Genomic DNA, 57671 nt, shown 5'->3' with positions numbered 1-57671 from the left:
CTCTGTAGGTAACTTGGGCGGTTATTTGGGACCTTATGGCATTGGCTTATTGAAGGAATACACAGGCCACATGGCCGCAGGCTTGTATTTCCTCTCTGTGGTTATGGTGTTTGGTTTACTCCTCACCTATCTCGTCTATGCCAAATTTGAAAAAAAGAAAACTCAAAAAATAAATATTAGCGAACAAGCATACTAAGGACATTGATTATGAACATCATTCAATTTGAAACTCAAGACAGTCACCGTGCGGTTGGCATTGTCGAAAATAATACTGTCAAACCAGTCAACCAGGTTGAAACAGTTCGAGACTTGGCATTAATGGCGATCGAAAATAAATTGAGCTTAGAGCAACAGATCGAACAGTTAGGATTTGCCTCTGAGAACTATAACTACGCACAGCTACTGGAAAATCTACAGGTACTCCCTCCTTTAGATCATCCAGATACCGCGCATTGTTTTGTATCAGGTACGGGTTTGACCCACCTAGGCTCCGCCTCTACTCGTGACAAAATGCATCAGCAGAACGCAACGGATACCGCCTCAGTGACCGACACCATGCGTATATTTCAATTGGGTATTGAAAAGGGCAAACCCGCCGAGGGTGAAGTGGGCGCACAACCTGAATGGTTCTATAAAGGGGACGGTTCTATTGTGGTCCGTCCTGGTGCAGACCTACCCTTACCTAACTTTGCAGAAGATGGCGGAGAAGAGCCTGAAATTGCCGGTTTATATGTGATTGGCCCAGATTCAAAACCTTATCGAATTGGCTTTGCCATTGGTAATGAATTTTCTGATCACATAGTAGAACGTCAAAACTATTTGTATCTTGCACACTCTAAATTACGTTTCTGCAGTTATGGACCAGAGTTACGCACAGGCGATCTACCAAAACATTTGGTCGGCACCAGCCGCCTACGCCGTGAGGGTGACGTGATTTGGGAAAAAGAATTTTTATCAGGTGAAGACAATATGTGTCATAGCCTAACCAATCTTGAATACCACCATTTTAAATATCAGCAATTCTTAAAACCAGGTGATGTGCATATTCATTATTTTGGTACGGCGACGCTGTCATTTGCAGACGGTATACAAACCCAAGTGGGTGACGAATTCGAAATTGAGATGAAAGAATTTGGCCAGTCTCTAAAAAATACGATTGCACATACTCAACCTGAACTACCGATCGGTTCAGTTAAAACACTCTAAGGAGAATACTATGATTATCGGACAAAATTTTATTGCAGGTCAACGCAGTGCGCTGGGCAGTAAAGTCTTACAAAGCTTTAATGCGACTACAGGAGAAGCCTTGGCTTATGAGTTTCATCAAGCCACTGAAGAAGAAGTCAATCAGGCATGCGAAGCAGCCAGTAAAGCGTTTAAAAGCTATCGTAATACGACACCTGAACAACGGGCTTTATTTCTTGAGGCCATTGCCGATGAGCTTGATGCGCTTGGACAAAATTTCCTTGAAAATATTTCCCAAGAAACAGCGTTGCCACTTGCACGCTTACAAGGTGAGCGTGGCCGTACTAGTGGTCAAATGCGCTTATTTGCTAAAGTACTACGCCGCGGTGACTATTTAGGGGCGCGTATCGATACTGCATTGCCTGAACGTGAGCCTATGCCGCGTGTAGATTTACGTCAAGTTAAAATAGGCGTGGGCCCCATTGCTGTGTTTGGGGCAAGTAACTTTCCTTTAGCATTTTCAACAGCGGGTGGTGATACCGCCTCTGCCTTAGCCGCAGGCTGCCCTGTGGTTGTCAAAGCTCATAGCGGCCATATGGTAACGGCTGACCAAGTAGCTCAAGCCATTGAAAAAGCCGTAGAAAAAACCAGTATGCCCAAGGGTGTCTTCAATATGGTTTATGGTAATCGTGTTGGTGAAACACTAGTAAAACATCCATTAATACAAGCAGTAGGGTTTACAGGATCATTGAAAGGTGGTCAAGCCCTAGCTGCTATGGCTGCAGCGCGCCCTAACCCCATACCAGTATTTGCCGAAATGAGCAGTATCAATCCTATGCTTATGCTGCCAGCTGCACTTAAAAACCGTGGTGATGAAATTGCTCAAGACTTAGCAGATTCTGTCGTAATGGGCTGTGGGCAGTTTTGTACCAACCCTGGTTTAATCATTGGGATTAAATCGCCTGAATACAGTCAATTCATTGAAAAATTAACAACTGTTATCGATGCCAAACCCGCACAAACCATGTTGAATGCAGGTACATTAAAAAGCTACTCATCAGGTCTAGAGGATTTGATGGCGCATAAAGGGTTCCAGCATTTAGCAGGGCAGACTCAGCAAGGGGATCAAGCGCAGCCGCAATTGTTTAAAGCAGACGTGGAATTACTGCTGGCAGGCAATCAGCTGCTACAAGAAGAGATTTTTGGTCCTGCTACGATAGTCATTGAAGTCACAGATAAGGCACAGCTGATTCAAGCACTCAGTAGCATGAACGGCCAACTGACAGCAGCTTTGATTGCGGATGAAGCCGATTTTTCTGAATTCGCAGATGTCGTACCTGTATTAGAAGAGAAAGCCGGACGCTTACTATTAAACGGTTATCCAACAGGTGTGGAGGTCTGTGAAGCAATGGTTCATGGCGGGCCTTATCCTGCAACTTCGGATGCACGCGGCACTTCAGTCGGAACGCTGGCAATTGACCGTTATCTACGCCCTGTGTGTTATCAAAACTATCCTCAAAGCTTATTACCAGAAGCATTGAAGGATGAGAATCCATTCAATATCCTGAGACTAGTTAACGGTGAAATGACTCGAAATAAAATTTAAAGTAAATAAAAAGAGACCAGACAATGGTCTCTTTTTTTTCACTCGGTGAGATATTCATACTAACAACCCACACTAAAATCTGAATATTCCTCAAAACACTTGCTACGCACAGTTGCAACATGGATCTCAATCGCATAAAGTAATTTTGTATTTTAAGAATAGCTTAGAAGATGATGCAAGCATTCAAAGATCAAATAACTCATTTAGCCCTCACTCTTCAGCTGATAAAAAATTGCATCGACTTAGATTTTCGAAGTCGAGTATCATCTGTTCGATGACAAATGGAATACACTGAAGCAGAAGATGCTTTTTTAGTGATAGTATATGTTTGAGACTACATAGTGGTTTAGAAATATTTAGTTACAATATATTGTGAGATAAATCCCATTATCTGCTTTGCATCCAATACTTGGAATGTGTTGGTTTATTAGTTGGTCTAGACCTTTTAATTACAAAGAAATTACTAAATAAATCAAAAACTTATATCCAGAGTTCGAATCCCTCCTTCACCGCCAATCTTATTCTGCTCAATCAAAGCCCGCAGTTTTCCTATCTTTTTCTACTTTTTCACAAACTCCTTAAACACTCGGCAATTTAGGCAGCCAAAATACCAACGCCAATAGCGTGGCTAATAATACCGGCGGCGTTATCAGCAGTCCGACCTTCATATATTGCCCCCAGCTGATTTTATAATCCTTTTCAGCCAATACGTGTAACCACAATAGCGTCGCCAAACTACCAATAGGCGTGAATTTTGGTCCCAAGTCATTGCCAATGACATTGGCATAAATCATCAACTCTCGAGTAGCAGCGGGCACTTGGGCGCTATCAATCGCCAGCGCTCCTATTAGCGTCGACGGCATATTATTCATCACAGACGCTACGATGGCGGATAAAAACCCCGTGCCGACCGTCGCAACGAGCGCGCCTTGTTGACCTAGCCAATTAAGTATTCGTGCGCCATAGGCGGTAAGTCCTGCATTGCCCAAACCATAAACCACTAAATACATACCGATTGAAAATAATACAATTTGCCACGGTGCTTTTTTAAGAATATTGACGATAGAAAACTTAGCATCACGCCCGCCTTGCCACCAGCGTCCAGCTATGGCCATTAGGATAAGCGCCGCGACACTAGTCACCACTGAGATAACCAGCCCGAGCGATTCAGTCGCGAAATACGCCACTAATAATAATACTAATAGTGGAAAAGCCGCCCGAAATACCAGCGGATCTTTGATAGCCGATTGAGGTGCGCTAAGATTTGCCGTTGAGTAGTGCCTCGGAATGTACCGCGCATAAGCAAGCCACAATACCGATAGCGTCGCTAGGACAGAGACGATATTTACCGGTACCATCACCGCCGCGTAGCGACCAAAACCAATATCAAAATAATTAGCGCTGACGATATTGACCAGATTAGAAGTCACCAACGGCAAGCTTGCGGTATCGGCGATAAAGCCAGTGGCAATAATAAAAGCTAAAGCAGATTTGGGGGCAAAATCAAGGCGCAGCAGAATAGCAATCACAATCGGTGTCAGTAATAATGCCGCGCCGTCATTGGCAAAGAAGGCGGAGATAAACGCCCCTAATAGTACAATCATCGGAAATAGCAAACGCCCGCGCCCATTACCAAGCCGAGCAACGTGTAACGCCGCCCAGCCAAAAAATCCCGCTTCATCTAAAATAAGGGAGATGATAATCAGGGCGACAAAGGTAAAAGTGGCGTCCCAAACAATATCCCAGACAATACCAACGTCAGACCATTGCACCACACCAAATACTAAAGCAACCAAAGCGCCGCCCATCGCACTCCAACCAATGCCAAGCCCTTTCGGCTGCCAGATGACTAAGATCAGAGTTACGATAAAAATAGCGAATGCGAGCATGAAGTAACCTTAATGGGGCAATTGAAGCAATGAAATATTAATAAGGGCAATAATAAAACAAAGAAGTTAGAGCGATTTTTGATTGACGCGTTGGGAGACTTCTGCAACGCTTTCGACCCGTTCTGAATAGCGATCGGTCAGATACGCCGAGCGCCCACGGGTAAGCCAGGTAAATTTGACCAACTCTTCGCAAACATCGACCACTCGCAAATATAATGGTGACATTTTCATGCGGTCATTATCGTCAAATTCCAAAAACGCTTTGGGGATAGAAGATTGATTGGGGATGGTAATCATGCGCATCCAGCGCCCAAGAATACGTAATTGATTGACGGTATTAAAACTTTGGCTGCCGCCACTGACTTGCATGATAGCCAGCGTTTTACCTTGGGTCGGACGTACGCCGCCGAGCGCCAACGGAATCCAGTCAATTTGCGCCTTCATAATACTGGTGATACTACCATGGCGTTCTGGACTGACCCACAACATACCCTCTGACCACTGTGCCAGCTCGCGTAACTCTTGTACCTTTGGGTGGTCGCTATCGGCGTCATCTGGCAGTGGCAAACCTGATGGGTTAAACATGCGCACCTCGCAGCCGTACCAACGCAATAGACGACTTGCTTCCTCAGCGGCCAATCTAGAAAATGAACGCGCACGCAGGGAGCCATATAACACCAATATTCTTGGCGCATGGCGTGGGTCATCTTTACCGACCAAAGACTCAATATCAATGGCTTGTATTTGATCAAAATCAACATTGGGTAAATCGTTATTAAGTGAATCAGCAGCGGGTGAATCAGTAGCGCCAATATTACTAGTACTTTTACTAGCAATATTGTCTGTCACTAAGGCTTTAGTTTCTTTATTCTGTAACATGCTTCACCACTTCCCCATTCTCTTTTGTGAAACTATTGACCGGATTTTGCAGTAATTCAAACACTTTTTCAGACGGTCGGCACAGCGCCGCGCCTTTATCGGTAACAACAATAGGACGATTGATTAAAATAGGGTGCGCTATCATGGCATCAATCAGTTGCGCGTCCGTCAATGCTGGATTGTCTAAACCAAGCTCGGTATAAATACTCTCTTTACTGCGTAAAAGCTCGCGCGGGGTACTCTGCATCAATGCCAACAGCTCAACCAAGTACTCACGAGATGGCGGTGTTTTTAGGTATTCCACCACATCTGGCGTCTCACCTGAGGCCTGCATAATGGCAAGGGTATTACGAGAAGTGCCACATTTTGGATTATGAAAAATCATTGGCGTCATAAGGTTTTCCTCTTTACGTTAAAGGGATTAGATTTAGTATGTCTTGATATGACCAAACCGCCATGCAATTAAAACAACGTATAATTAATAGATAAATAAGCACTTGATTGAATAAACCCTAAACTACAGCATTTTTACCTAAACATAATAAATTTAAAACTATGGCAAAAAAACTACTCATTATAACGCGAGTTGGATTGGTCGTTATCGGTGCCGTTATCATGGTTGATTGTGCCGTGTTAATGACGGTTGGCAAAATTAACTTTGGTACTGTCGTGCCGTTTTTATTGGGCAGCGCATTTGTCGCCCATGGGATATTTTGGCATGCCATCCGCAAGTTTACTAGGCAAAACCCATTTCGCAATCGTCTTTGGTACACGCTATGGCTGCTATTTTTTATTTGGCTGATAAGCTTTGGGTTATTTATTTTCTCATTGCAGCAGCAAATTAAAAAGAGCTCGCAGCCTGTATCGGAGGTCGCGGCGATTATTGTATTAGGGTCAGGTACTATCGCCGGTAAGCCAACACCGACGCTTGCTCAGCGTTTAGATACGGCGGCACCGCTGATTAAAGCACAGCCCGAGGCATTAGCGTTGACCAGTGGTGGCATTGGTATGGGGCAGACACATAGCGAAGCCAGTATTATGGCGCGCTATTTACATGAGAAGCATGGCATTGCTCTTGAGCACATTTTGCAAGAAGGTAATAGCACTAGTACCGCCGAAAACTTAATTTATAGCCAAGTCATTTTGGCAGCAAAAGAAGTGCCTATCACGGCGCCTATTGCCATTGTGACCAGTGATTTTCATACCATTCGTGTGGCTGCCATTGCCAAGCATCAAGGCTATCAGCGACCTATTTTGCTCGCCAGCCCGACGCCGCTATCGATTCGCTACAATGCTTGGTTTCGTGAGTATTTTGCCTTCGTTAGTGGTTGGCTGTTTGGTGAGTATTAATGATAAAGGCCATCAATAAGGCAACTCGGCCAATAATTTAGTCCTGCAATATAACTAAGAACGACTATAGCCTTCATAAATATAATAACAACGGATTCCGCTATGCTCGTCGATATTTTATTAACCATTCACTTTATATTATTGGTGCTGATATCCTTGCGCGTCCTTGCGCGCCATGACTTAACGGCGCCGGCGCGTTTGGCTTGGTTGGTGATTTTATTTCTTTTGCCTTATTTTGGCGTCCTAGTTTATTGGATGTTCGGTGAGGTACATTTAGGACGCAACTTCACACGCGAACGTCAGAAAATTATCGATAAATTACATCGCCATCGCCCAGAGGTACTTGGTAGCAATGTGGCGTTATTACATGCCGTTAAACCTGAGTACCGCGCAGCCTTTGCTTATTCAGCAAAAGCCACTGGCTTTCAGACGACAGTTGGCAATCGCGCTAAGCTAATGGCAGATGCCAATGAGACGCGCAAACGTATGATTGACGACTTTGATGCGGCAACCAACCATATCCACGTGCTGTATTATATTTGGCTGGTCGATGGCATGGGTACGGCTACCGCAGAAGCGCTGATTCGGGCAGCAAAGCGCGGCGTCACCTGCCGAGCGATGGTCGATGGCATGGGCTCGCGCAAAATGGTCAGCTCAAAGTTATGGCAAGAAATGAAGGACGCGGGTGTGCAGCTCAGTGTGGCGCTACCATTAACCAATATCATAAAGGTTATGCTCTTTAGCCGTATTGACTTGCGCAATCACCGCAAAATTACCGTGATTGATGGCAAAATCGGCTATTTTGGTAGCCGTAACTGCGCCGACCCTGAGTTTCGCGTAAAGCCCAAATACGCCCCTTGGGTCGATATTATGCTGCGTATCGAAGGGCCCATCGTTGCGCAAAATCAGATGCTATTTGCCAGTGATTGGCTAACTGAAAACCCTGATACGCCGCTCGACAGCTTTCCGTATAGCACCGATTTACAGCCAAACCTGCCGCTCAATGATTTTGCTGCGCAAGTTTTCTCTGATGGACCGACCCAGCGTCATGGTAACACCCCGCAGTTTTTGGGTGCTTTAATTAGCCAAGCCCAGCATACCCTGATAATTTCTACCCCTTATTTCGTGCCTGATTATTCGCTGGTCAGTATCCTATGTGCGACCGCCTATCGCGGGGTTGAAGTAACGATGATTTTTCCGAAAAAAAATGACTCCTTTATCGTTGCTGCGACCAGTCATAGCTACTATTGGGAATTGCTTGAGGCTGGCGTAAAAATCTACGAGTATAGGCCGGGGCTGCTACACACCAAAACCCTGACCGTCGATGGTGAAATCAGCTTGATTGGCTCAACCAATTTGGATTTACGCAGTTTTCATTTGAATTATGAAAACAATATCGTCTTTAGTGATAACAAACTGACCGCCGATATTATGGAGCGCCAATATCAGTATATCGCTGATTCTGATGAAGTAACGCTTGAAGAGGTTAACAACTGGCCGTTGCCGTATCGGATTTGGAATAATGTCGTCGCCACCATGGGACCGATTTTATAAGTGGACCTTTAGCCTATTGCCGCCTATTAATGAGCGGGCATTTTTTGCAAAATATAGATAACAAACTTAGCTTCTGTCGCAAAAGGTTGTGCTGCCACCTCTGCTAGTAGCGTCTGCCTTTTTTCGCTGCGCGCCCGATAGGCATAAGGGGTCATGGTCATTAAATCTGCCAATGCCTCTGCCGCTAAACTGAGCTTACTACTGACATGATGAGTCTCTAACAACTGAAAATAAGGCGCTAATTCGTCCAAAAACTTATCAGAATCATGCTCGCGGACGTCATCAAATAACGCCTCACGCATCGTCGCCAAATGCCCAACATCGGGCTTGGCAATGATCATATAGCCCTCATCGCTTAACACTTCATTAAATGCTTCTGGCAAAATCGGACTAAAAATACTGCTAATACCATCGATACTATGCGCGCGTAGCGGCAAATGCGCCGCGCTAGTCACCAGCGGATAAATAGCTGCTGCATAAGTCCCATCTTCCTTAGCCTCCTTAGCCTCTTGGTACCAAAGACGACCTAAAGCCTTACTGGTTCTCGCCAGCTCTACAACAGCAGGTTTACTGATATCGGCAGCGATAAGCACATCCATACCCGTTTGCGCCATTGCCTGCGTGTAATAGCCCTCTCCGCAGCCAATATCTAGCCAATTAATGGGTTTATTTTTTTGCTTAAGACTGGCTTTTTTTGCCATCAATAACGTTGTCATCTTTTGGCAAATTAGGTCATTTAGTGGCTGATAGTGTCCGGCATTTAAAAACCGTTTGCGCGCCTCAATAGATTGCTGACTGTCGCCCGGTGCTTTGGATTTTTTTTGTTGCACCGGTAATAGATTGACATAACCCTGACGCGCCACATCAAATGGATGAGCGGTTTGCTTAGGATTCAAGCTGCCATCACAGCGCCACGTATCAGCAGCTGGATGCAGAGGTGATTGACAAAGGGGACAAATAAATAAGCTCACAAGTATCTCAACGTTAGCGCAATATGGCTGCCATTTTAACAAAGTTCCGGCTAAGTAAGGGATAAATGCCGCAACAAAAAGAAGTTCGCATAAGACCTAAAAAAGCCATCTTAACTTTTAAGATGGCTTTTGATTTGAAAATTTTTTGATTTAAACCTGTTTGACAACTTAACGCAGTTTTAAGGTCATTAAGCCAAGAATCACAAGGATAATGGCAATAATCCAAAATCGTGCCACCACTTGGGTTTCTTTCCAACCAATCTCTTCAAAGTGATGATGCAGTGGCGCCATGCGAAAGACGCGTTTTTTACGCAGCTTATACGAGCCAACTTGTAGCATCACCGACAAGGCTTCGGCGACAAATAAACCGCCCATAATGGCAAAGGCAATCTCTTGACGGGTCATAACCGCAATCGTACCGAGCATCGCGCCCAATGCCAGCGCCCCAACATCACCCATAAATACTTGCGCTGGATGAGCGTTAAACCATAAAAAACCTAACCCTGCGCCAATCATCGCGCCGCAAACAATAATCACTTCTGAGTTATAAGCAATATAAGGCACATGTAAATAATCAGCAAAGCGTACGTCGCCTGAGACATAAGCCATGGCGCCTAAACCTGCCGCCACCAAGACCACGGGCAAAATCGCCAAACCATCTAAGCCATCGGTTAAGTTAACGGCGTTTGAGGCACCATTAATCACAAAATAGGTAAAGATAATAAAGCCAATCCCAAACGGGACGGCCGAAAAAGGAATCATCCAATCTTTGAAAATCGGTAACAGCAAGTCCTGCATCTCACGCGTGGTCGCTATATCTGGCTGCAAGGTAGCAATGTAATATAAAGAAACCCCGACGAATAACGCGCCCATCGACAGCCAAAAGTATTTTTTACGCGCGATCAGACCTTTGGGATCTTTATATTTGATTTTAAGCCAATCATCCGCCCAGCCAACCGCGCCAAAGATAATCATCACGATGAGCAAAATCCACACATACGGATTGTTTAATCGCGCCCACAGTAACGTCGATACGCCAATTGCGCTCAAAATTAGCACCCCACCCATGGTTGGCGTACCGGTTTTGACCAAATGCGACTGCGGACCATCGTTACGAATCGCCTGACCGTATTTCAATGCACGCAGGCGATTGATGACGCGACTGCCAAACACCATACTGAACGCCAGCGCAGTAATAACCGCCAACAACGCCCGTAGCGTCAACGAAGAAACCGCAGAAAACGGCGTATAATACTGACCAAGCCAGCCAAACAACCAAACTAACACCGCCTACTCCTCGACTAGCGCATTGATAAGGGTTTCCATCTGCATGGAACGTGAGCCTTTAAACAGCACCGTACAAGGCTGCGCCTGCTGTGCCTGTAAATAAGACTGCAAATAGGACAGTAAGCTGTCTTTATCAGCAAAGGCATGGGCATTGATAGCAGAAATCTCTTGCGCGCCCGCCACCGTATATGGCGCATATTGACCAACGCACAGCAGCACATTGATGCCAGTGGTCGCAATGGTACGACCTAAGCTTTGGTGCTCACTGATCGCCGCCTCTCCTAGCTCGCCGATATCGCCAAGTACCATCACCTGCGTACCCGTTTGCGCCGCCAGCACTTTAGCAGCTGCGCGCACCGAATGCGGATTGGCGTTATACGTATCATCAATCAAGCGATGCATACCAAGGAGCTGACTATTCAAACGCCCTTTTGCAGGACGGGCGTTTTCAAGCCCGACGACGATATCGCTAATATCGATATTTAGCGCATGGGCACAAGCAGCAGCCGCCAACGCATTATTGACATTATGCTCGCCTGCTAAAGGCAAATTAATATCATGGACTTGGCTACCAATATGCAGCTTAAACTCACTGCGCTCAGGCTCAACATCTAAATGACTGGCACTGACATCGGTATTGCCAAAGCCTATAACGTTTGGGGTATGCTTTTCAGCGATACGGCGTAATTGATTGGTAAAATCATCTTTATCAGGAACTATGGCAAATTGGTTATCATGTAAGGTATGGTAAATTTCAGCTTTGGTTTGGCAAATGCCTTCGCGGCTGCCAAATTCTCCCAAATGTGCGGTACCAATATTTAAGATACACGCAACATCAGGCTGCACAATCTCAGTGGTATAAGCAATTTCACCGATATGGTTGGCGCCCAGCTCCAAAATAGCATAGCGATGATGATCGGATAATTCGAGTAGCATCATTGGCACGCCCAAATCATTATTTAGGTTGCCACGGGTAATCAGCGTTGGCGCCAAGCGTCCAAAGATACTACCGAGCATCTCTTTACAGGTGGTTTTGCCGCTCGAGCCCGTAATGGCAATGACGGTCAAATCTTTGTGCTGCTGCCGTCGATAGGCCGCCAATTGACCGAGCGCCAAACGCGTATCATTGACAACCAATTGCGCAATATCAGCAGCAATCGGACGTGAAACGATAGCCGCAACCGCACCTTTTTCTATAGCAATATCCAGATAATCATGTCCGTCAAAATTATCACCCGTCAAGGCTAAAAAGATATCACCGGTTTTTATAGTACGCGTATCGGTAGCGATACGTGTACTGCTAATGGGTTTGTTTGCGTTATTGTTTGGCTCTATAGGTACTGCCCCAAATTGCCAATGGCCACCCACTACTTTGGTTGCCGCAAGCAGATTGTCTGCTTGCCAAACATACAGCCCTTGCGACTGAATGCTGTTATCGTTGTCGGCTGTCATAATGATTACCTTATATATGATGACTACTTATCTTTGATATTTTTCAGCGTACGTTTTTTAAAACGTACAAAAAATGAATGGCAGGCGCTATTACTTCGCTATAAATACTATAAGCGTCCGGCTTGCTTAAGGGCATGTCGCAAAATAACGCTGTCGTCAAAATCATAACGCACGTGGTTAATCTCTTGATAGGTTTCATGACCTTTGCCCGCGATAACAACGATATCAGCAGGCGCTGCTTGCTTGACCGCATATTCGATGGCGGTTTTGCGCGCAGGCTCGATATGGGTACGCTGATACTGCTCGTTGGTCATGCCCGCTTGCATATCTTGCAAGATTAAATTTGGGTCTTCGGTACGCGGATTGTCCGCCGTCAATACCACTTTATCGGCGCCCGCCAATCCAGCCTGCGCCATTAATGGACGTTTGCCGCCATCACGATCACCGCCGCAACCAAATACTGCCCATAGCTGACCTTTACAATGGGTTTTTAGACTGGCAAGTACTTGGCTTAATGCATCGGGCGTATGGGCATAATCGACGATAAAACAGCCATCATTGGAGGGCACACGCTGCATGCGCCCTACCGCCCCTTGCAGTTGCGGGATAACATCAGCAATACGCTCAAGGTTAATTCCTAAAGCCATAACAGTGGCGATAGCAGCCAGTAAATTGGCAACGTTAAAATGCCCGAGTAATGGGCTAATGATATTAATGCTCTTGGTTTCTTTATTTTTAAAATCCGTACACAGCGCAATCTCAACTCCTTGCAAGCTTGGCTTGATATCAGCGGCAACAAAGGTTGCAGATTTTGCTGGGTCTAAACTATAGCTCCAAACGGTCAAACCACTGGCATGCGCCGTATCAAGCATAATCTGGGCATGCTCGTCATCGATATTGATAATGGCGTGGGTTAACTCGGGGAAACGCGCTTTATCAAACAGCTTGGCTTTTGCCGCCGCATACTCTGCCATATCAGCATGATAATCGAGGTGGTCACGGCTCAAATTGGTATAAATCGCCACCGACACTGGCATACCTTGTAAACGCTGCTGATCGAGACCGTGCGAGCTTGCTTCTAAGGCCAATAATTGCGCCTTCTCCAAACCCATTTGATATAAAAACTGCTGCACCGCTAAGGCATCGCCGGTGGTATGGCTGGCTTGCACCAACGCGCCGAGTCTACCATTACCTGCTGTTCCCATCACCGCGCTACTCATACCCGTCAGCTGCGTCAACTGCGCCACCAATTGGCTGATGGTGGTTTTGCCATTGGTACCAGTCACCGCAACGACCGTCGGTAAGGTCACAGGCTGCTGATGCTGTAAGCGCGCTTGAATCAAGTCACCTAAAAAATCACGAATATGGGGTACGTATACTACTGGACAAGGCAGTGCTGCTAATTGCTGCTGCGCTTTAGAGCGATCACTATCGTTTGTGAAGGAAATATTGGCGTGTGGCGGCACATTAGCGGTAGACAGCAAAGCGATTGGATCAATTTCCGACAGGATAAACGCCGCCTGCTCAGCGGCTTGATATAAGTAGTCGCGACTTTTTTGGCAATTTGGTGTCTGACTTTTTAATAATATAAAGACATCGTTTGCTGCTAACTGACGGCTGTCTAAGCAGAATTGCTCAAAGGGAATATGAGCAATCGAAGTTTTTGCTTTCGGTAGTTGACTGCTAGATGCGCTTACCAGCGTTGTTAATGCTTGCGTTAAGCTATGGCTTTGCCTATCTCTATCGTTGCTACTGGTTTCAATCAGCTGTTGTAAGGTGACTGCGGCGTTGCTTTTTGGCGAGGTAGACAGAGACATTGGCAAATCCTAAACGGTTAAAACGCATCAAATAGTTAACAGCTGAAACATGGAGCTTAGTCATGGAAATTAGTCATAAAACTTAACCATGGAACTTACTTTTTAGCTACGGCTCTTCGGTTTTTAATGGCTTATCTAACGGCACATTATATAAACGCAGCGCCTCTTTCATGACGTTATGAAAGACAGGCGCTACCGTTAAGCCAGCATAAATCTGACCGCGTGGGTCTTCGATAAGCATCACCCCGACCAGCTTAGGATTGGACGCTGGCGCCATACCGGCAAAAACGTTACGGTACTGGTCGCTATAGTAGCCGCCTTTTGGGTTGATACGGCGTGAGGTACCTGTTTTACCCGCCACACGATAGCCATCAATAGCCGCGGCTTTGGCGGTACCGCCCGGCTCGGTGACACTTTCTAGCATCTGTACGATAGACATAGCTTGTTCGTGCGCCATGATACGTTTGCTGGGCTGTTTTTTGTCGTCTTTAATTAAGGTTAATGGATGCATCACCCCGCCAGCGGCAAGCGCCGAATACGCTTGTGCGACCTGCGCTAAGGTCACTTGTAGACCATAACCATAACTGACCGTTGCTCGTCTTGACGTTTCTTTTTCTTTTGGCGTGACCACAAGTCCACTGCCCTCACCGGGGAATTGCAGCGGAGTTTTTGCCCCGAAGCCAAACTGTCTTTGCATATTGGTAATGGCATCAGGCGGCAAGGATAACGCAATCTTGGTTGAGGCGACGTTACTAGATTTTTGTAGCAATGTCGCAAGCGTAATGCGTCCCAAGTTATTGTGGTCACGAATGGTATAACCACGCACACGAATAGAGCCTGGATTGGTATCAATCAATGAGGTCGTCGTGTATTTACCGGAATCCAATGCGGCTGCCACGGTAAATGGCTTCATGACCGAACCCGGCTCAAAGACGTCGAGCAACGCACGGTTACGCTGGTTTTCACCCGTCATCTCGTTCAGATTATTAGAGTTAAAGGATGGCCACGTCGATAGCGCTAGCACTTCGCCCGTTTGCACATCAACAATCATACCGGTCGACCAGCGCGCTTTTTGCAGGCGACCGGCTTTTTCAAGCTCTTTATAAAGCAAGTACTGTAAGCGCGAATCAATCGTTAAGGCGACATCTTTACCCGGTACTTCTGGCTCGACTTGCTTGATTTCTTTTAAGCTGTTTTGCTTGGCGTCTTTTAATACCAGCACCTTACCGTCTTCACCCGCCAGCGCCGTTTCATACTGACGCTCAATACCAGCACGGCCTTCATAACCGCCTTCAGGATCATTGGCGTTCTGCCCCATAAAACCTAATAGCTGCGAGTTTGGTTGCGGCTGCGGATAATAGCGCTGAAAGAAGTTTTTCTCATAGACACCCGGGAAATCGAGCGAGCTGACGCTTTGGGCAATCTCAGGCGTGACTTTATTAAGGAGTGGCAGATAATGTGAACCTGCGCCCGATGGCAACGCCGCCTTCACCGCTTCTTCATCGGTGACGTCAATACTGTCATCGATAGCTGTGACTTTTTTCAGCTCAGTAACTGAGATATTGGCCGCTGCTGCAAGCGTGGTTAAATCCATATTATCTAAACGCTTTTGCATACGCGCGACAAGCTGCGGACTTTCAGGATTGGTCAATATAATACGTTTCAGCTCATAATATTCGCGCGCATAATCGTGCGGGCTAAACGACACGGTCGCAAGCGGCGCACTGACGGCTAAAGGCAAATCATTACGATCGGTAATCATGCCGCGATAGGATTTTTGCGTACGCACGCTGGTAATCAGCTCATTGCCTTTATCTTGATAAAACTGCGCATTGGCGACTTGTAAATAATAAGCACGGCCAATTAATAAGCCTAAAATGACTAACGATATTGCCCAAATCGTGCGAAAGCGGTTTTTGTCTAGCTCAACACCGCCGCGCGACGATGCCCCAGAGGCTTTACCCAAAAAGGCTCTTTTGCTTTTTTGGGTTTTTACACTGGTATAAGCGCCCTGCTCTTCGTTCTTTTTTAGGCGGCTAAATAGCTTAGCTTTGCGGTTATCGGCCGCTTTATTGTCAGCTTTGCCGCTTGTTTGTCCAGATTTGGCAACACTGGCACGGCGTAGCGGCTTAGTGACTTTGCCGCTGGCGGATTTTTTGCTGTTATTTTTGGCCGCTTTATCGTTTTTGGCAGTGGGCTTTTTATCAGTCATCGTCCTGCCTCCGCAGCGTTAGCATCTGCCTCAAAAAAATCTGTTTCATTGGCAGCGGCAGCATCTGTGCCATCGTCCTCGAGCACTGGCGCGACGGCAACTGCCGCACCCGGCTGAATAATCAGCTTATCTTTAAGGGTTGGCGAAAACATACCCAATTCAGCAACGGCGCGACTGGCAATTTGCGGGGTCGCACTAAAGGTTTGCTGTTCAATCAATAGACGTTGGTGCTCAACTTGTAGCTTACGCTCTTGTTTTTTCATGTCTTGCAAGGTTTTATAATCCTGATGATATTGCTGCACGCCCTCTGCCGTCTTGATGCCGCTCCAGATAATAGCCGCCGCCAGTAACACTAATATGACCACGTATATACTGACTACGTTAAATCGGCGCACGAATAATTCGCCAACATCAGTATTAGGAGGCATTGCGGCGCGGCGGTTTACAGGTTTGTCAGATATTGCCATGACGATCTCAAAAAAGTGAACTTCAAAATAAAAAAAGCGCTAAGATTTGCGAGTGAACACACCCTCATGAGCCATCAGCACCATCAATAAAAATAACTACCAATAAAATCAATAAACACATAACCAAGCAAAAAGTAACTGCTGAGCCTAGCAGAGAATGTTTACAGCTTTTTAACAGCCGCGTAATCATTAAAACATTCAGTCATATTTTACCCACATAACTGAATAGCAAGTTTTAAGACTTAGCTTAAGAATTATCATCTGCTTTATAATCCGTATCGCTACGAGTCGCCATGCGCAGCCACGCACTACGCGCGCGCGGATTATTGCTTATCTCAGCCTGACTGGGGCCAACACGTTTTGGTTTACTAAAATAACGCGGACGCTTGGGCGGCATCGGCAAGTTTTCATCTTCTGGATACTGACCTTTGCTATGGCGCTGCAAAAATTGCTTGATACGGCGATCTTCCAACGAGTGAAAACTAATCACCGCCAGCTGTCCGCCCGACTTTAAAATCGGAATACTTTGTGCTAAAAAGTCGTCGACATCACCAAGCTCATTATTGATAAAAATGCGCATGGCCTGAAAGCTTTGAGTCGCTGGGTGCTTACCGCGCTGCCAATTTGGATGCGCTGCTTTGATCACTTCTGCCAGCGCAAGCGTCGACTCATAACTGTCCATCTGCTTAATCGCACGAGCAATACGGCGGCTATGACGCTCTTCGCCAAACTCATAAAGCACATTGGCCAAGGTTTCATCATCGACCATCTCGAGCCACTCGGCAACCGACTGTCCGCGACTGGTGTCCATGCGCATATCGACCGCACCATCGCGCATAAAACTAAAACCACGGCTACCGTCATCAATCTGCGGCGAGGAAATACCCAAATCCGCCATTAAGCCGTCCACTTTTGTGATACCCATTGCCGCTAGGCTATCGGTCAAGGTTGCAAAGCTATCATGCACCACTTTGACGCGGCTATCAGACTTTGCTAATTCTTGCGCAACGCTAATGGCTGTTGGGTCTTTATCAAACACAATCAAGGTTGCATCATCGGCAAGCTGGCTTAATAGCAGGCGGCTATGCCCGCCGCGCCCAAAAGTTGCATCCACATAAATGCCACTTTTTTGTAAGCTATTCTGACGGCTGTCATCTGTTTGTTTGGGCAGCGATTTGACACCCAATACCGCCGCCACCGTTTCTTGTAGTAGCACGGCGTCATGAACAAAATTTAATTCATCAGCACCTGCTTGCTCTATGACGGGCTCTTGAGCAGAATCGTTTTCAACAATAGACGAATTGACTTCTGACTCAGAACTATCAATGACTGAAGAAGGGGTTTCTTTAGAATTTAACGTGTTTTTTGACTTTGGATTCGATATGGACACAAACGACTCAGTAGATGATGACCTTTTTGGCCAGTAATAGTAAAAAATAAGATGAAAATAAACAAGTTATGACTCACCTAGCATTATTATCGCAAGGATATACGGCGAGTCAAGCGCTAGAGAGGCTTTTCGTTAAAAATATCTCAGCTCTCTGTTATACTAGGGCTATATTTTACGCTATTTTTCTACTGTGACGGCGACTGTTTCACCCGTATTTTTTATACAATCTCCTTATTCGCCTTGAGCTTTAACTTTTCTCACCATTTTATTCATTCACTAGCATATTCTGAGATTTTTATGACCCAAACATCATCCCAAGCCAACCTTGATAGCAAGCGTCCTATTCGTACGCGTATTGCGCCCTCACCGACTGGTTTTCCGCATGTCGGCACCGCTTATATCGCCCTATTTAATTTAGCCTTTGCCAAAGCCCACGGCGGCGAGTTTATTTTACGTATTGAAGATACCGATCAAACGCGCTCAACCGAGCAATCTGAACAAATGATTTTGGATGCGCTGCGTTGGGTCGGTCTTGACTGGGCAGAAGGTCCAGATATCGGCGGTCCGCACGCACCGTATCGTCAAAGCGAGCGTAGTGATATTTATAAAAAACATGCCGAGCAGCTGATAGCAAGCGATCATGCGTTTCGCTGTTTTTGTACCCCTGAAGAGCTTGATACCATGCGCGCTGAGCAAATGGCCAATGGCGAAACGCCGCGCTATGACGGTCGCTGCGCACATTTAGCACCAGAGAAAACCGCGCAATTAGTCGCTGAATGCAAACCGCACGTTATTCGTATGCGCGTGCCAACCGAAGGCGTCTGCCAAATACATGACATGCTACGCGGTACGGTTGAGATTCCATGGACGCAAGTCGATATGCAAGTGCTGCTAAAAACTGACGGTATGCCAACCTATCATTTGGCCAACGTCGTCGACGACCATTTGATGGAAATCAGTCATGTTATGCGCGGTGAAGAATGGCTCAACTCTGCACCGAAGCATCAGCTGCTTTATGAGTATTTTGGTTGGGAGATGCCCGTTCTTTGTCATATGCCATTATTGCGTAACCCTGATAAATCAAAGCTGTCAAAACGTAAAAACCCAACCTCTATTACCTACTATCGTGATGCCGGCGTGTTACCAGAAGCGCTGCTCAACTACCTTGGCCGTATGGGCTACTCAATGCCTGACGAAGCGGAAAAGTTCACCTTGGATGAGATGATTGCCAGCTTTGATATTCAGCGTGTGTCGCTTGGCGGTCCTATTTTCGATATCGAAAAACTCAACTGGCTAAATGCGGAATGGCTACGTGCGCTTAGCCCTGAAGAGCTTAAAAACAAAATCCTCGACTGGGCAAGTGACAGCGATAAACTAACCGCGATTGCCGCCGCAATTCAACCACGTATTGAACTGCTGTCTGATGCGGTTAACTGGGGCGGCTTTTATTTTCAAAACCTGCCTGCTATCACCGCTGAAAGCTTTACCCATAAGTCGCTGACGCCTGAACAAATTACCGAGATGCTACAACTGGCGCTTTGGCAGCTAGAAACCTTGCCGACGTGGACGGAAGAAAATATTTATGCCACGCTAAAAGGCCTTGCTGCTCATCTTGATATTAAAATGCGTGACTTTATGGCGCCGTTCTTTATCGCTATCGCTGGTAGCACCTCATCGACGCCAGTCATGAACTCTATGGCGATTATCGGCGCTGATATGACCCTGACCCGTTTACGCCATGCGGTTGATGTACTGGGTGGCCTTGGCAAAAAGAAACTGAAAAAACTTGAGAAACAAGCGGCAGAGTTGCCAGACTTCTTGGCGGCTGAATAGTTTGGCTGCTAAATAACCTTGTACTGGTTAATTAAGAGTAGAATGGATAATTAATAAAAAAGGGTCAGGCTAATACTGACCCTTTTTTTATATTAATCTCCGTACTTAAATGCCCAGAATTAGCCATTTAAATACTTTTACTAACTTTTTTTGCAAATTTATGCATTATTTTTAAAATAGCGGTTGACAAGACTGCTGGTCTTACCTAAAATACGCACACTCTTAGCGAGGGGCTATAGCTCAGTTGGTAGAGCACTTGCATGGCATGCAAGGGGTCAACGGTTCGACTCCGTTTAGCTCCACCATACTATTTATCGCAACGTTCAGTTTACTGAAACCTGAATAAATACTCGCTAGTAGGACGATATCAGCACCTAGGCAAGGCTTGCTCTATTAATAGATAAGCACTCTGATATTGTGAAGTACCGTTGTAATGCTATTGTAAAATAGTGGTTATGACACTCTATGCGTCCCCATCGTCTAGAGGCCTAGGACACCGCCCTTTCACGGCGGTAACGGGGGTTCGAATCCCCCTGGGGACGCCACTATTCGGCGTCACTTATTAGCACTTTTGCTTAGTACCTTTAAGTATTAGATTAGACTAATAAGCGCACAATAAAAAAGCCCAGTCATCATATGGTGACTGGGCTTTTTTTGTCTGTATTTTTTGTCGCCTATTTTAAAAAATCATTACGAGACAAATATTAATTGCTTAATTCTTTCTTACTTACACTTACATTTCGTTGATTTTGTCACTTATTTTAACATTCTAATACACATTCCTCATGCTTTTCTACTTAACAGTATTATTAATAAGTCTTTCTATTCCTTATGCTTATATTATGTTCACAACCTTTAATTGATGGCAAAAAACAATAAACGATAAATATCAATCAATGGTTGTGAATTTAAGTACGTGTACAACTGCTCTAAGCATAGAGTGAAAACTATAAATACCCATACAAAATTAGGAAATTTTAAAAAAGGAATGGTTATGTTAACTACTTATACTCCTCAAAGACGCCCCTCCTGGCGCGGTGTACTTGCCGGTTTGGTCATGGGATTGATTATCGTGATGGCAATGGTTGCCTTGGCTTTAGTGCTAAGCTCATTTTTACCGTTTGATTTAAAAGGTACCAGTATCGCGGGCGGTATATATGCGGTTATTACCGCTTTGATCAGTGCTTTTGTAGCAGGTCACTTTGCAATTAAATTCTCAGCGCCAGAAGCATTATTTGGTGATGGTACCGATGTAGATCCAAGAGATGCTACCTTAACGGGTATGCTAACCGCCGCTTTGATTGTACTGTTTACTACTTTTTTTACATTAAGTAGCGCAACTGGGATTTTAACCACAGCTGGTAATGCGGTAGGTTCTACCGTTGGTACGGTCGCTAAAACGGCTGCCACAACAGCGACCGTCGGTGCAGCCGCTGCTGGTCAAGCCGCACAAAACGACGGCGTACAGCAAAAAGCGCAGGAGATTTATCAGCGCGTTTCAGGAGATATCAGTGAAGAAGATATCCAAGCAATGGTAGCAAAAAATACGCAAAACTTAAGCGAACAGCAAGTCGCAGCAACCAGTCGTGTGGTTAAAGATTTGGTCAATGGTACTAAGACACAAGTAGCCAATATGGACTTTACCGATATCGACACGTGGCGCAATATTGATGACTATGCAAAACAGCGTATGGCAGCAATCGAGCAGACCTTAAAAGGTCCTGAGCTCATCACCCGTTTGCAACAAGAAGGTCTAACAGAAGCGCAAGCTATCGAAGTTCGTACCGAGGTTCAGCAGTCATTTAACGAATATAAAATAAAAACTGAGCAAAATATCGCTGAAGCAAAAGCAGCCGCTGAACAAAAATTACAACAAGCGGAAGAGGTTGCTCGTAAAGCAGCTTTATATAGTGGTCTATTTTGGTTAATCAGCACTATCTTAACTTTTATCGCTGCTATTATGGGCGCAAGAAGTGCAGCAGCCAACCATCGTTTAGACAAGCCTATCGTTACTCTTGGTGATAACGTTCGCTAAAAGGCCAAATGAACTAAAATAAGTAAGGAACAATATACTTATTAAACTTTGTCAAAAAGCCCAGTCACACTATATCGTGATTGGGCTTTTTTTCGCCTAGCGTTTTTTATTGGCAACACGTTTTATTGATACCATTTTTTATTAATAACACTTTAAGTCTGAAAGAATAGAACTTGAAAAACTAGACATTTCGCCGCGCACAAGCCTATACTAAGAGCCTCTCCTATTATCTAAAAGGCACGTTGGCGATGTTCGGTATTGAGAATTACCTAGGGTTTGTCATGGCAGCCATCTTGTTAAACCTGATCCCTGGCAGCGATAGCATGTATATCGTTACCCGCAGTATTTCACAGGGGCAAACGGCGGGTTTTTATTCCGTGCTCGGTATTATCTCAGGGATTTTAGTGCATACGTTATTGGCGGCGCTGGGCTTATCCGTCTTATTGGCCAACTCCCCTACTGCATTTATGGTCGTTAAATATATTGGTGCCAGCTACCTATGCTATTTAGGCCTAAAGATGCTGCTAACGAAACCAGATGCTTTAATGGCCGATAATTTATCCAGCCATGATCATCCTACTCGTACTAGTTTTTTAGATTATGGACAAATCTATAAACAGGGCGTGCTTACCAATACCTTTAATCCAAAAGTCGCATTATTCTTTTTGGCGTTCTTCCCGCAATTTATCAATCCTAATTATGCCAATAGCATGGTGTCGTTCATCATTTTAGGATTGACCTTTGCCGTCACTGGTTTTATATGGTGTTTATGTTTGGCATTACTGGCGTCAAAATTCAGTGAAAAGCTGCGAGAGAATCCAACTATCGAATCTATTTTAAATAAAATTAGTGGTGTGGTGTTTATTGGCTTGGGGATTAAACTGTTGACTGAGAAGGGTTAAAGGTAAAAATAACGAATTAAAAAGCATTGCGCATAAAAAAGCCCAGTTATCACGACTGGGCTTTTCTTATTCTCACTTTAATTAAATATTACGCTGCGTTTTTACTCTCAGCTGCCAATTGACGTAGTACATAGTGCAATACGCCGCCATGACGCACGTATTCGCGCTCTTTTGGCGTCTGTAGCATGACGTTTACCTCAAAGGTTTCAGTTGAACCATCAGCACGGGTCGCCGTCACTGTTGCGGTTTTACTTTCGCCATTATCAAGGCCTGTGATACTTAGTACTTCAGAACCGTCTAGGTGATAAGTATCGGCGTTTTCATCACCTTTAAAGGTTAATGGCAACACGCCCATACCGACTAGGTTTGAGCGGTGAATACGCTCAAACGAGCTGGTCAATACCGCTTTTACGCCGAGCAAAATCGTACCCTTCGCGGCCCAGTCACGGCTAGAACCAGAGCCATACTCTGCACCGCCAAGTACCACAAGTGGGCGCTGATCTTCTTTATACTTCATCGCCGCGTCATAGATGGCCATTTCTTCGCCGTCTTGAAGCGTGGCGTTGTCGCCTTTAAAGTAGTAAGTATAGCCGCCTTCTTTACCGCCCATCATCTGGTTTTTGATACGGATATTGGCAAAAGTACCGCGGGTCATGACCGCATCGTTACCACGGCGTGAGCCATAACTATTAAAGTCGGCTGGCATCACACCGCGCTCTTGCAAGTACTTACCCGCAGGAGAATTAGCATCGATATTACCAGCTGGCGAGATATGGTCAGTGGTGATTGAATCGCCAAATAGACCCAAGATACGCGCGCCTTCGATATCAGGAATGCCTTCTGGCTCCATGGTCATGCCATCAAAGAACGGTGGGTTTTTGATATAAGTAGACTTCTCGCTCCATGGATACAGCTGACTATCGGCTGAGCTAATGGCGTTCCATGCAGCACTACCGTCAAACACTTCGCCGTAGTTTTTACGGAACATATCGGCGTCGATATTATTGGCAATTAGTTCATTAATTTCATCGGACGTTGGCCAAATATCCTTTAGGTAGACATCGTTACCGTCTTGGTCTTGTCCTAGCGGATGGGTGGTCAAGTCAATATCGACCGTCCCTGCCAGCGCATAAGCAACCACCAGCGGTGGCGACGCCAAGTAACTGGCCTTGACGTGCGAGTGAATACGCCCTTCAAAGTTACGGTTACCCGATAACACCGCAGCGGCAACCAAATCGTTTTCTTTGATACCTTGTTCAATCGACTCTAAGAGTGGGCCTGAGTTACCGATACATGTCGTACAACCATAACCAACCAAATAGAAGCCTGTTTTCTCTAGCTCATCCATCAGTTTGGTTTTTTCAAGATAATCGGTAACAACTTTTGAGCCTGGTGCCAATGAGGTTTTTACCCAAGGCTTGGCTTTTAAACCTTTGGCAGCGGCTTTTTTCGCCACCAAACCAGCGCCAATCATCACCGCAGGGTTTGAGGTGTTGGTACAAGAGGTAATCGCGGCGATAACCACCGAACCATCACGCAGTTTGTGGCTCTTATCATCGATATTAACGTCAGAGAAGACATTAGGCTTGGCATACAGTCTATCGGCTTGCTCTTGCTGCGCACCTTCTTGGTCAAAGCGCACTTTACCATCAATTTCTGACTTACGGTCTTTGGTCATTTTCTCTAGCGTTTCGCCAAACTTCTCATGCATATCAGACAAATTGATACGCTGCTGCGGCAAGTTCGGACCGGCAAGGGCTGGTTTCACCGATGATAAGTCCAGCTCAAGCTTACTTGAATATGTCGCAGCCGGCGTATCGGCATCATGCCATAAGCCTTGCGCTTTGGCATATTTTTCAACCAGCTCAATCTGACTTTCTTCACGACCTGACAGACGCAGATAATCAATAGCCATTTGGTCAATCGGGAAAATACCACAGGTTGCGCCGTATTCTGGTGACATGTTGGCAATGGTTGCACGGTCAGCGAGTGGCATACTGTGTAAGCCTTCGCCGTAAAATTCGACGAATTTACCTACCACACCGTGAGCGCGTAACATCTCAACGACGCGTAGTACCAAATCCGTTGCGGTCACGCCTTCGGTCAATTTGCCTTTGAGCTCAAAACCGACCACTTGTGGAATGAGCATTGAGGATGGCTGACCAAGCATCGCCGCTTCCGCTTCGATACCACCAACACCCCAACCAAGTACGCCAATACCATTAATCATGGTGGTGTGACTGTCTGTACCAAATACCGTATCTGGATACGCGGTCAGCTCTCCGTCTACTTCAGCAGCCATTACTACACGCGCTAAATATTCTAAGTTAACCTGATGCACAATACCGGTTGCTGGTGGCACAACGACAAAGTTTTTAAAGGCGTTTTTGCCCCAATGTAAAAACTCATAACGCTCGTTATTACGCTTAAATTCAATTTTCTCGTTTAAGTCTAGTGCATCTTCGCGGCCATAAGCGTCGACCTGTACAGAGTGGTCAACGACCAATTCACTTGGGATAAAGGGGTTAATCTGCTCAGCACGACCGCCAAGCTCAACCACCGCATCACGCATCGCTGCCAAATCCACCACTGATGGTACACCGGTAAAATCTTGCAGGACGACACGCGCTGGCATAAAGGCGATTTCTTTTGACGCTTCTGCCCCAGCGTCCCAATTGGCAACGGCTTCGATGTGGTTTTTGCCGACAGATTGCCCGTCGTCTTCATTACGCAGTAGGTTTTCTAAGACGATTTTCATGCAAAATGGCAGTTTGCTGATGTTCTCGTAAGTGTCAGTCAGCTTTGGCAAGCTATAATAAACGTGCTCCTTGCCAGCGACGTCAATCGTATCTTTTACATTAAAAATATCACTCATGGTAGCTTCCTTATCGTTGTTATAGATCCTAAGCATAAATCCTTATGCCATTAATACGACTGTGAATGCATGGCAATTTATGCTGATAACTGGTGGCTTATTTCTTCTTAATTTAAATGAATGTGCTTAAATCGAATGGCGACAACTATTTTTTAATAAACGCTCGTTTTTAACAAGTGCTAAGTACAATAGTTAACGGTGCTTTTATTTGAATAAATATTTATTGATAACGGTGAGGTGAACGAAATCGCCGTTAACAAAAGATATATGCATCTGTTTAGCGTTTAACTGTAACGTCCTTTTACCATAACAAATAAGCAGCACTTTGTTAACGACTAGATGGTGTTGAATCGTGGCACAATCGTAACCACGACAATGCTTTAGCAGTTAAAATTCAACGTTTACCGGACAAGGTGTGCCCATATCTTTTAACTTTGACTACGACGACCGCTCCGAAAGACTTGGCTGTCCTCATAAAAGCTCGGCTGGACATTTTCTGCCCAATAGTGTGGCACGCCCAAAATGGGCAATGGCGACAGTTTGCGCGGGGAAACATCTGGCTCTGATAATAACGCGTCCATATAATCGGCCACTTTTTGATCCAAATGATTGATACGCTCAGATAGCGACAAGGTAAAAAAATCTTGCGTGACATTTATCACGATACTATGGGCGCATAATGCTTTGCGTGGGTGCAGTAGCTTCTCTAACAGTGCATGACCAAAAATATAAACTGCTGCCTGAGCTTGTTTATTAAGTTGCTTTGGCTCGTCCCATTTGTCACGTGGTGCAACCAAACTTTCCTGCCAATCAAAATCAACCAATGCCTTACCGATACTAGACTCAGCGGTGACCAATATCGCGCCATTTTCATCAAAAACGGTAATGGTATCGCGGACACGGCCGCGACTGGCGCCAATACCTTGCTCCTTAATCTCAAGCATATGATAATAATTGAGCAGCGCTTTGGTCTTTGGAAAGGTGAGCCAAATACTACCGTTAAATAAATCATGCAAATTATCACGGGTCGGGATATTACCGGTGGTGCCGATAAAGCGCTCGTACGCTTCGCCTTCTGGCAGCTCATTTTGTGAAACGAATTTTAAGGTTTGGGCTTGATTGTTTAGCGCAGGTTTGGTTTGCGGTAATGACTGTTGTAAGGCGTCAGCATGCTTCTGTAATGCGGTATTCAAAACCTTGGCGATGATATCAGGCGTATGTTCGAGTTTGTCTGTCTGAGCAGGGTCATTTTTTAAGCCTCTTAGCTGGCTGATGCTTTTACTTATATAGCCTAACTGGTTTAAGTGACACAGCCACGACGCTTGCCAATCAATAGCAGCAAAGCTGTCATCAAGCGTGCTGGCGTATGCAGACGGGTTATTAATAGATGCATCAAAAGCAGTATTTCGATAAGGCTTGGCAGGTAAATCAGTGGCGGTCATATTGATTATCTCTATTAGACGACTGGCGTGGCTATGGTATCATGGAGCGCTTTTTTACAGCTAGACAAGCCGCTCGAAATACAGATTTCGTGCGCTATTTATTGATGAGTTTTTATGGCAAATTTTAACACCCACTTAAATGTTGCATTCATGGCAAGTGGTACGATGAGTCTTGCGGTTTATAAAGCAGGCTTGATTGATGATTCAGGGTTTTTGATGTGCGTGGCACTCGGCACTATCGGTGGGCTGCTGCCTGATTTGGATTCTGATAACTCGACGCCGATTAAGCTTGGGTTTAATATTACCTCGTTTATTTTTGCCTTTGGTCTGGTCATGCATTGGCGCAGTGAGCTGAGTTTACTGGCGCTGATAGCTTTATGGTTGGCGGGCTACGGCTTTATGCGTTATGTGGTATTTTCAATTTTTACCAATATGACCGTACACCGCGGCGTCATTCATTCGGTGCCCTACATGGCCATACTAGGGCTTGGAATGACCTACGTCAGCTACGATATTTTAGCCTTACCGCTAACTGTCAGTTGGTTTTATGGCTTGTTTTTATTCGGCGGCGCCATGGTACATTTGGCATTGGATGAGCTATATAGTGTGAATTTGTCCAATATGAAAATGAAGCGCTCATCGGGTACAGCGATGAAGTTTTATCAGCATAAAGATAAATGGTGGTATCTGCTCCTGTACGTCATCCTTGCGCTCTTGGTCTATTTTGCGCCGCCATTTGCTGAGTTTTGGCAGCAGCTGCGTGACCCCGAACCTTGGGCAAAGCTTAAACTGGGACTATGGCCAGAATTGATAAAAAACTGGCTCAATTAAAATTTATAGAACCGTTAAAAAATGAATAATACATGAGTAAATAATGTCAATTTCCCTACCAATCTGCCCTTGCCAAATTAACCCAGCCTCAAATGCTATTGGCGTACCGCTACTTTATCAAGATTGCTGCCAGCCTTATCATGACGGGCTTTTAAATAACGAAGCTGATAAAATTGACGGTGCAAAGCCAGACTCTGCTGAGCGTCTAATGCGGTCGCGTTATAGCGCCTTTGTCTTAGTTAAACCAGAATATATCGTCAAAACCACTTTGCCTGCGCAGCAAAATTTACTAGATATTCAGGCGATTGAGTCTTGGGCAAAAGAGACAGATTGGGCAGGATTAGAAATCATTACGCATACGCCAAAGCTAGGTAAACGCCATGCGCAAGTTGAGTTTAAGGCTTACTTTAATATCTCTGATAATAAAGATGACGGCATACAGGCGCATCATGAATTATCTGCCTTTGTAAAAGTAACAGACAAAGCGAACAACGATGCGCGTTGGTATTTCCTCGACCCGAGTGTTTCTATGACTGTCACGCAAAAACAGCCGTGTATTTGTGGCTCAGGTGAAAAATTTAAGCGCTGTTGTGGCGCTTATATCTAACTGATATTTAATCAACGTTAAATACTTGCCACTCCTAAACACTCGCTCCAACCGCGCGTGCTACCGCAATTCCTTCTTCAATGGTTAAAAACTTACGCTGACTTGGACTGTCTTTATAAATAACATCACCTTCTTGGAATATTAAGCACTCATTGACCGCCAACTGTTGCCATTTTTCATTTTCAGTCAATGGCACGGTGACCAATATCGTCACTTTGTCGCTGTCGGTAGTCACATCACCAAAGTTAATGGCCAAATCATCATCTGCTAATTTTGCTTCGCCAAACGGTGCTTTGCGCGTGAGATAAAACAATAAGCTACCAGCATAAGCCAGCTGCCACCGACCGTTTGAGATTAGGCAATTAAACAAACCGTTGGCAGAAAGGTAGCGACATTGGGTGGTTAAAAAATTAAACAGCGTTTGATCATCTGGGCGGGTTTTAAAGCTGCTTTTTAGGCGATTGACCAAATAGCAAAACGCCATTTCAGAATCGGTGTTACCAACTGGCTGACAATGTGAGGCATTGCCATTGTCTTGCAGGCGCTGACAGCGTTTGATAAATTCGCTATTCATCTGCCCGTTATGGGCAAAAACCCACTGCTCGCCCCACACTTCGCGGACGAAAGGATGGGTATTGGCTAAGCAGTTCTGCCCTTGAGTTGCTTTACGGATATGGGCAATGACATTCATCGCTTTAATCGGATAATTATTCACCAAGTCGGCAACAGGTGATAAATGGCTTGGGCGATTGTCATGAAACAGTCGCAAACCAGTCGAAGCATTGGCTGTTTTATCATTATTGGCACATTCACTGCGCTCAAAAAACGCAATACCAAAGCCATCTTCATGACTGTCGGTCATGCCGCCGCGACGACGAAATCCTGCAAAGCTAAAGCCAATATCGGTTGGGGTATTACAGTTCATTCCTAAGAGTTGACACATTTATACTTCACCGCCGTTGTTGTCTTTTGCAGAATTTAAAGGAGGGTTTAGAGTAGCTTCTGATACTTCATCAAACATCTCATAAGGCGTGGCCCCATCGGTGTCAATATTCGCCAAAATACGCTGCGCATGCGCCAAATCTGTATCTTGTATCCACAGCACTATCCCAGAATTCATACCGGGCATGGCACTCAGCGGTTGCAGTGACACCGTAATGCCATTGTTACGCAGCAGATTGGCATGCAGCTCGCCTTGCATATTGGTATCGTAGCGCGCCAGTTTGTGCCAGTTATCAACTTGATCGGTCATGGGATTTGCCTTTATGGTTTTGATACAGGAATGGTCGAAAAATAACAATCTATGCCAATTGGTCGAGCGTATATTCTTTGATTGCAAAATCACTGCTATTACTTAATTTATCACGTGCTTGCTCAGCTTGGGTGATATTGCTAAAAATACCGATTATCTGAGTGCTTTTTTGCATCGCCGATTCATTATCTAACAATACAAAGACCGTATTTTGTTCTTTTTCAACATGTGACCAATGATAAGCCGCCAAGCGTTTCATCAGGTCAGGATTTTTGACCATGATGTTATCACCAGTCCGACCTTCGGTACGGTTATAGTGGATAACGTTTAAACGTAATAGCCAAAAAATCACCGCCGCCTTGGCGAGCATCACTGGTAAAGCGCGTTTTTCATCTTCGCCAAGCGCACGTTTCGACTCATAGCCTTGCAAAAAAGCCGCCATTTTACTGCGGTCAAAATTGACGGTTTCGCCTTGCTCGGCATCGCCCCACGTCGTACAAAAATCATTAATGGTAATGGCAATATCCATCACATAATGCTCAACGCTGACTTCGGTAAAGTCTAGCAATCCCGTTAAACGCGCTGCGCCTTTTTGGCTATTATTTAACGATAAGTCCCATAAGGTATTATCAGCGAACATGTCTAAATGACATAAGCCTTTTGGCAACGTCGCAAGCGGCAAATCTGAGTAAGCGCGCCAAATATCGCTCATGAGCTTGGCTTCGTCACCGGGCATAAACTGCATTTCACGGTCGCGTACTTCCGCCCATGGGTATAAAGGCACGCCATATTCTTCCGCAGGTTGCAGTGCTTGTAAGGTCTCATGCAGCATGGCTAAAGCGGCGCCAATCTCATAACACATCGCTTGCGTGGTTTGCTGTGGATGCGCGCCAGCCAAACAAGGTACGAGGGTAATTGCTTTATTATCATAGCGTATGACATAGCGTTTTTCTGCGCTATCAGCGCCTAAATCAAGCAATGCTAACGGCGCCGCTACTGGCAATTTACCATCCAATTGATTGAGGATAACCGCCATTTTTTCGATGTCTTCTGGTGGACGCTCTTCAAATAAGGTAAATACATAAGAGTGCGCGCCATCTACATCGTCAGTCGTCTGAATAAACCAGTTAGAGTTTTTGATACCTTGGGTAATCGGAATGGCACGCGCAAATGAGACGCCAAAACGCTGGCAAAAAGCGGCAAACTGGTCATCGGTTAACTGGGTATAGACGGACATGACATCTCACTTATGGCAATTAAAAGAAGGTAAATAGGATAAATATCGACGGTAATGACAGTGATTGTACCGCGCATGAGCAAACTTTGGTTAAAAGCATAATAATCTTGCGAAAAGCTGCCTGATATGGCGGCGATTTTGCTAGACTAGCGCTTACGGATAAATTGATTATAAGGTGAAAGACCCTATGTTAGCAAAGCGTATCATCCCTTGTTTGGATGTGGATAATGGCCGTGTGGTCAAAGGCGTGCAATTTGTCGATATTAAAGACGCCGGCGACCCTGTCGAAGTCGCTAAGCGCTATAACGAGCAAGGTGCTGATGAGATTACTTTTTTAGACATTACCGCGACCAATGATGATCGCGATACCACTTATCATACCGTTGAGCGTATGGCTGAAACCGTGTTTGTACCGCTCACAGTTGGTGGCGGTGTGCGTAAAATCGCTGATATTCGTAATTTGCTCAATGCAGGCGCGGATAAAGTAGCGATTAATTCAGCAGCGGTATTTACCCCTGAGTTCGTTGGGGAGGCGGCACAGAAATTTGGTAATCAATGTATCGTCGTGGCTATCGATGCCAAACGCGTTGCAGATATAATGGTTGATGGCATCATCATGCCGCGTTGGGAAATCTTTACTCACGGCGGGCGTAAACCAACCGGTATTGATGCCGTGGCTTGGGCAAGTAAAATGGCTGCTCTCGGCGCTGGCGAATTATTGGTGACCTCAATGGATGGTGATGGTACCAAAAAAGGCTATGATTTGGTCTTAATGCAGCAAATTACCAGCCGCGTAAATGTGCCGGTTATTGCTTCAGGCGGCGTTGGTAACTTGCAACATTTGGCCGAAGGCGTAATAGAAGGCGGCGTCGATGCCGTACTTGCGGCCAGTATTTTTCACTTTGGCGAATATACCGTGCAAGAGGCCAAAGCTTATATGGCCGCACAAGGCATACAGATGCGTCTTTAATCTTTAAGATTGCTAAAATATCAATGCCTGTGCAAAAAATGGTATCATAGCGCTACTTATTTATTTTTGTCAGTTAACTATTGAAAACAATCGAGATTTTACATAAAAATTTTGTTTTAAACGCTACTTACTCAAAGGATTTTCTTATGTCAAATTTACAACAGCAGCGCAATGATATTACCCATATCGATGGCAATTTACATCAAAACGAAGATGCGCGCATTGGTATCGTCGTCGGTCGTTTTAACGGTTTTGTCGTTGAGTCATTGGTAGATGGTGCAATCGATGCCCTACTGCGTCATGGCGTATTGGGTAGCAACATTACCGTGATTCGCGTACCGGGTGCGTTTGAGTTGCCACTCGTTGCTCAGCGCGCCGCTGAATCTGATCGCTTTGATGCCATCATTGCATTAGGCGCGATTATCCGTGGTAGTACGCCGCATTTTGATTTTGTCGCTAGCGAATCTGCCAAAGGTTTAAGCAGCGTTGCAATTGATTATAATATCCCTGTTGCTAATGGTGTATTAACCACTGACAGCATCGAGCAAGCGATTGAGCGCTCTGGTACCAAAGCCGGTAACAAAGGCTCAGAAGCGGCGATGGTGGTGCTTGAGATGCTAGCGGTTCTATCACAGCTAGATATTGCTGATGACTATGATAATAGTGATGACGCGTAATTAAGTCTTCATTTTATAAACGGTTATTTGTCATTTAAATGGCACTGCGGCTTATATCACCTTTGATATAGACCGCAGTGCCAATATGATAGTAAAAAGCACTATAAACAGTTCTATAAAACACCGTTTTAATATCCGACTGTCACAGCCTGCCAGTCGTCTACTATTTAACAACCTTTATACTATTTCTTACAACTTGCTGTCTTTGCCAAGCCTGTTATTTGCGCCAAGATAGATGTTTAAAATGATAGTTATTTAAAATTTAGGTATTGACCCCCTATGACTGACCAACTCAAGCGCGCCATTAACGCTGCACAAACCGCCCAAGCCAATGATGCACAAGCTGAAGCTACTCGTATCGCGAGCAGTAGTGCGGGTGAGCAAACCTTTGATATGAGTGAAACGACTTATAAGACTAGCCACACCGCTGTGCGTAAGGCTCGACGCTTTGCAATGCAAGGCCTATATGAGTGGTTGGTCACCGACCGCCGTTTTGATAAAGATGGTAAGCTTGGCTGGAAGGACAATGCGCCGCATGATATCGCTGCCCGTACGCGCGCGAGCAACGCCATGCATACCGTTCATATTGGCTACTATCATGAAATGATGCGCGATATTCCAGAGCAGATTGACGCTCTCGATGCGCTAATCAGTCGGCATCTTGATCGTGACATTGATAAATTGGACACTGTTGAACATGCTATTTTATTGATTGGGGCGTATGAGCTACAAAACCGCTTAGAGATTCCCTACAAAGTCGTGCTTGATGAAGCGATGAAGCTAAACAATCACTTTGGCGCTACTGACGCCCATAAATTAATTAATGCTGTCCTTGATAAAATGGCGATTGAATTGCGCGCGCTTGAAGTCGATGCCGATAGCAAAGCCAATCTGCGCACCTCACAAAAAGCGGCGACTCAAGCAAATGCTAAGCAGGCTGAAGTTCAATCTGCAGCTGTTGAAGAAGCTAGTCAAAGCACTGCTGAATCTGATATCGATAGTACGTCAACTGCAACTGCTTCAAACAAACCACGTATCAGTGCCAATAATGCCAGTGTTAAACGTAATAGCGCGAGTAAAGCGCTAGCGAATATTATGGACTATAAGATCAATAAGAAAAATGACGCCGCAAAAAATGAAGCGCCAAATAATATTGTTAATGACAAATCTGCAGAAGAAAGCGCTGTAGAAGAAAACACATCTACCAATGATGTTAGCTATGATGAGAATAGTGACGCAGCTGACGTAGGCTTACATGATTCAAACCTTGTTACTCCTAATGAAAACAATAAAGACTAGCCATGAACGAGTTTGAGCTGATTGAGCGTATATTTTCGCAAATGCAAGCTGCACCGTCATCGTCCAGCACTGCCGAAGCACGCAATGTCGAAAAAGGCATTGGCGATGATGCGGCAGTAATGAGCTTGCCTGTAGGTGCGCGCTTGGTTAGCTGTATTGATACCCTCGTTCAAGGGCGGCACTTTAGTGCTGATTGGAATGACGTAAACCAGTTAGCCTTTCAAATCGGCTATAAAGCGGTCGCGGTTAACGTTTCCGACATTGCCGCGATGGGCGCAACGCCGCATAGTATTCTATTGGCATTGGCCTTACCTGAGCGTTTGGCGAATGAGCAATGGCTGACTGAATTTGCTAAAGGTTTATTTCACGCCTGCCAGCTATTTGGTGTCACGCTTATTGGTGGTGATACCACGCGCAGTGATAACTTAGTGCTCAGTGTCAGCGCGCAAGGATTGCTTGATGCGGCTACGCCAGCTGTTTACCGCTCGGGCGCGCAAGTCGGCGATAAAATCTATGTTTCGGGGTCGCTTGGCGATGCTGCTTATGCGCTACAGCATCCTAATAATGCTATCGGTATTGAGCTTGCCCATCGGCTGCATATGCCAACGCCACGTATTGCCTTAGGGGCAGCAGTGGCGACAATTGGCGCAACTTCGATGATAGATATCTCTGATGGTCTGTATCAAGACCTTAGCCATATCTGTGAGCAAAGTATCATTGGTATGCGCATTCACCTTGAGCAGCTGCCTACCAGTAAAGCATTATCAAGCGTTGGTCTATCTGAGCGCTTATTATGTCAGTTGGCGGGCGGCGATGATTATGAGCTGGCTTTTACCTTGCCTGCCCATATCGAGCCACCGATTAATAATAATAGCGACACGCATGTCACCTGTATCGGTGAAGTCATAGCCGTAAATAAGACAGATGGTGCTAAAAATGTACAACCAGAGATTTTTTATCAAGGACAGCCAGTCACAGCGACGCATCCCGCCCCATTTCCTACTTGGCCCAATCTGACGGGTTACCAACATTTTGCAGGTTAACCCATGATTGATCACAACCTATCTAAGCCTGATATCCGACAAGCCAATGATTGCCCGCCTCTACCCGCCAATGCCAGTGCGCTTGATCGTTTGGTTTATTGGCTTGGTATCGGTCTAGGCAGCGGTCTGCCGCGCCGTGCACCCGGTACTTGGGGTACAGTTGGTGGATTAATAGTCGCTATACCGCTGCTTAGCTTAGGTTTTGTGCCGTTTTTGATGATTACTATTTTAGCTTGTTTCCTTGGTAATGCGATATGCGGTCGTACCTCAGAGCTGATGGGCGGTCACGATAATCCGCATATTGTTTGGGATGAGTGGGCTGGTATGTGGCTTACCCTACTGCCGCTGTCTTATATGGGTATCGCTAACGGCAGCTTTTGGCAAAATATCATCCAAATACCTACTATCGTAGCGATTATTATCGCCTTTATATTATTCCGCTTTTTTGACATTATTAAGCCGCCGCCGATTGGTTGGGCAGATAAAAAAGTCGCAGGCGGCCTCGGTATTATGCTCGATGATATTATTGCGGGAGTGATGGCAGCAGCCGTTTGGGTAATTATTTATACCTTTATCTTCTCTTTTACCTTTTAATCTTAAGCTTATCCTTTAAGCCTCAAATAAACGTTTTTACCATAAATACTTCTGCTTTATCGCCTTTTATATCGCTCACCTATTTAGCGGTTAGATTTTCTGAACGCCTGCTGTTTAATTTATATCTATAGACAGCTAATGTCATAATCAGTTTACAAAGATGTCACGACATAGCGTTTTGGTTAAATCGTAATTTGCGTTATAATTCAGAAGTATATTTTGTTACATTTGTAGGCTCTTTTTTAGGAATACTATGACAGCTCCTCTTTCAGTAATTATCCTCGCGGCTGGTAAAGGCACGCGTATGCAATCAGCCAAGCCAAAAGTGCTACAGACACTGGCTGGCAAGTCGTTACTCGGTCATGTGCTTGATACTTGTCATCAATTGACCGTTGATGACACCATCATCGTCCATGGTTTTGGCGGCGAGCAAGTGCAAGCAGATATTAATGAGCAATATGCGCATTTGCCGATTACGTGGGTTGCCCAGACTGAACAGTTAGGAACGGGCCATGCAGTAAAAGTCACCCTGTCCGAATTACCAAAAGAAGGCCAAAGTCTGATTCTCTATGGCGATGTGCCATTGGTCAGCTGCCAGACGTTAACAGCTTTAAAATCTGCCAATACTGACGGTATGTCAATGTTGACCTTGACGGTAGAAAATCCCTTTGGTCTCGGCCGTATCAAACGTGATAAAGACGGCAATATTGAAGCCATCGTTGAGCAAAAAGATGCCAGCGCCGATGAACAAAAAATCCAAGAGATTAATAGCGGTATTTACTGCGTTGATAATGCGTTATTGCATAAATATCTGCCGAAGCTGACTAACGACAATGCGCAAAAAGAATATTATCTCACCGATATCGTTAAAATGGCCGTCGCTGAAGGGATTAATATTGTCGCGATTGAGCCTGAGCATGGCTTTGAGATTGAAGGCGTCAATAACCGCCAGCAGCTTGCCAGCTTAGAGCGTACATGGCAAGGTAAGTTGGTTGCAGACTTACAAGAAGCTGGCGTGCAGTTTGCAGACCCTACTCGCGTCGATATTCGTGGTAGCTTGAGCGCAGGACAAGATGTATTCGTCGATGTGGGCGTGGTCTTTGAAGGTGATTGCGTCTTAGGCGATAACGTTTATATCGAAGCTGGCTGTGTGATTAAAAATGCGCACATTGGCAATGCCTGTCACCTAAAGCCGTACTGCGTCATTGACAGTGCTCAAATTGGAAACGGCGTCGATATTGGACCTTTCGCCCACTTGCGCCCTGATACTGTTTTGTCTAATAACAGTAAAGTAGGCAATTTTGTCGAGATTAAAAAATCGATTATCGGCCAAGGTAGCAAGGTCAATCATTTAAGTTATGTGGGTGATGCGACGGTTGGAACAAATGTCAATATCGGTGCGGGCGTGATTACCTGTAATTACGACGGCGTCAATAAATCGCAAACCATCATCGAAGACAATGCCTTTATCGGCTCTAACGCCAGCTTGGTTGCGCCAGTTACTATTGGTGATACCGCTACGGTTGCGGCAGGCTCAGTGATTACCAAAAACGTCGATGATAACGCCTTAGCCTTTGGACGTGCGCGCCAAACCCAGAAAGATGACTTTCAGCGTCCGACTAAAAAATAAAGGCGGCGCTGATAGTTAACTTGATAAAAATGATGGTAAGACCACTAAAGCAGTACGACAATGATTTGTGGTGCTGCTTATTTATATTTATAGATTAATGATTGTCCATGTATCAGTATCTTTCAAAATCACATGGTATGAGAACATAAAATTTAAGGAATAATTATGTGCGGAATCGTTGGAGCAGTTGCTGAGCGGAATATTGCCAATATCTTACTTGAAGGCCTTAAACGCCTAGAATACCGTGGTTATGACTCTGCTGGTCTGACGGTTATCCGTGATGGCGAGCTGCATCGTGAGCGCCAAGTGGGCAAAGTACAAGCGCTGGTCGATGCCGTCGCCGTCAATCCTGAATTTTTCGATGGTCATATCGGTATTGCACATACGCGCTGGGCCACGCATGGCGAACCTGCGCAGCGCAACGCTCATCCGCACGTATCTGGTAAAATTGCCGTGGTCCATAATGGTATCGTTGAGAACTATGCTGAGCTAAAAGAAGAGCTGATTGCTAAAGGCTACGAGTTTACCTCGCAAACTGATACCGAAGTCGTCGCCCATTTAATCAATGATATCTACAAAAATACGCCTGATTTACTGGAAGCTGTGCGTGCCGTTATTCCTTTATTACATGGCGCGTTTGCCCTTGGCATTTTGCACATTGATTGCCCAGACGAGCTGATTACCGTGCGTCTAGGTTCGCCTTTGGTCATCGGTGTAGGTATCGGTGAGAACTTTATTGCCTCTGATCAATTGGCGCTTTTGCCCGTGACCAATCGCTTTATGTATCTAGAAGAAGGCGATATCGCCAAATTAACCCGTAATAGTATTGAAGTTTATGCCGATGGCGTAAAAGTAAAACGTCAGATACATGAGATTGATGCCGCCCAGCATAATGCTGATAAAGGTGAATTTAAGCATTACATGCTTAAAGAAATCTATGAGCAGCCAGATGCAGTTGCCCGTACGATTGAGATGGCTTTAGATAGTGATGCGCCATCTAAGCTGCGCGATGACTTTTTGCAGCGTCATGAAGCACAGTTAAAAGGTATCAAGAACGTTCAAGTCATCGCTTGTGGGACCAGCTATCATTCAGGTTTGGTCGCGAAATATTGGTTTGAAAGCCTAACCCGTTTGCCGTGTTCGGTTGAGGTTGCTAGTGAGTTCCGCTACCGCAATCCAGTGGTCGTCGATGACACCTTGGTCATTTGCATCTCGCAATCGGGCGAAACGGCGGATACCTTATCGGCACTTCGTGATATTCAAAAGCACACGCCAGCAGGCCTCGTCAGCTTGGCTTTATGTAATGTACCGACCTCATCTTTGGTGCGTGAAACCGATATCTTTTTACCAACGCTTGCCGGCCCTGAGATTGGCGTTGCCTCGACCAAAGCCTTTACCACTCAGCTTGCCGCGTTGATGTTACTGGTGTTAAAAGTGGGTGTTGTACAAGCGCGTATGACAGGTGAAAAATTAACCACCTTGTTAGGCAAATTACAAGAGCTACGCGGGCAACTACATGCCAGCTTACAACTCGATGCGCCTATCAAAGTCATGAGTGAGCATTTTGAGTATAAGAAAAGCTGCTTATTCTTAGGTCGTGGCTTACAGTTTCCAATCGCCTTAGAAGGCGCGCTGAAACTAAAAGAAATCTCTTATATTCACGCAGAAGGCTATGCGGCAGGTGAGCTAAAGCACGGTCCATTGGCGTTGGTCGATAAAGACATGCCAATCGTGGTGCTCGCGCCAAAAGACAGTATGTTTGATAAGCTAAAAGCCAACATGCAAGAAGTACATGCGCGTCACGGTGAGCTGTTTGTATTTGCTAGTGAAGAAAGCAAGATGGTCGCAGAAGATAGAATGCACGTGGTTTATGTCCCCGAGGTTTGCGAGACGCTTGCCCCTATCGTTTATAGCGTACCTGTGCAACTGCTGTCTTATCATGTAGCAGTGATGCGTGGTACGGATGTCGATCAGCCACGTAATCTCGCAAAATCAGTCACGGTCGAGTAGGATAAGTGATTGATTCTGAAAGCTTTGTACGCGAGTAATAAAGTATCATACTAAGTAATAAAGATACATACTGAGTAATAAAGTATCATACTGTTGACTCCGCTATTACCCCCTGCTAAAGTTTATATAACTTTAGCAGGGGTTTTTTATGCTTTCAAAAAAACAAGAAAAGTGGCTTAAAGAAGGTAGAGGTCAGGGGGAGTTTGCCGAGTACAAACCTTGGATAAAAATATCTGATATATCGTCGTCAGGTCGATCCCATAGGGTTTTCGGTCACAAAACAAGACGTACTCACCATTTAATGTCTGATTTAGAGCTAGCAACATTTCTATTTCTTGAATGGAGTCAAGAAATAATAGATATTCGAGAGCAATTTCCTCTTAAATTTGATGAAACCCTTCAGATTGCAGAGAATATGCAAGTAAAGCATCCTGCTATTAGAGGCAATACTCATGTTATGACATCAGACTTTTATGTTGTGAGCTCTGATAAAGAGCTTAGCCAATTTGTTTTGCAGGCAAAATATTCAAAAGATCTAATGAAGCCCAGAACTCTAGAGAAACTAGAGATAGAGCGTCGATACTGGCACTCTAAAGGCATTTCGTGGCAGATAATCACTGAAAAAGACATACCTATAGACGTTCAAAATAACATTAAATGGCTATATCCAGAAACTACTCTAAATAGGTCAGTTGATACTCAAGACAGTCTGAATTTTTACGCTAAGGAATTTACCAAATATCCTGAAAAAAGCATTATCGCTGTGTGCAAAGATATTGATACTGCATATTTCAGTGAGGTAGGCAGTTCGCTTAATGAGTTGAGAACGCTATTAGGGCTGAGGTTCTTCACATTCGACCTTCGCATAGGCTTCAGAAAGCTAAAGTGTAGCGACATTCAAATAAGTAACTCTCATTATTGGGACTTAATGACTGAGGAGCTTGGATATGTTGCGAATCAATGATGTCTATAGTAATCAAGGTTCAACGTATAGAATACTAAGCCTTTTACCAGAGCAAGTTGTTTGGATTGAGATTGATCGTACATCCGCATTGCCTGAACTTGTACTTATGAAGGATCTAGTGAATCTGATTGAAGAGGGTGTGTGTTATATCACTGACGACCCTCATCAGAGTTTACTGTTACAAACTCCAAAAGATGGCAGTAAAGCTCAGTTAAAACGAGATGAGAGTTATGAGCTTATTAAGCCTATTGTAAGTCACCCTTTATATTACCTTCCAGAGGAACGTGCAAATTTCATTAATGAGATTGTTGACTCTAAAAGAAGTACAAAGCAAACGCTATATCGGTTACTTCGTAGGTATTGGCAAAAAGGCCAAGTACCTAATGCTCTACTTCCGAACTATAAAAATTCTGGAGCGAAAGGAAAAAAGCGTATTGCTAAAGATAAAGAGCTAGGTAGGCCTAGGCTCTATAAGGAAGGGGTTACTGCCGTTATTAATGAAGATGTAGAAAGGCTCTTCTCAATCACTATAAATAAGTACTTATTAAACGATAGCAAGCATACAGTCGTCTATGCTTACCGAAAATTTAAAACAATGTATCGCTCTTTAAATCCAGATGTTAAAGAAGAGGACTTTCCTAGTATCTGGCAGTTTAAATACTTTTATGACAAGAACTTTACTTCCGTTCAAAAACTCAAAGCCAGATATAATAAAATCAGTTATAACAAAGATGTGAGACAGTTAAGCTCGACTGTTAACACTCAAGTTCTTGGCCCTGGTTCACGCTATGAGATCGACGCTACTATTGCAGATATTTATCTAGTATCTGATTCAGATAGGCAGAGTATTGTAGGTCGTCCAGTTATTTACTTCGTTACAGATGTGTTTAGCCGCATGGTAGCAGGTTTTTATATTGGATTTGAAAACCCTTCCTATGCCACGAGTATTCAAGCCTTAGAGATGGCAGTAGCGGATAAACAAAGTTACTGTAAAAATAATGGTATTAATATCACAGCTGACGATTGGCCATGTATAGGCTTGCCAGATGCAATTCTCGCAGATCGTGGAGAATTACTAGGTCATCAAATTGAGACCTTGGAAAAAAGCTTTTCAGTTCGAGTAGAGAATACCCCTCCTTATCGTGGCGACTTAAAGCCTATTGTGGAGCGTTACTTTAAAACCATGCAGGCAAAGTTCAAACCATTTGCGCCAGGAGTAGTCACAGGGGTTAAAGAGAAGAAAAAAGGTGGCAACGACTACCGATTAGATGCTGCTTTGACAATTTCAGATTTAAAAAAAATTCTTATTAATTCAATTTTGATGCATAACAATGCTCATCAATTAAGTCACTATGATAGAGATAGTGATATGCCATCTGACTTACCTCTAGTTCCTATTGAATTATGGAAGTGGGGGTTACAACATCGAACAGGTAGGCTTCGTGCTGTCTCAGCGGATGCTTTATACATAGCGCTATTACCTCAAAAAAAAGCCAGCATTTCAGATTTAGGTATCAAGCTCTTTGGTAATTACTATATTTGTGCTGAAATAAGAGAAAAAGGCTGGCTTCATCGGAAAAACACAATCAATAGACCTAAATCGATTAAAGTTGCTTACGATCCTTTAGATGCAAATACAATTTTTATCTTTTATGAACAAGGTAGCCTCAATTATTGGAAAGCCCATTTATCCGATAGATCAAGAGAGTTTAAGGGCTGTAGTTTTTGGGAGGTGTGGCAAATACAAGAAGAGCAGAAAAAAACAGCTGCCAATCAAGAGCTTAAAAGTAGTTTCGCATTAGAAACCCTTGAACGAGAAAATGAAAAAATCATAAAAGAAGCTATGAAGGCTAAACCAACAGCATTTAAAAGCAAGTCAGCTCAGTTAGCTAATATCAATGATAACAAAAGGTTAGCTAAAGATGAGGAGCGACAGGACAGGCAGAAAAGCAAGTTTAAAAAAGGTGAGTTAATTCAACTGCCTACGACCAAAAAAAGCACGAGAAGTCAAAGTGAACTGGATGATGAAGAGCTAGCGCTTAAGTTCCCAGTTTATCATGATATTTTATCTGAAGATGACTGATTACAGAATGTTGGAGACAGTAATAATTAATGCAGTTTATAAAGAAAGCTTTGGTTCTTACAAAGGGAACCCCTTTATTGAGGCACTGCCTGACATTCTAGAACCAGAACAAGTGGTCAAAAAACTTAAAGGTAGTATAAAGCTCAATCATTCTTACTGTCAGGCTTCCTCTTCTATTAGAGCACATTTGATATCTCAAATGATGGGTCTGTTTTTTCAGCCTATCAACCGTCATATTGATCTTGAGAAGAAGTTATCAATAATGATTCGTGAAGGGTATGTTGGACGCAATCCTAAAGACGGCTCTTTAAATACTCATCTTCAAAATGGCTATGAGCGTTTAATGTCTGGTGAGGACGATGTGATTAGGTTTCCTACAGCGACTTCTACAGCTCGTAGCTTGGCATTTATAGGCTGCTCAGGTAGTGGTAAAACGACCACTCTTAATAAAATTCTATCAACTTATCCTCAAGTTATTTATCATTCAGAATTAAACTTCACTCAAATTGTTTACTTAAGAGTAGATTGTCCACACGATGGCTCACTTAAAAGCCTATGCCTTCACTTTTTTAGAGCAATCGACCAAGCTTTAGACTCTAATTATGAAAAAAAGTATGCGCTAAAACGACATAGTATTGAAACTTTATTGAATTTGATGCGTCAGATTTCTAATCACCATGCTATCGGACTGTTAGTAATAGACGAAATACAACATCTCAGTGTTAATAAGTCTGGCGGTGCTGAGAAAATGTTGAATTTTTTTGTGACGCTAGTAAATACGGTAGGTCTTCCTGTCGTTATGGTTGGAACACCAAAAGCTAGATTTATATTTGAAGGAGACTTAAGATCAGCTCGACGTGGAGCAGGTTTTGGCTCAGTTTTTTGGGAGCAGATGGCACAAGAACCAAATATAGTTTTAGCAGATGGCAAAACATATAAATCTGAATGGAACAGGTTTACGGATAATTTGTGGAAGTATCAATGGTTGAGAAAAGCAGATGTTGTCTTATCTGACGATGTAAGAAGTCGTTGGTATGATCTGTCACAAGGTATTTTAGATATCGTAGTTAAGCTTTTTGTACTAGCTCAGCTCAGAGCTATAGATTCAGGGATAGAACGTATTACGGTTAAACTACTGCAGACCACTTACGATGAAGATCTAAGACCTATACATCCTATGATAGAAGCCTTGCAATCTGGTAGAGCAGATAAAATTGCCGAGTTTTCAGATCTAGTAATACCCGACATCGATAAAAAGTTACTGCAGCTCCAAAGTAAGCTACATCAAAAGAAGTCTGAGTTCGATGAGGTATCAGAATATCAGGGGTGCGAACTAAGCATTAGATTACATCGTATGTTAGTCGATATGGGGAAAGACTCCCCTGTACTAGTTCCTACAGTTAAAAAAGCAGTTTCTGAGCTACCTGAAGCCTCTATGCCCGAGTTGATGTCTATTATTTTAGAATGGTCGAAAGAGGTTAAAGTTGGAAGCAGCAATTTAAAAGATGATTCTCAAACGATTAATCGTACCAAAAAATCGAATTATATCAAACCAAAGGATTGGCATACGCTTGACTCTGAAGATTTACGTTATCAGTTCACTCAAAAGGAAAAAGATAATTCATTTTATGAGCACTTAAAAGATTTTACATCGCTAATATTTGATATTAATGACTGGCTACCTAAGGTGAGTTAGTATGATTAATCTTCCTATGCCATACCCTCAAGAATTGATCTATAGCACAGTTGCTAGGTATAAGATTAGAGCTGGATTGATTAGTCCAAAGCAGTTATTAGATGATGTTTTTGAAGATAGAGGAGTAGTTGCAACTGTTGATTTGCCATGCCATTTATCTAAAATAGCGAATCACTATCCTCATAACCGTTTTAATCTGAATTATATTGCATACCAGCATACGCTTTTTCCTTTGTATGCTCCTTTTATCCCTGAGTCTAGGCGACAAGAATGTTTGAGATGGATGGCTAATCATTCGCAAGGCGCTATTCACTTAGCAATAGGGAATAATGCATCAAGACTGCCCTCAGTAAAATATATCCGTTACTGCCCACAATGTTTTAATGAGCAGTTTAAAGATTATGGTGAATGGTATTGGTCACGTATGTGGCAAATTCCAGGCATAACTTGTTGTAGCAAGCATGGATCATTAGCGGATTCTTCAGTTGAATATCGTCCTAACTCCCGTCATGATTTTATTGCCCCTACTCCACATAACTGTAATATAAATCCACAAGGAAGTGTCAATGAAAATAATAGGTTCCTCATTTCTAAAATAACTGAGCTTTTATCCTTAGCTGAACAATCTTCTCCGACTTTTGAGCAGTGGACTGCTTTTTACCACGGTTTAGCTCGATCTAGTAACTGTATAAGAGGGTCTAAACATATCGACCACCTTCGTATACTAGAAAAGGTAAAAAATAGATGGCCATTAGAGTTATTGGAAACGAACAATCTTCATAGACTTAACAGTGAAACAGGTTGGCTTCGCGGTATTTTTCGTAAACATCGTAAATCGTTCAGTTATCTTGAACATATTATCGCTATTAGTTCATTATTGGAGCAAGAATGGACTTTTGAAGAAATAATAATGCAGGTGAAAAGCCAGAAAACCACCCTATCTGGTAAAATTACAAAAGCGAAAAATACCATAAAGCCCGACAGTGAATTGATAAAGTCAAATCGAAACCTATGGTTAGACTTGATTAAAGAACACCAATCGATTAAAGAAGCTAGAAAAGTTAATAAAGCTCTTTATGCATGGCTATATCGTAACGATAAGACATGGTTTATTAATACAAACAAAAACTACCATCAACGTCACATACCTAAAGGATTTACTGTAGATTGGCAAAAGCGAGATAACGAGTTTGTGAGGTCTTTGATCAAAATAAACGATCACACATGTTTCGACTTAACATTACCTCGTAAATCAAAAAAGTGGTGGATGAATCAAACTGATTCAGTCTCAATGATTGAAAAGAATCAAGATAAGCTGCCTCTAGTCTCAGCATTTTTGGATAGATATAGTGAAGACGTTAGTAACTATCAAATAAGACGGTTAAGCCAGGTATTAATTGATAGTATATCGAACAATCAAACTTTACAGCGCTGGGAGATATTACGACTGGCTAAATTGAGTGATGAGCGAATTACTCCTGAGTCTAGTAGGTTTCTAGAGCATGCATACAGTATTACAAATATGCGAATAAACAAGGTGAGTATATGATCGCTAAAGGTTTCCCTGAAGACTCGAAAATAATGTACGTTGCTAATATTTTCAAGTTTAAACACTTAAAGACATGGAATCTTGAGCTATACGTAACAAGCACTAGGAAAAATCAAATATTACATACTAGACTATCAAATCTACCAGCTCTCGCGAAAAGAAGAGTCATAAACCCTTCAGATGGGCAGTCTCGTAAAGGTGGCTACCCATTTGTTTTGAGTAATGTCTCTACTGCTAATTGGCAAGTAGGCATTGATTCAGAAAGTGGCGGTAATACCTTTGTGTTTGACTATATCAGACCAGATGAGTCAACAGTAACAGTCCATATACCTCAGATTGAGTTTGCACGAGTGTTATTTTTTCATAATGCCTATCTTGCTCGAAACTGTATTGATCACGGATTACTCAATAGAGAGTTTTGGATTCAAGACATGCCAAATGATTCAGTATTGGTAAATGTTTTGCCTATAAGCTCTCTACCTTTAAAAACTTTTGATCACGAAGGACAGAGACGCTTACTGGCTTGGATACTAATAGATGAAAATGCGCGTTCTTCCTATGAAAGTATTGCCAAAAATTTTATTGAAGAAGCTCAGGAAACTGAAGACAAGAAGACATGGTGCTTTAAATTTAGTCCGCCACGGCTTGATAACCTCTCACTAGACACTAGAGGTTGGATGCACAAGGATACTGGCAATTACTATGTTCATGAAATTATAGGCATCAGTAATATTCTCTCCTCTTTGCCCAAAAAAGTGCCATTTTATAGTGAGAAATTCAAAGCTGGTACGAGAGGCGGCGGTACAAGTAACGTAGCTAAGCCAAATGGTTCAGTAAGTAGTGATACTATTGATGATCAGCAAGAAGCAGATATTGACACTAAACCGAAAACGATAGAGGTGCCAACAACTTCCTTTAGCTTTGCAACTCCAATAGAAACTCGAAAAGTTGTCAAAAAAAGAGTTCCAGGCGCACAAGGAGCAGAGACTGAAGATTATGAAGAGTTAGTAGAACTAGATCTTGGTACAGATGAGGCCACAATTGACGGCACAGCATGCCAAGCAGACTTCTCTGGGCTTGAGGATGACAGCGATGTTTTAGAACTGTATATGCAACGATTTGAAGCCTTTAAGCTACTAATCAAGAGGCTATCAGAACGACCTAAGACTGACTGTACTGAAAAACTACATTTTTTACCTGCTGTTGGGCGCTCTAGGCTACATAGAACGATGGACGGCAATAGACGGTCTTTACTTGAAGTAAGAGTCAAAACTGACACTTCTCAGTTCGTCATTTTAGAGATAGATACTACTGACAACTCTAAGCCAATATCGACCTTAATAATAAAAATCAATGATTTAGATTACTGGGACGATCATATGGATGAGTTTCTGAGCTTAGTTGTTAAGAGATCACTGCGTTGGCCTAAGGCCAGTTATTTAAAAAAATTTGACGATGTGTACACCTTGAACCATCCTAAAAGTATGCTCGAACTTACTGAAAGTAGTGACGATTTTATACGATGGCAAAAGCGATTGGATACAGTTCTAGGTTTGGCTGAATGATTGCGGATGCTTAATATAAAAAACGAGCATAATTATATAATTTTCATTGAATGAGTATTTTTGTCACTCTTAAAAAAATCGCATCAGTTTCATCACTTGCTATAGAAGCAACAGCTGTCATACCCCAAAATAATTCACCAAATAGCTCAATAGCTATCAGTAGGTGTTCAGCTGATAAATTAATGCTTATGAATTTAGAGGGTATATGCAAACCTTCATTAGTTCGACTAAAATACAACGACTTTTCTCTAAGAGCTGAGTATTTCCCTGTTTCATAGTTCATTATTATCTCTTCAACTCTCTCTTTACCAATACTGTTATATAAGCGTTCAGAAGATAAAAATAAAGGGTCGATAGAGATCCTATGCTTTTTGCCATGATTAAAGAGAGGGTCTTTCGATCGCTTTACTCTTTGCTTCGTTTCTAGCTCTCCTCTTGAGCGCATGTGCCCAGCGTGAACTTTAGCAATTTCTTCGAATACAGTAATAGATAAAAATAGCGAAGGTGCTGCACTGTCAGTCATTAATAAGGTATATGAAGCTTTTATCAAATCAAAGATATGCATAATAGCAGCGTTATACTCATCTCTACTCTGTAATCCTGTATAACCATCAGAAATTGATAGAGATGCTTCGTATGCTATATGGTGACCTGTACTTTTCACTACGTGACTCTCCGTTGATGAGTACCAATGATAACTGCAAAGACTTAGATAGCCTTCAGTACTTAGCTATAGCAAACTGTATAAGCTACCCGTTCCAGAAAGTGGATCTAGATAGCCTGTTTTCGAGATAAACTTATCTACCCTAAGGACTTTAAAAGCTTATTACTGTCTAAATCATAGCCTGCTTCACTAAGCTCTTTTGATAGTAACTGTTTCCAAGCACCAGCATTATCTAATGGGTTCCAAATAACACCGCTAAAATCTGTCGGAATTTCTAAATCACCTGATCTAAATGCACATACCCTGTTCCGACCGAGTTTGCCCATAAAGTAACCTAACTCTAGAATCACATTTTGACGTGCTCGAGGTTGATAATTATCTGCATCTTTCGATTTACCCATATCATCTGGAGTCAGTAATATAATTGCAAACCCCACATCCGCATAATGCTCAATTTTTTCAATAATCGTTTTATTACCACTTGCCTGTTCATGAAGAATAATAGCTTCAAAATCATTTTTTTCTAGAAAACGCGCCATCATTTCTTTTGCATGATCGTCATGCCCATGAACGACAAATACTTTTCTATTAAATTGAGCTACAGCGTTAGCATCATGTGTCTTAAGCTCAGGCTCTATTTTGCTATTTGAAGCAACATATTCTTTGTAGTCGCGCACAAAGGGAATTATTAGCCCTCTAACTAAGTTGTGAATAGAGGAGATTATTTTATTGTCGCGGCTACTAAAAAATTCGTATGCAAAATTTGACGCATAACTTGTATCATCACCTAGTTTTTGAACTAATGCATACTTTAGTCCCAGGTCTTGTTCATCGTTACCAGTCCACTGTAGTCTGCTAGTGCCAAACATTCCTTGCTGAGTGGCATAGCTCGCCTCTAGAAATTGTTCTAAATTAATATTTTTAGTAAGTATTTTATTAAAAGGCTGTAAGTCTTCATGGCGTAACAACTGAGCTAGCTTTTCAAGCAACCCTTCATAGGTTTGGCTTTGTGAGGCTTGGAGATCTAACACGGTATTATCAATTTTTTTGAATAGATCAACGGCCATTTTTATTCTCCTCACTATCAGCCTGTATTCTTGCTTCACTTGCTTTATCTACAATCATCTGCCTATATTCTGCCTATATTCTGCCTTGATACCGTCAGCCATGTCGATAGCCACAGGATTTGAAGCGTAATTTTCGAACTTTTTATCAACCATGTTTTCCATTTCAACGATAGCTAACTCAATGCTTTCAGCACTTTCCGCATCGAACTGTATGCCTCCTAGTTCACCTTCAAGCTCACTAGTTACTTTGCCCAACTCACTTAATGTCTTGTCCAGTTGATCCAGCCCTTTTATCTCAATCATCTTATCTACTCCTATTTCATGACTATCGATTTTTATAAAGTTATAATATCAGGTTAATCTGTTTGCAGTGCATATCAGCCACGCACATGCGTCAGTATATGTCGCTTAAAATATCTTTATCATTGTTTGGATGGATTGGCTTTGTCATAATGCCAAAGCAGTTACATAAGCGCTCCTTTTACCTTACACCCTAGGAAGTATCATGACCAACCTGCCTACCGAAACTCTCTTTGATGAAACTGAAACGGCAAATAGCAAACAAATTGCTATCTTAAAGAAACATTTTCCTCAATGTTTCGATAAGGATGGCCATTTTCAGCCTGAAAAGATGATGGAAGTTGTAAAAGCCAACGAAGTAGATATGGTCAAGGAATCATATAGCTTAAACTGGCTTGGTAAAGCCTATGCTAGGCTGTTAACCAATTTACCTCCTCAAAAGCTACTAAAACCTGATACAACACATAATGAGAGCGTTGAAAACAGTGATAGCGGTAATATACTGATTAAAGGCGATAACCTTGAAGTGCTGAAGCATTTGGTCAATGGCTACCGTGAAAAAATTAAGATGATATATATCGATCCTCCTTACAATACGGGGTCAGATGGGTTTGTCTATAAAGATGACTTCAAGTTCACAGTAGATGATTTGAGCCGACTAGCAGGTATCGATAAAGCTGAAGCGGAACGAACGCTTAGTTTTAATGCTAAAGGCTCGAATGGCCATAGCGCTTGGTTAACCTTTATGTATCCAAGGCTGTATATTGCTCGTGAACTCATGCGCGACGATGGCGTGATCTTTATCTCCATTGACGAGAATGAGCTCTCTCAATTAAAAATTTTGTGTGATGAGATTTTTGGTGAGGTTAATTTTATTGAATGTATTTGCTGGAATAAACGAATCCCTAAAAATGATAAGGGAATTGGAAACATTCATGAGTACATCCTGCTTTATGCAAAAAATTCAAGTCTAAAACATGAGTTTTTAATGCCTAAAGAGGGGCTTGACGATATACAAGAGTTATTGAAAAAACTGAAGAAAGACAAAAAACCCATTTCAGAATCAGAAAAAGAAATAAAAAGATTTTATAAGAAAAATGATTATGATAGAGGTATAACGCTTTATAACTCCATGGATGAGCATTATCAGTTATGGGGAAAAATAAATATGAGCTGGCCAAATCAAGATACATTTGGGCCTGACTACGTAATACCTCACCCTAAGACAGGAAATCCAGTAAAAATGCCTGATCGTGGCTGGCGATGGAAGTTAGATACTTTTAATAAAGCAGCAAAAAGGATAGACAATGAATACACAGATATAAAAGAGCTTCACGATGGTAGTTTTATGTGCGGTCGAATCTGGTTTGCAGCCGACGAAAACACTCAGCCTAGTTCAATCACATATTTAGAAGAAGTAAAACAGTTCCTTCTTAGATCGATTTTATCGACTAAAAGTGATGGTGGTGTTGAGTTAGAGAAACTATTTAAGGGTAAGAGCTATTTTTCAAGACCAAAATCAACGTCACTTATCAAAACCTTAATTGCATCGGTGCAGAACTCTCAGGATGCTATTGTCTTAGACTTTTTTGCAGGCTCAGGTACTACTGCCCATGCTGTTATGGATCTGAATATAAGTGATAACTGTAACCGGAAATTTATTTGTATGCAGCTGCCAGAGCCTACTGATAACACCAAGGCCCCTCATAAAGCGGGTTACAAAACTATTTTCGATATTACTAAAGCTCGTATTACGAAAGTAGCTGAAAAAATTACTAAAGAAAATCCAGATTATCAGGGCGATCTAGGTTTTAAAGTTTTTGAGACCATAAATGACTTTCGTCCTAAGATAGATGATGATTTTGAAGTTGCCAATGAAAGCTTATTTGACGATATGGTATTAAGCGATGAGCAGTACCAAGCGCTGCTAGCGACATGGATGCTTTACGATAACAATGAGCTAACTGCAGACATTATAAGTATAGGCTTACAGGGCTATAACGCCGAGCTGGTTAATAAGAACCTATATCTAATCGCATCTGACTTTGGCACTCAAAATTTGAAGTGCTTGTTAGACAAGTTAGATGAAGATAAAAGTTTTGCGCCAGATAGAATCATAGTCAATGGCTACAACTTCGATACCGCTATACAGATGGAGTTAAATGAAGCCATCAAAAGCTATCAAAACAAAAAGAAGATCACTATCAATATTATTGTCAGATACTAAGTTTTTGATAGCTGTTTTCTTTTTTAACCATATATACGAGAGCGTCCATGGCAGGCTTTAATTTCGAACCAAATCTACCTCACCAAGAAAAAGCGATTATTGCGTTAATCAAATCGTTTTTGAATGTAGAGTTTCATTCTTCAAGAGACTATACCATCAATCAATATATCAACCCTAAGATCAGTTCTAAAGCTATAGCGCTAGCCACTGATATTGAACAAGTGCAAAAAGATAACGGTATATTTGGCACAGATAAACGCAGTGACGACCCTGTATTTGATATATCAATGGAAACGGGTACAGGTAAGACTTATACCTATACCAAAACCATGTATGAGCTTAACAAAATCTATGGGCTGTTTAAGTTTATCGTCGTCGTGCCTACTCTTTCTATTAAAGCTGGTACGGTAAACTTCCTAAAGAGTGACGCTTTGCGTGAGCACTTTCGCCATGATTTTCAAGGTGAATATCATGATAAGCAAATTGTCACTTACGTGGTTGAAAGCAAAAAAAGTAAGAAAGGCAAAAGATCCTATATGCCAGAGTCTGTGACTCAGTTTGTCAATGCCAGTCACGGTGACAAAAGTAAAATTCACGTTTTGGTGATTAACCAAGGCATGATTAACTCACCTACTATTCAAGAAGAAAGATTTGATCGAGCACTGCTCGGAGAGAAATACGATCGCGCCATCGATGCTTTAGCAGGTATCAACCCTGTCGTTATCATAGACGAGCCGCATAAGTTTCCACAAACTGGTAAAACTTGGAAAAGTATATCGAACTTAGAAGCTCAGTTCACGCTACGATATGGTGCAACTTTCAACAATGAGTATAAAAACCTCATTTACCATCTAACTGCTGTTGATGCCTTTAACCAAGACCTAGTCAAAGGAGTTACCGCCTATGTTGAAACCTTATCAGGTAATGACAACGCTAAGCTCACTTTAAAGTCATTAGATGGTAAAGAAGCCGAGTTTGAGCTTAGCGAAAATGGTACTAAGACTCGCCATATACTTGGTAGTGATGATTCACTTTCAAGCATCCATTCAGCGATACATAGTCTAAATATTGAAAAATTAAATAAAACTACTTTAGTGCTTAGTAACGGTATTGAGCTTAAAAAAGACGAAAGTATTAACCCATACTCTTATCATGAATCACTTCAAGACAGTATGATTCAAAAGGCTATCAAAGAGCACTTTAAACTGGAGCGAGAACTGCTTACCCGCAGTCCTCGTATCAAACCGTTAACTTTGTTCTTTATTGATGATATCGAGGGTTATAGAGACGGTAATGAGCTTGCTGGTAGTTTAAAAACACAGTTTGAGACTTGGGTACTAGCAATAGCTAAGTCGTATCTTACTAAAGAAACAGATCCATTTTATAAACAGTATTTAGAACGTACTATTAAAGATGTCAGCCTGACCCATGGTGGTTATTTTTCAAAAGATAACACGGGTAACGATGAAAAAATTGAAGCTGAGATTAACGAAATTTTGCATGATAAAGAAAGTTTATTGTCACTAGATAACCCTAGACGATTTATTTTCTCTAAATGGACACTACGCGAAGGATGGGATAATCCAAACGTCTTTCAAATCTGTAAGCTCCGTTCAAGTGGTAGTACGACTTCTAAATTACAGGAAGTTGGTCGAGGGCTGCGTCTTCCTGTTAATGAACACATGGCGAGGGAGAAGACCGATGACTTTCGCTTAAACTATTATGTCGACTTTACAGAAAAGGATTTTGTAGAGGAGCTGACTCAAGAGATTAATCAGACCTCTGTCTCAGAAGTAGTGCCAGAGGAGCTAAGTAATGAGTTAGTTGAGCAAATCAAAAATCATTATGAAGTGAGTAAAAGAGAGCTCAGTAATCAACTTTATGACCAAAACTTAATTGATGATGACGAGAAGTTCTTAGAGGGTGGTTATCAAGCCCTTAAAGACCTCTATCCTGATGCCTTTGGTAAAGCACTTAAAAAAGGCAAGATTGAGAATAAGTCTAAAGAGGACACAAAAGCGACAACCAAAGTTAGAGTCGGTAAGTATGAAGAACTTAAGGAGTTATGGGAGCTGATTAACCAGCGTGCCATTTTAGAATACCAGTTTGAAGATGAGGGCAATTTCTATGAAAAGCTTCTCATGGATTATCTCAAGCAAGAGATTGCTGCTGATAATTTCAGTAAGACTGGGCTCGTAACAAAAGTATCGAAGCTTCATATCCACAATAATCAAGCTGGTTATCAGAGTGTATATGATGATGAGGAAGACTTCGCAAAAATCAGCACCATGAGTTACGGTAGTTTTTTACGTCAGTTATCTGAAAAAACATACATAAAACTGCCAACCTTACATAAAGCGTTCGTTACGCTCAAGCATCTAAAAGATAAAGGTGAACAAGGTCTCGACATTAATGACTATTTGAACATCCAGACTATCCGTAAGTTTGCTGATGGGATAAAGCTATATCTGTTCAAGAATGCTATGCAGAAGTTTGAGATCGGCTATAACATCATATCTAATCAAGTGCACCCCACCAGCTATACAGATTCAACTGGCTCACCTTTACTCGAGTTAAAATCTGGTCAGCTTGGCGTTCGTTATGATGAAGGGAAGCCTGATGATGCCTTTCTTTTTGAAGATATTTTTTATGATTCGTCTTTAGAAAAGGAAAATATAAAAGAGCATATAAAGCACGTTACAGTATTTAGTAAGATTCCCCGAAATTCGATCAGAATACCAATATCTGGGGGTGGTACTTACTCACCTGACTTTGCTTATGTTGTTGAGACTGATAAAGGTCAAACGCTCAATTTAATCATTGAAACCAAAGACACTTCATCGTCTGATAGTCTGAGAGCAGAGGAAAATCGCAAGATAAAGCACGCTGAACGTTTATTTAATCAAATGGAGTCAGATGGACTGAGTGTGAGTTTTAGTACCCAGTTTCAAGATGATTTGGTGAAGGATATTATTAAAAAGGCGTTGGATCAGGCTAGATAGAGGAAGATGCGTCAATAATAAGAGCAAACTAAATAATAACTGTAACATTTCATTGGATAATAAGGACGTTAACATGTATAGAGGTTCAGAATGGGGTCGTTGGGATTTACATGTTCATACAAAAGGAACTGCTAAAAACGATCAATTTGGTGATATAACTTTTGAAAATTTTTGTGTCGAATTATTTAAAAAGGCTTTAGAGAAAGAGATTAAAGTAATAGGGATTACTGATTATTTTAATGTTGAAAATTATAAAAAAGTTAAGCATTTCCAGACTGAAGTACATACTAATCAGAGTTTTAATGATATAGAAAAAAATAGGATCGGTAAAATATTCTTAATACCAAATGTTGAATTAAGAGTAACACCTAGCACTGATAAAGGTGGACTGATTAATCTACATCTCCTATTAGATCCAGATTATTGCGAAGTTTACGAGTCACAGTTTGCCAGACTATTAAAATTTATCTACTCTGACACTAAGACTTATAGCCTTGATAGGAATGATCTGATACGCTTGGGAAAAGATGTAGATAATAATTATGTATTGGATGATGAAGCAGCACTTAAAAAAGGAGTTAGCAACTTTATATTAAACCCATCTGACATAATAAAGGCATTTCAAGAGATGCCAACCTTTAAAGATAATTGTATTATTACGGTCGCTAATTCCAATAAGGATGGTAATTCATCATATCAAGGTCATGAAAGATTTTTTCAAAAATCCGAAAACTCTACTCTGAGTAAGCTCCGAGAATCAATCTATAAATTATCTGATGTAATTTTTTCACCAAACCCTAAAGATATAAATTTTTTCCTAGGTAAAGAAAGTGAAAATAAAGATGAATTCTTAAAAAAACTTGGCTCATTTAAACCTTGTATTCATGGTAGTGATGCACATAATCTTGACAAATTATTTGAACCAGATAAACAACGATATTGTTGGATTAAGGCTGAACCATCTTTTGAAGGTCTGAAACAGATATTACATGAGCCTGAAACTCGTGTATATATAGGTTTAAATAGACCAGAACCTAAGACAGACTATGAGGTGATTGATAGAATTGAAATCAATCATGAAAACATAGGTACTAACGTTCTTTATTTGAATCCAAACCTTAATGCTATTATTGGTGGACGTTCTTCTGGCAAATCTACCTTAGTCCAGTGTATCGCTAACAAGGTTGCTCCTAGTTCTCTGAAAAATGGTGAACCAGAAAATCATGTTCAAGAAATTTCAGATTGTATTAAAATAATTTGGCAGGATAACAAGGAAGATGATACAAGGTCTATAGATTATTTTTATCAAGGTCATATGTTTCATAAAACACATGAAGAAGGTATTGAAAGTATAGTTAAAGATATCCTGTTCCAATTAAACCCGAAAGTCTATGAAGATAGTGATAAAAAAATTGCAGGGTTGAGACAAAAAAATGCTAGTCAGCTTTCGATCTATTTTAGTAATCAAGAACTTATCAACCAAAAGCTTGAACAGTCAAATAGCATTGGAAATAAAAGCGATATTTCACAGCAGATTGACAGATTAAATCAGTTAATAAACAAGTCTAGTGTTGGAAGCTATACTCAGCATGATCTTGAAGAGCATAGTAAAAAACAAGCTGCTTTGAAAAAGCTGGAGTATGATCTCACCACTCTTAAAAGCACTATAGAGGATATAAGTAATCTATCCGTAGAAAATGTATTAGAAATTAGCAATCCATTTTTAGATAATCCATTTTACCAATATGTAAAAAACACTACAGAAGAAAAGCTTAATAATATCGAAACGTTTGTTGAAGCCCAAATTGAAGAGTTAAAGCAAGCAGCAAAACTAGCTCTAGATAATACTAAGGATTATTATGAGGAGCAAATTTCTTTAATAGATACAGATAGTGAGTTTATCCAAATAGAGCAGTACCTTAAAGCTACTGAGTCGATAAAGCCATTAATAATCCAAAAAACTAGAGAAAATCAAAAGCTTGAAGTTATCACGCAGTTAGAAGATGAGATCAATGAAATTAGACATGAATCTAGCATAATTTTAACTAAAGCTCATGATAATTGGAGTTTAATAAATAAGGAGCCTTTACTTCTAACTGAAGAGATTGAAGTGCTTGAGGATAATAGCTTAGAAATATCACCTATTCCAAAGTTTCAGAGCGACAAGTTTAATGAGTTTATAGTCAAGTATATTAATCAACAACCAGAAAAAGCACAAAACTATGCAAATTTACAATTTCTTGATGTAGAAGCTCTATTTGTGGGTTTTATCGATATCAGTGAAGCATTGAAAAAGGGTTCGATTAAGCTGAAATCAGGCTTTACAGAAGAGAATTTTCATTCCGACTTCTTAACTACGACTTGGTTTAAGCTTAGCTATGATGTTCTCTATGAAGGCGATAGTTATATTGAGATGTCACAAGGCAAAAAAGCTTTTGTAGTTTTAAAATTAAGCCTAGAATGCAGCGAAAGAAAATGTCCAATAATAATAGATCAACCTGAAGATGATTTGGATAACAGAGCAATTTATACAGAACTTGTAACATACATTAAAGAGAAGAAATCCAAAAGACAAATCATTCTAGTAACACATAATGCGAATGTTGTGGTTAACGCTGATAGTGAGCAGATTATTGTTGCGAATCAACACGGATCTAAAACTCCTAATAATAACGGTAAAAAGTTTGAATATAAGCTTGGTAGTATTGAGTCGGACGTTAAGTCTAATTCTGAACATGCATCTATTTTAGAATCTAAAACCATAAAAGAACATGTTTGTGAAATTCTCGAAGGGGGGAATACTGCCTTCAAATTAAGAGAACAAAAATATAATTTTTGATTTGTTGAGAAGACTACTAAACACTAGGTTTGTTATCTAATCATGTATCGATAACAAACCTAGTTCTTTTGAGAATATAATGTCAAATTAAATCCTTTATATCCATCTTTAATGCATCACAAACTTCGGGAGTTTCCCAAACTCTGTGTAACTGCTTATAATCCACTAACAGGAGAATAAGCAATGACTACTCAATCTGACCTTAAAAAACTGGCCGAGCAAATGGCTGGTAGCATGAACAGCTTTGATGACATCAAAGACTTTCAAAAGCAGCTCATGCAATCTTTTATCGACACTGCCTTAGAAGCTGAGATGGAAGACCATCTTGGCGGAGTTTTTCAAGGTAGTTGTCACCATCAAGCTAAATTAAGCGGCTTGTAATCTTTGCTGTTGTTGCTCTTTTACAGGATTTAGCGTTG

General features: G+C 42.5%; 43 protein-coding genes, 2 tRNA genes and 1 pseudogene (1 of these 46 running past the window's edge). 28 read left to right on the top strand and 18 right to left on the bottom strand.

Features of this window, described 5'->3' with window-relative positions; translation table 11 throughout:
• The 3 genes in view from JFC07_RS04255 to JFC07_RS04245 are tightly spaced (at most 11 nt apart) and all read left to right on the top strand, a layout consistent with a single transcriptional unit that may run on beyond the window.
• A protein-coding gene (locus JFC07_RS04255) for an MFS transporter (protein WP_193006516.1) crosses the window boundary here: on the top strand, positions 1–196 show its end. The gene continues 1112 nt to the left of window position 1, outside the view; only the last 196 of its 1308 coding nucleotides appear in the window; its start codon lies off the left edge, out of view; it ends in the stop codon at positions 194–196.
• An 11-nt stretch (positions 197–207) separates the two neighbouring features.
• On the top strand, positions 208–1206 hold the full coding sequence (araD1, locus tag JFC07_RS04250; RefSeq protein ID WP_193006515.1) for an AraD1 family protein: 999 nt from the start codon (positions 208–210) through the stop codon (positions 1204–1206).
• 10 nt (positions 1207–1216) lie between these two features.
• Positions 1217–2791 carry an aldehyde dehydrogenase (NADP(+)) gene (locus JFC07_RS04245; protein ID WP_193006514.1) on the top strand — a complete coding sequence of 525 codons (1575 nt, stop codon included), beginning with the start codon at positions 1217–1219 and terminating at the stop codon, positions 2789–2791.
• Between the two features lie 578 nt (positions 2792–3369).
• Here the strand turns inward: JFC07_RS04245 and JFC07_RS04240 are convergent.
• The 3 genes from JFC07_RS04240 to arsC form a co-directional block, all read right to left on the bottom strand.
• Positions 3370–4680, bottom strand: coding sequence for an arsenic transporter (locus JFC07_RS04240; protein ID WP_068404292.1), 1311 nt, complete (start codon positions 4678–4680; stop codon positions 3370–3372).
• Positions 4681–4746: 66 nt separating this feature from the next.
• The gene (gene arsH / locus JFC07_RS04235; protein WP_068404318.1) at positions 4747–5493 is read right to left on the bottom strand and encodes an arsenical resistance protein ArsH; all 747 of its coding nucleotides are present in this window, start codon (positions 5491–5493) and stop codon (positions 4747–4749) included.
• 52 nt (positions 5494–5545) lie between these two features.
• Positions 5546–5953, bottom strand: a complete 408-nt coding sequence (arsC, locus tag JFC07_RS04230; protein ID WP_068404294.1) for an arsenate reductase (glutaredoxin) — start codon at positions 5951–5953, stop codon at positions 5546–5548.
• A 161-nt stretch (positions 5954–6114) separates the two neighbouring features.
• Between arsC and JFC07_RS04225 the strand changes: the two genes are divergently transcribed.
• Entirely contained in the window at positions 6115–6909 is a 795-nt protein-coding gene (locus JFC07_RS04225; RefSeq protein WP_068404296.1) for a YdcF family protein, read from the top strand.
• Positions 6910–7011: 102 nt separating this feature from the next.
• On the top strand, positions 7012–8463 hold the full coding sequence (gene cls, locus JFC07_RS04220) for a cardiolipin synthase (RefSeq protein ID WP_198328240.1): 1452 nt from the start codon (positions 7012–7014) through the stop codon (positions 8461–8463).
• A gap of 26 nt (positions 8464–8489) precedes the next feature.
• Here the strand turns inward: cls and JFC07_RS04215 are convergent, their stop codons facing one another.
• The 7 genes from JFC07_RS04215 to rsmH form a co-directional block, all read right to left on the bottom strand.
• Entirely contained in the window at positions 8490–9434 is a 945-nt protein-coding gene (locus JFC07_RS04215) for a putative RNA methyltransferase (protein ID WP_068404320.1), read from the bottom strand.
• 168 nt (positions 9435–9602) lie between these two features.
• Complete coding sequence (mraY, locus tag JFC07_RS04210) at positions 9603–10721, bottom strand: phospho-N-acetylmuramoyl-pentapeptide-transferase (protein WP_068404301.1); 1119 nt, start codon at positions 10719–10721, stop codon at positions 9603–9605.
• A 3-nt stretch (positions 10722–10724) separates the two neighbouring features.
• Positions 10725–12173 carry a UDP-N-acetylmuramoyl-tripeptide--D-alanyl-D-alanine ligase gene (locus JFC07_RS04205; RefSeq protein ID WP_068404303.1) on the bottom strand — a complete coding sequence of 483 codons (1449 nt, stop codon included), beginning with the start codon at positions 12171–12173 and terminating at the stop codon, positions 10725–10727.
• A gap of 107 nt (positions 12174–12280) precedes the next feature.
• On the bottom strand, positions 12281–13990 hold the full coding sequence (locus tag JFC07_RS04200; RefSeq protein ID WP_068404305.1) for a UDP-N-acetylmuramoyl-L-alanyl-D-glutamate--2,6-diaminopimelate ligase: 1710 nt from the start codon (positions 13988–13990) through the stop codon (positions 12281–12283).
• 106 nt (positions 13991–14096) lie between these two features.
• Complete coding sequence (locus tag JFC07_RS04195) at positions 14097–16202, bottom strand: peptidoglycan D,D-transpeptidase FtsI family protein (RefSeq protein WP_198328238.1); 2106 nt, start codon at positions 16200–16202, stop codon at positions 14097–14099.
• On the bottom strand, positions 16199–16669 hold the full coding sequence (ftsL, locus tag JFC07_RS04190; protein ID WP_068404308.1) for a cell division protein FtsL: 471 nt from the start codon (positions 16667–16669) through the stop codon (positions 16199–16201). Before ftsL ends, JFC07_RS04195 begins: the two co-directional genes overlap by 4 nt.
• A 247-nt stretch (positions 16670–16916) precedes the next feature.
• Positions 16917–17930 carry a 16S rRNA (cytosine(1402)-N(4))-methyltransferase RsmH gene (rsmH, locus tag JFC07_RS04185; protein ID WP_227514924.1) on the bottom strand — a complete coding sequence of 338 codons (1014 nt, stop codon included), beginning with the start codon at positions 17928–17930 and terminating at the stop codon, positions 16917–16919.
• A 426-nt stretch (positions 17931–18356) separates the two neighbouring features.
• Here rsmH and gltX point away from each other — a divergent pair, with 426 nt between their 5' ends.
• The 5 genes from gltX to JFC07_RS04160 all read left to right on the top strand — a co-directional run bounded on the left by gltX (position 18357) and on the right by JFC07_RS04160 (position 22829).
• A complete protein-coding gene (gltX, locus tag JFC07_RS04180; RefSeq protein WP_068404310.1) occupies positions 18357–19892 on the top strand; it encodes a glutamate--tRNA ligase in 1536 nt (511 codons plus the stop codon).
• A gap of 229 nt (positions 19893–20121) precedes the next feature.
• Positions 20122–20197 (top strand) — tRNA-Ala (locus tag JFC07_RS04175).
• 164 nt (positions 20198–20361) lie between these two features.
• A tRNA-Glu gene (locus tag JFC07_RS04170) sits at positions 20362–20437 on the top strand.
• A gap of 449 nt (positions 20438–20886) precedes the next feature.
• Positions 20887–21927, top strand: a complete 1041-nt coding sequence (locus tag JFC07_RS04165; RefSeq protein WP_068404312.1) for a hypothetical protein — start codon at positions 20887–20889, stop codon at positions 21925–21927.
• 248 nt (positions 21928–22175) lie between these two features.
• The gene (locus tag JFC07_RS04160; protein ID WP_198328236.1) at positions 22176–22829 is read left to right on the top strand and encodes a LysE family translocator; all 654 of its coding nucleotides are present in this window, start codon (positions 22176–22178) and stop codon (positions 22827–22829) included.
• Between the two features lie 88 nt (positions 22830–22917).
• Here JFC07_RS04160 and acnA read toward each other — a convergent pair whose 3' ends face one another.
• Both acnA and JFC07_RS04150 read right to left on the bottom strand, forming a co-directional pair.
• A complete protein-coding gene (gene acnA / locus JFC07_RS04155) occupies positions 22918–25704 on the bottom strand; it encodes an aconitate hydratase AcnA (protein WP_198328234.1) in 2787 nt (928 codons plus the stop codon).
• A gap of 428 nt (positions 25705–26132) precedes the next feature.
• Positions 26133–27146 carry a DUF3025 domain-containing protein gene (locus JFC07_RS04150; RefSeq protein WP_198328232.1) on the bottom strand — a complete coding sequence of 338 codons (1014 nt, stop codon included), beginning with the start codon at positions 27144–27146 and terminating at the stop codon, positions 26133–26135.
• Positions 27147–27260: 114 nt separating this feature from the next.
• Between JFC07_RS04150 and JFC07_RS04145 the strand changes: the two genes are divergently transcribed.
• Both JFC07_RS04145 and JFC07_RS04140 read left to right on the top strand, forming a co-directional pair.
• The gene (locus JFC07_RS04145; RefSeq protein ID WP_068408001.1) at positions 27261–27977 is read left to right on the top strand and encodes a metal-dependent hydrolase; all 717 of its coding nucleotides are present in this window, start codon (positions 27261–27263) and stop codon (positions 27975–27977) included.
• A 43-nt stretch (positions 27978–28020) separates the two neighbouring features.
• Positions 28021–28584 carry a YchJ family protein gene (locus JFC07_RS04140; protein WP_198328230.1) on the top strand — a complete coding sequence of 188 codons (564 nt, stop codon included), beginning with the start codon at positions 28021–28023 and terminating at the stop codon, positions 28582–28584.
• 34 nt (positions 28585–28618) lie between these two features.
• Here the strand turns inward: JFC07_RS04140 and JFC07_RS04135 are convergent, their stop codons facing one another.
• Genes JFC07_RS04135 through JFC07_RS04125 form a run of 3 tightly spaced genes read right to left on the bottom strand, consistent with a single transcriptional unit; the run spans position 28619 to position 31073 of the window.
• Positions 28619–29527 carry a class II glutamine amidotransferase gene (locus tag JFC07_RS04135; RefSeq protein ID WP_068407998.1) on the bottom strand — a complete coding sequence of 303 codons (909 nt, stop codon included), beginning with the start codon at positions 29525–29527 and terminating at the stop codon, positions 28619–28621.
• Entirely contained in the window at positions 29528–29836 is a 309-nt protein-coding gene (locus JFC07_RS04130; protein ID WP_227514998.1) for a hypothetical protein, read from the bottom strand.
• A gap of 49 nt (positions 29837–29885) precedes the next feature.
• Positions 29886–31073, bottom strand: coding sequence for a homoserine kinase (locus JFC07_RS04125; RefSeq protein WP_068407996.1), 1188 nt, complete (start codon positions 31071–31073; stop codon positions 29886–29888).
• A gap of 187 nt (positions 31074–31260) precedes the next feature.
• Here JFC07_RS04125 and hisF point away from each other — a divergent pair, with 187 nt between their 5' ends.
• The 12 genes from hisF (at position 31261) to JFC07_RS04065 (ending at position 47153) form a co-directional block, all read left to right on the top strand.
• Entirely contained in the window at positions 31261–32043 is a 783-nt protein-coding gene (gene hisF, locus JFC07_RS04120) for an imidazole glycerol phosphate synthase subunit HisF (protein WP_068407994.1), read from the top strand.
• Positions 32044–32189: 146 nt separating this feature from the next.
• Positions 32190–32720, top strand: a complete 531-nt coding sequence (gene ribH / locus JFC07_RS04115; RefSeq protein WP_068407989.1) for a 6,7-dimethyl-8-ribityllumazine synthase — start codon at positions 32190–32192, stop codon at positions 32718–32720.
• Positions 32721–32999: 279 nt separating this feature from the next.
• Positions 33000–34019 carry a transcription antitermination factor NusB gene (nusB, locus tag JFC07_RS04110; protein ID WP_198328229.1) on the top strand — a complete coding sequence of 340 codons (1020 nt, stop codon included), beginning with the start codon at positions 33000–33002 and terminating at the stop codon, positions 34017–34019.
• A gap of 2 nt (positions 34020–34021) precedes the next feature.
• Positions 34022–35062, top strand: a complete 1041-nt coding sequence (gene thiL / locus JFC07_RS04105; RefSeq protein WP_068407983.1) for a thiamine-phosphate kinase — start codon at positions 34022–34024, stop codon at positions 35060–35062.
• Between the two features lie 3 nt (positions 35063–35065).
• Positions 35066–35656, top strand: coding sequence for a phosphatidylglycerophosphatase A family protein (locus tag JFC07_RS04100; protein WP_068407981.1), 591 nt, complete (start codon positions 35066–35068; stop codon positions 35654–35656).
• A gap of 253 nt (positions 35657–35909) precedes the next feature.
• Positions 35910–37286: a bifunctional UDP-N-acetylglucosamine diphosphorylase/glucosamine-1-phosphate N-acetyltransferase GlmU gene (glmU, locus tag JFC07_RS04095; RefSeq protein ID WP_068407979.1), complete on the top strand. Its 1377-nt coding sequence runs from the start codon at positions 35910–35912 to the stop codon at positions 37284–37286.
• 165 nt (positions 37287–37451) lie between these two features.
• Positions 37452–39296 carry a glutamine--fructose-6-phosphate transaminase (isomerizing) gene (gene glmS / locus JFC07_RS04090; protein ID WP_068407978.1) on the top strand — a complete coding sequence of 615 codons (1845 nt, stop codon included), beginning with the start codon at positions 37452–37454 and terminating at the stop codon, positions 39294–39296.
• A 148-nt stretch (positions 39297–39444) separates the two neighbouring features.
• Positions 39445–40260: a TnsA endonuclease N-terminal domain-containing protein gene (locus tag JFC07_RS04085; RefSeq protein ID WP_198328228.1), complete on the top strand. Its 816-nt coding sequence runs from the start codon at positions 39445–39447 to the stop codon at positions 40258–40260.
• A complete protein-coding gene (locus JFC07_RS04080; RefSeq protein ID WP_198328226.1) occupies positions 40244–42343 on the top strand; it encodes a TnsB C-terminal domain-containing protein in 2100 nt (699 codons plus the stop codon). The genes JFC07_RS04085 and JFC07_RS04080 overlap by 17 nt, the downstream gene beginning before the upstream one ends.
• Positions 42344–42350: 7 nt before the next feature.
• The gene (locus tag JFC07_RS04075; protein WP_198328224.1) at positions 42351–44039 is read left to right on the top strand and encodes an AAA family ATPase; all 1689 of its coding nucleotides are present in this window, start codon (positions 42351–42353) and stop codon (positions 44037–44039) included.
• 1 nt (position 44040) lies between these two features.
• Positions 44041–45588: a TnsD family Tn7-like transposition protein gene (locus tag JFC07_RS04070; RefSeq protein ID WP_198328222.1), complete on the top strand. Its 1548-nt coding sequence runs from the start codon at positions 44041–44043 to the stop codon at positions 45586–45588.
• The gene (locus JFC07_RS04065) at positions 45585–47153 is read left to right on the top strand and encodes a Tn7-like element transposition protein TnsE (RefSeq protein ID WP_198328220.1); all 1569 of its coding nucleotides are present in this window, start codon (positions 45585–45587) and stop codon (positions 47151–47153) included. Before JFC07_RS04070 ends, JFC07_RS04065 begins: the two co-directional genes overlap by 4 nt.
• Before the next feature lie 43 nt (positions 47154–47196).
• Here JFC07_RS04065 and JFC07_RS04060 read toward each other — a convergent pair whose 3' ends face one another.
• From JFC07_RS04060 to JFC07_RS04050, 3 genes are all read right to left on the bottom strand, one after another.
• Positions 47197–47817: an AbiV family abortive infection protein gene (locus JFC07_RS04060; protein ID WP_198328217.1), complete on the bottom strand. Its 621-nt coding sequence runs from the start codon at positions 47815–47817 to the stop codon at positions 47197–47199.
• A 137-nt stretch (positions 47818–47954) separates the two neighbouring features.
• Positions 47955–48884: a TIR domain-containing protein gene (locus JFC07_RS04055; protein ID WP_198328215.1), complete on the bottom strand. Its 930-nt coding sequence runs from the start codon at positions 48882–48884 to the stop codon at positions 47955–47957.
• A 54-nt stretch (positions 48885–48938) separates the two neighbouring features.
• Positions 48939–49187 carry a YuaX family protein gene (locus JFC07_RS04050; RefSeq protein ID WP_198328212.1) on the bottom strand — a complete coding sequence of 83 codons (249 nt, stop codon included), beginning with the start codon at positions 49185–49187 and terminating at the stop codon, positions 48939–48941.
• Between the two features lie 202 nt (positions 49188–49389).
• On the opposite strand from JFC07_RS04050, the gene JFC07_RS04045 reads away from it, so the two are divergent.
• The 4 genes and pseudogenes from JFC07_RS04045 to JFC07_RS04030 form a co-directional block, all read left to right on the top strand.
• Complete coding sequence (locus JFC07_RS04045; RefSeq protein ID WP_198328211.1) at positions 49390–51411, top strand: site-specific DNA-methyltransferase; 2022 nt, start codon at positions 49390–49392, stop codon at positions 51409–51411.
• A 47-nt stretch (positions 51412–51458) separates the two neighbouring features.
• Positions 51459–54413 (top strand): type III restriction-modification system endonuclease, encoded by a 2955-nt coding sequence (locus JFC07_RS04040; protein WP_198328209.1) that lies wholly within the window; start codon positions 51459–51461, stop codon positions 54411–54413.
• A gap of 73 nt (positions 54414–54486) precedes the next feature.
• Positions 54487–57252 (top strand): TrlF family AAA-like ATPase, encoded by a 2766-nt coding sequence (locus JFC07_RS04035; RefSeq protein ID WP_198328207.1) that lies wholly within the window; start codon positions 54487–54489, stop codon positions 57250–57252.
• A 183-nt stretch (positions 57253–57435) separates the two neighbouring features.
• Positions 57436–57582 (top strand): annotated as a pseudogene (locus JFC07_RS04030) (transposase); the annotation flags it as partial.
• Positions 57583–57671: the final 89 nt, after the last annotated feature.

It is taken from the genome of Psychrobacter faecalis (assembly GCF_016107575.1).
In the GTDB taxonomy this organism is placed as follows: Bacteria; Pseudomonadota; Gammaproteobacteria; order Pseudomonadales; family Moraxellaceae; genus Psychrobacter; species Psychrobacter faecalis.
The sequence above is the reverse complement of the archived record's forward strand: the minus strand, read 5'-3'. Positions and strand labels throughout refer to the sequence as shown.

Coding starts and splice junctions, on each gene's coding strand:
- thiL (WP_068407983.1), top strand. CDS start 34,022: ATGAACGAGTTTGAGCTGATTGAGCGTATATTTTCGCAAATGCAAGCT.
- nusB (WP_198328229.1), top strand. CDS start 33,000: ATGACTGACCAACTCAAGCGCGCCATTAACGCTGCACAAACCGCCCAA.
- JFC07_RS04245 (WP_193006514.1), top strand. CDS start 1,217: ATGATTATCGGACAAAATTTTATTGCAGGTCAACGCAGTGCGCTGGGC.
- JFC07_RS04050 (WP_198328212.1), bottom strand. CDS start 49,187: ATGATTGAGATAAAAGGGCTGGATCAACTGGACAAGACATTAAGTGAG.
- JFC07_RS04165 (WP_068404312.1), top strand. CDS start 20,887: ATGTTAACTACTTATACTCCTCAAAGACGCCCCTCCTGGCGCGGTGTA.
- JFC07_RS04125 (WP_068407996.1), bottom strand. CDS start 31,073: ATGTCCGTCTATACCCAGTTAACCGATGACCAGTTTGCCGCTTTTTGC.
- ribH (WP_068407989.1), top strand. CDS start 32,190: ATGTCAAATTTACAACAGCAGCGCAATGATATTACCCATATCGATGGC.
- JFC07_RS04200 (WP_068404305.1), bottom strand. CDS start 13,990: ATGTCTCTGTCTACCTCGCCAAAAAGCAACGCCGCAGTCACCTTACAA.
- ftsL (WP_068404308.1), bottom strand. CDS start 16,669: ATGGCAATATCTGACAAACCTGTAAACCGCCGCGCCGCAATGCCTCCT.
- glmS (WP_068407978.1), top strand. CDS start 37,452: ATGTGCGGAATCGTTGGAGCAGTTGCTGAGCGGAATATTGCCAATATC.
- JFC07_RS04140 (WP_198328230.1), top strand. CDS start 28,021: ATGTCAATTTCCCTACCAATCTGCCCTTGCCAAATTAACCCAGCCTCA.
- JFC07_RS04160 (WP_198328236.1), top strand. CDS start 22,176: ATGTTCGGTATTGAGAATTACCTAGGGTTTGTCATGGCAGCCATCTTG.
- glmU (WP_068407979.1), top strand. CDS start 35,910: ATGACAGCTCCTCTTTCAGTAATTATCCTCGCGGCTGGTAAAGGCACG.
- JFC07_RS04035 (WP_198328207.1), top strand. CDS start 54,487: ATGTATAGAGGTTCAGAATGGGGTCGTTGGGATTTACATGTTCATACA.
- JFC07_RS04225 (WP_068404296.1), top strand. CDS start 6,115: ATGGCAAAAAAACTACTCATTATAACGCGAGTTGGATTGGTCGTTATC.
- acnA (WP_198328234.1), bottom strand. CDS start 25,704: ATGAGTGATATTTTTAATGTAAAAGATACGATTGACGTCGCTGGCAAG.
- arsC (WP_068404294.1), bottom strand. CDS start 5,953: ATGACGCCAATGATTTTTCATAATCCAAAATGTGGCACTTCTCGTAAT.
- JFC07_RS04075 (WP_198328224.1), top strand. CDS start 42,351: ATGTTGGAGACAGTAATAATTAATGCAGTTTATAAAGAAAGCTTTGGT.
- araD1 (WP_193006515.1), top strand. CDS start 208: ATGAACATCATTCAATTTGAAACTCAAGACAGTCACCGTGCGGTTGGC.
- JFC07_RS04070 (WP_198328222.1), top strand. CDS start 44,041: ATGATTAATCTTCCTATGCCATACCCTCAAGAATTGATCTATAGCACA.
- JFC07_RS04055 (WP_198328215.1), bottom strand. CDS start 48,884: ATGGCCGTTGATCTATTCAAAAAAATTGATAATACCGTGTTAGATCTC.
- hisF (WP_068407994.1), top strand. CDS start 31,261: ATGTTAGCAAAGCGTATCATCCCTTGTTTGGATGTGGATAATGGCCGT.
- JFC07_RS04205 (WP_068404303.1), bottom strand. CDS start 12,173: ATGACAGCCGACAACGATAACAGCATTCAGTCGCAAGGGCTGTATGTT.
- JFC07_RS04040 (WP_198328209.1), top strand. CDS start 51,459: ATGGCAGGCTTTAATTTCGAACCAAATCTACCTCACCAAGAAAAAGCG.
- gltX (WP_068404310.1), top strand. CDS start 18,357: ATGACCCAAACATCATCCCAAGCCAACCTTGATAGCAAGCGTCCTATT.
- JFC07_RS04195 (WP_198328238.1), bottom strand. CDS start 16,202: ATGACTGATAAAAAGCCCACTGCCAAAAACGATAAAGCGGCCAAAAAT.
- JFC07_RS04080 (WP_198328226.1), top strand. CDS start 40,244: ATGTTGCGAATCAATGATGTCTATAGTAATCAAGGTTCAACGTATAGA.
- JFC07_RS04130 (WP_227514998.1), bottom strand. CDS start 29,836: ATGACCGATCAAGTTGATAACTGGCACAAACTGGCGCGCTACGATACC.
- JFC07_RS04145 (WP_068408001.1), top strand. CDS start 27,261: ATGGCAAATTTTAACACCCACTTAAATGTTGCATTCATGGCAAGTGGT.
- JFC07_RS04085 (WP_198328228.1), top strand. CDS start 39,445: ATGCTTTCAAAAAAACAAGAAAAGTGGCTTAAAGAAGGTAGAGGTCAG.
- JFC07_RS04100 (WP_068407981.1), top strand. CDS start 35,066: ATGATTGATCACAACCTATCTAAGCCTGATATCCGACAAGCCAATGAT.
- JFC07_RS04150 (WP_198328232.1), bottom strand. CDS start 27,146: ATGACCGCCACTGATTTACCTGCCAAGCCTTATCGAAATACTGCTTTT.
- JFC07_RS04240 (WP_068404292.1), bottom strand. CDS start 4,680: ATGCTCGCATTCGCTATTTTTATCGTAACTCTGATCTTAGTCATCTGG.
- JFC07_RS04135 (WP_068407998.1), bottom strand. CDS start 29,527: ATGTGTCAACTCTTAGGAATGAACTGTAATACCCCAACCGATATTGGC.
- cls (WP_198328240.1), top strand. CDS start 7,012: ATGCTCGTCGATATTTTATTAACCATTCACTTTATATTATTGGTGCTG.
- JFC07_RS04045 (WP_198328211.1), top strand. CDS start 49,390: ATGACCAACCTGCCTACCGAAACTCTCTTTGATGAAACTGAAACGGCA.
- JFC07_RS04065 (WP_198328220.1), top strand. CDS start 45,585: ATGATCGCTAAAGGTTTCCCTGAAGACTCGAAAATAATGTACGTTGCT.